Annotated in this window: 56 protein-coding genes and 1 other RNA gene (1 of these 57 running past the window's edge); 28 read left to right on the top strand and 29 right to left on the bottom strand. The window is 56.6% G+C overall.

The features are described from left to right. Positions 1 to 124: the end of a UdgX family uracil-DNA binding protein gene (locus C7476_RS17165; protein WP_114431123.1), read on the top strand. The gene continues 509 nt to the left of window position 1, outside the view; only the last 124 of its 633 coding nucleotides appear in the window; its start codon lies off the left edge, out of view; the stop codon is at positions 122 to 124. A gap of 3 nt (positions 125 to 127) precedes the next feature. On the opposite strand, the gene C7476_RS28200 is transcribed toward C7476_RS17165, so the two are convergent. Beyond that, positions 128 to 280, bottom strand: coding sequence for a hypothetical protein (locus C7476_RS28200; RefSeq protein WP_181872483.1), 153 nt, complete (start codon positions 278 to 280; stop codon positions 128 to 130). A gap of 51 nt (positions 281 to 331) precedes the next feature. After that, on the bottom strand, positions 332 to 1,666 hold the full coding sequence (locus tag C7476_RS17160; protein WP_114431122.1) for a PQQ-dependent sugar dehydrogenase: 1,335 nt from the start codon (positions 1,664 to 1,666) through the stop codon (positions 332 to 334). Between the two features lie 388 nt (positions 1,667 to 2,054). Between C7476_RS17160 and C7476_RS17155 the strand changes: the two genes are divergently transcribed. The 8 genes from C7476_RS17155 to C7476_RS17120 all read left to right on the top strand — a co-directional run bounded on the left by C7476_RS17155 (position 2,055) and on the right by C7476_RS17120 (position 10,821). Then, a complete protein-coding gene (locus C7476_RS17155) occupies positions 2,055 to 2,144 on the top strand; it encodes a K(+)-transporting ATPase subunit F (RefSeq protein WP_100003438.1) in 90 nt (29 codons plus the stop codon). Positions 2,145 to 2,317: 173 nt separating this feature from the next. Then, positions 2,318 to 4,021 (top strand): potassium-transporting ATPase subunit KdpA, encoded by a 1,704-nt coding sequence (kdpA, locus tag C7476_RS17150; protein WP_114431121.1) that lies wholly within the window; start codon positions 2,318 to 2,320, stop codon positions 4,019 to 4,021. Then, positions 4,021 to 4,206 carry a hypothetical protein gene (locus tag C7476_RS17145; RefSeq protein WP_114431120.1) on the top strand — a complete coding sequence of 62 codons (186 nt, stop codon included), beginning with the start codon at positions 4,021 to 4,023 and terminating at the stop codon, positions 4,204 to 4,206. Before kdpA ends, C7476_RS17145 begins: the two co-directional genes overlap by 1 nt. After that, positions 4,203 to 6,296, top strand: coding sequence for a potassium-transporting ATPase subunit KdpB (gene kdpB / locus C7476_RS17140; RefSeq protein ID WP_114431119.1), 2,094 nt, complete (start codon positions 4,203 to 4,205; stop codon positions 6,294 to 6,296). The genes C7476_RS17145 and kdpB overlap by 4 nt, the downstream gene beginning before the upstream one ends. Positions 6,297 to 6,308: 12 nt before the next feature. Further along, positions 6,309 to 6,878 carry a potassium-transporting ATPase subunit KdpC gene (gene kdpC, locus C7476_RS17135; protein ID WP_114431118.1) on the top strand — a complete coding sequence of 190 codons (570 nt, stop codon included), beginning with the start codon at positions 6,309 to 6,311 and terminating at the stop codon, positions 6,876 to 6,878. Positions 6,879 to 6,937: 59 nt separating this feature from the next. Further along, positions 6,938 to 9,643, top strand: a complete 2,706-nt coding sequence (locus C7476_RS17130; protein ID WP_114431117.1) for a sensor histidine kinase — start codon at positions 6,938 to 6,940, stop codon at positions 9,641 to 9,643. After that, positions 9,640 to 10,362 carry a response regulator transcription factor gene (locus C7476_RS17125; RefSeq protein WP_114431116.1) on the top strand — a complete coding sequence of 241 codons (723 nt, stop codon included), beginning with the start codon at positions 9,640 to 9,642 and terminating at the stop codon, positions 10,360 to 10,362. The genes C7476_RS17130 and C7476_RS17125 overlap by 4 nt, the downstream gene beginning before the upstream one ends. A 9-nt stretch (positions 10,363 to 10,371) precedes the next feature. Continuing rightward, a complete protein-coding gene (locus C7476_RS17120) occupies positions 10,372 to 10,821 on the top strand; it encodes a PTS sugar transporter subunit IIA (RefSeq protein WP_114431115.1) in 450 nt (149 codons plus the stop codon). 3 nt (positions 10,822 to 10,824) lie between these two features. Here the strand turns inward: C7476_RS17120 and C7476_RS17115 are convergent, their stop codons facing one another. The 4 genes from C7476_RS17115 to C7476_RS17100 form a co-directional block, all read right to left on the bottom strand. Beyond that, positions 10,825 to 11,088 (bottom strand): hypothetical protein, encoded by a 264-nt coding sequence (locus tag C7476_RS17115; protein ID WP_181872482.1) that lies wholly within the window; start codon positions 11,086 to 11,088, stop codon positions 10,825 to 10,827. 55 nt (positions 11,089 to 11,143) lie between these two features. After that, positions 11,144 to 12,124: a 4-hydroxy-tetrahydrodipicolinate synthase gene (gene dapA / locus C7476_RS17110; protein ID WP_114431222.1), complete on the bottom strand. Its 981-nt coding sequence runs from the start codon at positions 12,122 to 12,124 to the stop codon at positions 11,144 to 11,146. Between the two features lie 396 nt (positions 12,125 to 12,520). Beyond that, positions 12,521 to 13,963: a TRAP transporter large permease gene (locus tag C7476_RS17105; protein WP_114431114.1), complete on the bottom strand. Its 1,443-nt coding sequence runs from the start codon at positions 13,961 to 13,963 to the stop codon at positions 12,521 to 12,523. Further along, positions 13,960 to 14,568 (bottom strand): TRAP transporter small permease subunit, encoded by a 609-nt coding sequence (locus C7476_RS17100; protein ID WP_114431113.1) that lies wholly within the window; start codon positions 14,566 to 14,568, stop codon positions 13,960 to 13,962. The genes C7476_RS17105 and C7476_RS17100 overlap by 4 nt, the downstream gene beginning before the upstream one ends. 216 nt (positions 14,569 to 14,784) lie before the next feature. Between C7476_RS17100 and C7476_RS17095 the strand changes: the two genes are divergently transcribed. Together C7476_RS17095 and C7476_RS17090 are read left to right on the top strand one after the other, a co-directional pair. Continuing rightward, positions 14,785 to 15,285, top strand: a complete 501-nt coding sequence (locus tag C7476_RS17095; RefSeq protein ID WP_114431112.1) for a GFA family protein — start codon at positions 14,785 to 14,787, stop codon at positions 15,283 to 15,285. After that, a complete protein-coding gene (locus C7476_RS17090; protein WP_114431111.1) occupies positions 15,282 to 16,118 on the top strand; it encodes an aldo/keto reductase in 837 nt (278 codons plus the stop codon). The genes C7476_RS17095 and C7476_RS17090 overlap by 4 nt, the downstream gene beginning before the upstream one ends. Here the strand turns inward: C7476_RS17090 and C7476_RS17085 are convergent. From C7476_RS17085 to C7476_RS17040, 10 genes are all read right to left on the bottom strand, one after another. Next, entirely contained in the window at positions 16,115 to 17,908 is a 1,794-nt protein-coding gene (locus C7476_RS17085; RefSeq protein ID WP_114431110.1) for a chloride channel protein, read from the bottom strand. The genes C7476_RS17090 and C7476_RS17085 overlap by 4 nt on opposite strands. Positions 17,909 to 18,097: 189 nt before the next feature. Beyond that, positions 18,098 to 19,351 (bottom strand): Zn-dependent hydrolase, encoded by a 1,254-nt coding sequence (locus C7476_RS17080; protein ID WP_114431109.1) that lies wholly within the window; start codon positions 19,349 to 19,351, stop codon positions 18,098 to 18,100. Positions 19,352 to 19,362: 11 nt separating this feature from the next. Next, a complete protein-coding gene (locus C7476_RS17075) occupies positions 19,363 to 20,133 on the bottom strand; it encodes a glutamine amidotransferase (RefSeq protein ID WP_114431108.1) in 771 nt (256 codons plus the stop codon). Between the two features lie 30 nt (positions 20,134 to 20,163). Next, complete coding sequence (locus C7476_RS17070) at positions 20,164 to 21,255, bottom strand: phosphotriesterase family protein (RefSeq protein ID WP_114431107.1); 1,092 nt, start codon at positions 21,253 to 21,255, stop codon at positions 20,164 to 20,166. Continuing rightward, the gene (locus C7476_RS17065; protein ID WP_181872481.1) at positions 21,256 to 22,284 is read right to left on the bottom strand and encodes an ABC transporter permease; all 1,029 of its coding nucleotides are present in this window, start codon (positions 22,282 to 22,284) and stop codon (positions 21,256 to 21,258) included. Next, positions 22,281 to 23,084 (bottom strand): ATP-binding cassette domain-containing protein, encoded by an 804-nt coding sequence (locus C7476_RS17060; protein WP_114431106.1) that lies wholly within the window; start codon positions 23,082 to 23,084, stop codon positions 22,281 to 22,283. The genes C7476_RS17065 and C7476_RS17060 overlap by 4 nt, the downstream gene beginning before the upstream one ends. A gap of 73 nt (positions 23,085 to 23,157) precedes the next feature. Next, the gene (locus C7476_RS17055; RefSeq protein WP_114431105.1) at positions 23,158 to 24,096 is read right to left on the bottom strand and encodes an ABC transporter substrate-binding protein; all 939 of its coding nucleotides are present in this window, start codon (positions 24,094 to 24,096) and stop codon (positions 23,158 to 23,160) included. Between the two features lie 117 nt (positions 24,097 to 24,213). Continuing rightward, the gene (locus tag C7476_RS17050; RefSeq protein WP_114431104.1) at positions 24,214 to 24,822 is read right to left on the bottom strand and encodes a cupin domain-containing protein; all 609 of its coding nucleotides are present in this window, start codon (positions 24,820 to 24,822) and stop codon (positions 24,214 to 24,216) included. Positions 24,823 to 24,935: 113 nt separating this feature from the next. Beyond that, positions 24,936 to 25,826, bottom strand: a complete 891-nt coding sequence (locus tag C7476_RS17045) for an MBL fold metallo-hydrolase (RefSeq protein WP_114431103.1) — start codon at positions 25,824 to 25,826, stop codon at positions 24,936 to 24,938. A gap of 80 nt (positions 25,827 to 25,906) precedes the next feature. Further along, positions 25,907 to 26,800, bottom strand: a complete 894-nt coding sequence (locus C7476_RS17040; RefSeq protein WP_114431102.1) for a DMT family transporter — start codon at positions 26,798 to 26,800, stop codon at positions 25,907 to 25,909. A gap of 301 nt (positions 26,801 to 27,101) precedes the next feature. Between C7476_RS17040 and C7476_RS17035 the strand changes: the two genes are divergently transcribed. From C7476_RS17035 to C7476_RS17020, 4 genes are all read left to right on the top strand, one after another. Then, positions 27,102 to 28,478 (top strand): cytochrome c, encoded by a 1,377-nt coding sequence (locus tag C7476_RS17035; protein ID WP_114431101.1) that lies wholly within the window; start codon positions 27,102 to 27,104, stop codon positions 28,476 to 28,478. Next, positions 28,475 to 28,972, top strand: coding sequence for a (2Fe-2S)-binding protein (locus C7476_RS17030; protein ID WP_181872480.1), 498 nt, complete (start codon positions 28,475 to 28,477; stop codon positions 28,970 to 28,972). The genes C7476_RS17035 and C7476_RS17030 overlap by 4 nt, the downstream gene beginning before the upstream one ends. After that, a complete protein-coding gene (locus C7476_RS17025) occupies positions 28,972 to 31,233 on the top strand; it encodes a xanthine dehydrogenase family protein molybdopterin-binding subunit (protein ID WP_114431099.1) in 2,262 nt (753 codons plus the stop codon). The genes C7476_RS17030 and C7476_RS17025 overlap by 1 nt, the downstream gene beginning before the upstream one ends. Positions 31,234 to 31,390: 157 nt before the next feature. Further along, positions 31,391 to 32,545, top strand: coding sequence for a fumarylacetoacetate hydrolase family protein (locus tag C7476_RS17020; RefSeq protein ID WP_114431098.1), 1,155 nt, complete (start codon positions 31,391 to 31,393; stop codon positions 32,543 to 32,545). Here C7476_RS17020 and C7476_RS17015 read toward each other — a convergent pair. From C7476_RS17015 to C7476_RS17000, 4 genes are all read right to left on the bottom strand, one after another. Beyond that, complete coding sequence (locus tag C7476_RS17015) at positions 32,542 to 33,480, bottom strand: phosphatidate cytidylyltransferase (protein ID WP_114431097.1); 939 nt, start codon at positions 33,478 to 33,480, stop codon at positions 32,542 to 32,544. The genes C7476_RS17020 and C7476_RS17015 overlap by 4 nt on opposite strands. Continuing rightward, complete coding sequence (locus C7476_RS17010; RefSeq protein ID WP_114431096.1) at positions 33,473 to 34,132, bottom strand: lysophospholipid acyltransferase family protein; 660 nt, start codon at positions 34,130 to 34,132, stop codon at positions 33,473 to 33,475. Before C7476_RS17010 ends, C7476_RS17015 begins: the two co-directional genes overlap by 8 nt. 19 nt (positions 34,133 to 34,151) lie before the next feature. Continuing rightward, on the bottom strand, positions 34,152 to 34,574 hold the full coding sequence (locus C7476_RS17005) for a hypothetical protein (protein ID WP_114431095.1): 423 nt from the start codon (positions 34,572 to 34,574) through the stop codon (positions 34,152 to 34,154). Between the two features lie 94 nt (positions 34,575 to 34,668). Next, a complete protein-coding gene (locus C7476_RS17000; RefSeq protein ID WP_114431094.1) occupies positions 34,669 to 36,219 on the bottom strand; it encodes an EAL domain-containing protein in 1,551 nt (516 codons plus the stop codon). A gap of 285 nt (positions 36,220 to 36,504) precedes the next feature. Between C7476_RS17000 and C7476_RS16995 the strand changes: the two genes are divergently transcribed. Continuing rightward, positions 36,505 to 36,924: a hypothetical protein gene (locus C7476_RS16995; protein WP_114431093.1), complete on the top strand. Its 420-nt coding sequence runs from the start codon at positions 36,505 to 36,507 to the stop codon at positions 36,922 to 36,924. A gap of 41 nt (positions 36,925 to 36,965) precedes the next feature. Here the strand turns inward: C7476_RS16995 and C7476_RS16990 are convergent, their stop codons facing one another. Further along, complete coding sequence (locus C7476_RS16990) at positions 36,966 to 37,250, bottom strand: hypothetical protein (protein WP_114431092.1); 285 nt, start codon at positions 37,248 to 37,250, stop codon at positions 36,966 to 36,968. 230 nt (positions 37,251 to 37,480) lie between these two features. On the opposite strand from C7476_RS16990, the gene C7476_RS16985 reads away from it, so the two are divergent. The 3 genes from C7476_RS16985 (at position 37,481) to C7476_RS16975 (ending at position 39,487) form a co-directional block, all read left to right on the top strand. Continuing rightward, on the top strand, positions 37,481 to 38,545 hold the full coding sequence (locus tag C7476_RS16985) for a glycosyltransferase family 2 protein (protein WP_114431091.1): 1,065 nt from the start codon (positions 37,481 to 37,483) through the stop codon (positions 38,543 to 38,545). A gap of 76 nt (positions 38,546 to 38,621) precedes the next feature. After that, a complete protein-coding gene (locus C7476_RS16980) occupies positions 38,622 to 39,005 on the top strand; it encodes a DUF6152 family protein (RefSeq protein ID WP_114431090.1) in 384 nt (127 codons plus the stop codon). Between the two features lie 53 nt (positions 39,006 to 39,058). Beyond that, positions 39,059 to 39,487, top strand: coding sequence for a DUF2214 domain-containing protein (locus C7476_RS16975; RefSeq protein WP_245426396.1), 429 nt, complete (start codon positions 39,059 to 39,061; stop codon positions 39,485 to 39,487). Positions 39,488 to 39,524: 37 nt separating this feature from the next. Here C7476_RS16975 and C7476_RS16970 read toward each other — a convergent pair whose 3' ends face one another. The 3 genes from C7476_RS16970 to C7476_RS16960 form a co-directional block, all read right to left on the bottom strand. After that, the gene (locus C7476_RS16970) at positions 39,525 to 41,204 is read right to left on the bottom strand and encodes a S10 family peptidase (RefSeq protein ID WP_245426395.1); all 1,680 of its coding nucleotides are present in this window, start codon (positions 41,202 to 41,204) and stop codon (positions 39,525 to 39,527) included. A gap of 183 nt (positions 41,205 to 41,387) precedes the next feature. Then, positions 41,388 to 41,687 carry a hypothetical protein gene (locus tag C7476_RS16965; protein WP_181872479.1) on the bottom strand — a complete coding sequence of 100 codons (300 nt, stop codon included), beginning with the start codon at positions 41,685 to 41,687 and terminating at the stop codon, positions 41,388 to 41,390. 250 nt (positions 41,688 to 41,937) lie between these two features. Beyond that, positions 41,938 to 42,948, bottom strand: a complete 1,011-nt coding sequence (locus tag C7476_RS16960) for a DNA topoisomerase IB (protein WP_114431088.1) — start codon at positions 42,946 to 42,948, stop codon at positions 41,938 to 41,940. A 117-nt stretch (positions 42,949 to 43,065) separates the two neighbouring features. Here C7476_RS16960 and ku (C7476_RS16955) point away from each other — a divergent pair, with 117 nt between their 5' ends. Then, positions 43,066 to 43,872: a non-homologous end joining protein Ku gene (ku, locus tag C7476_RS16955; RefSeq protein WP_114431087.1), complete on the top strand. Its 807-nt coding sequence runs from the start codon at positions 43,066 to 43,068 to the stop codon at positions 43,870 to 43,872. Here ku (C7476_RS16955) and ligD read toward each other — a convergent pair. The 3 genes from ligD to C7476_RS16940 all read right to left on the bottom strand — a co-directional run bounded on the left by ligD (position 43,869) and on the right by C7476_RS16940 (position 48,193). Beyond that, positions 43,869 to 46,427, bottom strand: a complete 2,559-nt coding sequence (ligD, locus tag C7476_RS16950; RefSeq protein ID WP_114431086.1) for a DNA ligase D — start codon at positions 46,425 to 46,427, stop codon at positions 43,869 to 43,871. The two genes, ku (C7476_RS16955) and ligD, sit on opposite strands and share 4 nt — an antisense overlap. Before the next feature lie 276 nt (positions 46,428 to 46,703). After that, the gene (gene ku, locus C7476_RS16945) at positions 46,704 to 47,552 is read right to left on the bottom strand and encodes a non-homologous end joining protein Ku (protein ID WP_114431085.1); all 849 of its coding nucleotides are present in this window, start codon (positions 47,550 to 47,552) and stop codon (positions 46,704 to 46,706) included. A 194-nt stretch (positions 47,553 to 47,746) separates the two neighbouring features. Beyond that, positions 47,747 to 48,193, bottom strand: coding sequence for a GNAT family N-acetyltransferase (locus C7476_RS16940; RefSeq protein WP_114431084.1), 447 nt, complete (start codon positions 48,191 to 48,193; stop codon positions 47,747 to 47,749). Positions 48,194 to 48,314: 121 nt separating this feature from the next. Here C7476_RS16940 and ssrS point away from each other — a divergent pair. From ssrS to C7476_RS16905, 7 genes are all read left to right on the top strand, one after another. Continuing rightward, a non-coding RNA gene (gene ssrS / locus C7476_RS16935) (6S RNA) lies at positions 48,315 to 48,471 on the top strand. Between the two features lie 63 nt (positions 48,472 to 48,534). Then, positions 48,535 to 49,122, top strand: coding sequence for a 5-formyltetrahydrofolate cyclo-ligase (locus C7476_RS16930; protein ID WP_114431083.1), 588 nt, complete (start codon positions 48,535 to 48,537; stop codon positions 49,120 to 49,122). Positions 49,123 to 49,187: 65 nt separating this feature from the next. Continuing rightward, positions 49,188 to 50,012: a TIGR00282 family metallophosphoesterase gene (locus tag C7476_RS16925; RefSeq protein WP_112524200.1), complete on the top strand. Its 825-nt coding sequence runs from the start codon at positions 49,188 to 49,190 to the stop codon at positions 50,010 to 50,012. A gap of 81 nt (positions 50,013 to 50,093) precedes the next feature. Beyond that, a complete protein-coding gene (locus C7476_RS16920) occupies positions 50,094 to 50,837 on the top strand; it encodes a TerC family protein (protein WP_114431082.1) in 744 nt (247 codons plus the stop codon). 44 nt (positions 50,838 to 50,881) lie between these two features. Beyond that, entirely contained in the window at positions 50,882 to 51,457 is a 576-nt protein-coding gene (locus tag C7476_RS16915; protein WP_114431081.1) for a biotin transporter BioY, read from the top strand. Beyond that, entirely contained in the window at positions 51,454 to 51,879 is a 426-nt protein-coding gene (locus C7476_RS16910; protein WP_114431080.1) for a DUF1284 domain-containing protein, read from the top strand. The genes C7476_RS16915 and C7476_RS16910 overlap by 4 nt, the downstream gene beginning before the upstream one ends. Positions 51,880 to 52,026: 147 nt before the next feature. Next, on the top strand, positions 52,027 to 52,776 hold the full coding sequence (locus C7476_RS16905; protein ID WP_112523780.1) for a YebC/PmpR family DNA-binding transcriptional regulator: 750 nt from the start codon (positions 52,027 to 52,029) through the stop codon (positions 52,774 to 52,776). Between the two features lie 54 nt (positions 52,777 to 52,830). On the opposite strand, the gene C7476_RS16900 is transcribed toward C7476_RS16905, so the two are convergent. After that, positions 52,831 to 54,252 (bottom strand): APC family permease, encoded by a 1,422-nt coding sequence (locus C7476_RS16900; protein WP_114431079.1) that lies wholly within the window; start codon positions 54,250 to 54,252, stop codon positions 52,831 to 52,833. Between the two features lie 141 nt (positions 54,253 to 54,393). Then, positions 54,394 to 54,615, bottom strand: a complete 222-nt coding sequence (gene rpmE / locus C7476_RS16895) for a 50S ribosomal protein L31 (protein WP_112523777.1) — start codon at positions 54,613 to 54,615, stop codon at positions 54,394 to 54,396. A gap of 203 nt (positions 54,616 to 54,818) precedes the next feature. Here rpmE and C7476_RS16890 point away from each other — a divergent pair, with 203 nt between their 5' ends. After that, positions 54,819 to 56,633 (top strand): ABC transporter transmembrane domain-containing protein, encoded by a 1,815-nt coding sequence (locus C7476_RS16890; RefSeq protein ID WP_114431078.1) that lies wholly within the window; start codon positions 54,819 to 54,821, stop codon positions 56,631 to 56,633. The last annotated feature ends 387 nt before the right edge of the window (positions 56,634 to 57,020 follow it).

Raw genomic sequence — 57,020 nt, 5'->3', positions numbered from 1 at the left:
GGTGCTGGTCACCATACATCCCTCATACATTCTGAGACTACGTGACAGGGATCAAGCAGATATCGAAACGCGCGAATTCATCCGCGATCTGACGGAAATAAGGAAGTTTCTCTCGATCCACTAGCCGTTACGACTCTTCATGATAGATGCGATCAGTGGCCCGATCGCGAGCTTCCCGTTCATAACGGCTCAGCCGGCGCTGTCTCATTCCGAGCGCCAGTAACAGGCCCAATATGAAGGGCCCACCAATCAGTACCAGAAGCCATGAATACTCAGCCATGATTGCACTCCTGTTTCGGCTCTAACCGACGAGCGCACAATAGGTTCCCGATTAAGGTGTGGAGGGTGTGACCCGCCAAACAGTGTTGCCAACATCATCTGCCACCAGAAGAGCGCCGGCCTTGTCGATGGCGACGCCTACTGGTCGACCGAGAGCCTTATCGCCATCGACAAAACCTGTCAGTATATCTTGCGGGGGTCCATTTGGTTTGCCATTGCTGAACGGAACAAAGATAACCTTATATCCGCTGCGGGGCTTGCGGTTCCAAGAGCCGTGCTGGCCGACAAACGCGCCGTTCTTGTATTCAGGGCCAAACAGTGAACCCGTATAGAAGGTCAAACCCAGCGAAGCCGTATGTGGTCCAAGTGCATAGTCCGGCTTGATCGCCTTGGCTACAAGCTCCGGGTTTTGCGGGCTGACCCGCGCATCGACATTCTGGCCATAATAGCTGTATGGCCAGCCATAAAATCCGCCATCCTTAACCGACGTCATATAGTCCGGAACAAGATCGCTGCCGATCTCGTCGCGCTCATTGACAGCGACCCAGAGTGCGCCACTGTCGGGGTTCCAGGATAATCCGTTCGGGTTTCGCAGACCCCACGCAAAAAGCCTGGTTTTCTTCGTGTTCAGATCAATCTCGAGGACGGCAGCCCGGTTGGCTTCTGCATCGATACCGTTCTCGCCGACATTGCTGTTCGATCCGACCGTCGCATAGAGCTTCGTCCCGTCGGGGCTGGCAATCACATCTTTCGTCCAGTGATGATTGATCGGCCCACCCGGCAGATTCGCGATCTTTTCGGGTGCCGCTGTAACCTTTATCTCGCCATCGCTATAGGGATAAGCAACGATCGCATCAGTATTGGCGACATAAAGCTTGCCACGAGAAAGGGCCATTCCAAAGGGCGAATTCAGGTTCTCAAGAAAGGTTTCCTTCATCTCGGCCACGCCGTCATTGTCGGCGTCGCGCAGTAGCGTGATCCGGTTCGCGCTTGTCACCCCCGCACCCGCCCTGCCCATGATGAGGCCTTCGACCCAACTGCGGATGCTGAAGGACCGGTTCTGCCGCGGCGGCGCATTGGTTTCAGCTACAAGCACATCGCCATTGGGCAGGACATGCAGCCAGCGTGGATGATCAAGGTCTTTTGCGAAGGCAGCAACTTTCATCCCTGCTGCCACTGCCGGCGTTTTGCCTTCCGGCCAAGCGGAAGCCTCGGCGATGTTGACCGTTGCGATAGGTTTGGGGTTCGGCGGTGGCAGAGTCGGGTCGGGGCCATATCCTTGTTCGATGGGTACGGTCGCGGTCTCTCGCGAATAGAAATAGACGCCCGCCGCTGCGAGCAGTGCGAGCACCAGCAATGCCCCGATAATGAGAAATGCAGTTTTCATGGCTGATCCTTGAAATGGAGACCCTGAAGTTGTGCAACGCACGACAATGAGCAAAGTTGCCGTAAGCGATGCGGTAAACTTGCGAAACTCGTGCCCTGACCAACGAGAGGCCTCTTGGGTCCAGCCTCAATAGATTTCAAATCCTTATAGTTTTTTTATTTCTTCTCCCTTTGTCCCGTCTCGAACTTTTATGGCGTTCTGAGCCATATTCCGCCGCGATCAGCGAGCTTGGCAGTGTTGCCACCGCCCCATCTGATTGGACCATTCATGCATCAATAAGGAGTTCTATCGATGGACATTGCTGTTCTTGGGATAGGTATTTTGTTCCTCGTGCTTTCGCTGGCTTACACCAAAGCCTGCGACAGGCTGTGACCTGAAGGAACGGAAAATGACTATCGACTATATTCTCGGCGGCGCCGTGACCCTGTTCCTTCTCGCCTATCTCACCTACGCCCTCGTTCGTCCGGAGCGCTTCTAAGAACCTTTTGCCAATCCATCCCGATGGACGTCTGCAGTGGTTTCTGCGCTTCCGGTGCTCTGGACGAGAAAGTCCACTGCGTCGGTTCTCGAGAACCGCACCAGCTCCCTCGACAAGCTGAATTCTCAAACGGTCTCCAGCGCACTACCGGCCAAGGCCCGGAAAGCTACACCATGACTCTCAACGGTTGGATACAGATCCTCGTCTTCTGCGGGATCATCATTGTGCTCGTGAAACCGCTCGGCGGCTACATGACGCGCGTCTTCAACGGCGATCGCACATTCCTTTCGCCAATCCTCGTTCCCGTGGAGCGAGGTCTTTACCGCATAGCCGGCACAAACGAACGCGAGGAGCAGCATTGGACCACTTATACGGCGGCGCTACTGTTCTTCAGCTTGGCCGGCTTTGTCGTTCTCTATTTCCTCCAGCGGTTCCAGGGAGCGCTTCCCTACAATCCTGCCGGAATGGGTGCAACGGAACCCGGACTCGCATTCAACACGGCCGTCAGCTTCGTGACTAATACGAACTGGCAGAATTACGGCGGCGAAAGCACGATGTCGTATCTCGTGCAGATGGCAGGCTTTACCGTTCAGAATTTCGTCTCGGCAGCAACCGGTATCGCCATCGCGATCGCGTTGATCCGCGGTTTCACCAGAGCTTCCGGCCGGTCGATCGGCAACTTCTGGATCGATCTGACCAGATGCACGCTCTATATTCTCCTGCCCATCTGCATAGTGCTGACGTTGATCTACGTCTATCTCGGCGTTCCGCAAACGCTTGGAACTTATGTGGATGCCACGACGCTGGAAGGCGCCAAGCAGACGATCGCCGTCGGTCCGGTTGCTTCGCAGCTTGCGATCAAGATGCTCGGCACCAATGGCGGCGGCTTCTTTAACGTGAATTCGGCGCATCCTTTCGAAAATCCCGATGCCATCTCGAACCTTATCCAGATGGTTACGATCTTTGCGATCGGCGCGGCTTTGACCAATGTGTTCGGCCGCATGGCTGGTAACCAGCGTCAAGGCTGGGCGATCTTTACTGCCATGGGCGTGATGTTCCTGGCGGGTGTGATCGTCTGCTACTGGGGTGAGGCCGCCGGCAATCCGCTGGTCCATGCTCTCGGAATTGATGGCGGCAATATGGAAGGCAAGGAGACACGCTTCGGCATAGCCTTGTCGGCACTATTCGCGGTCATTACGACAGCCGCCTCCTGCGGTGCGGTCAATGCGATGCATGACAGCTTCATGGCGATCAGTGGCATGATCCCCCTCATCAACATGATGCTGGGTGAAGTGATTGTCGGCGGCGTTGGTGCCGGTCTCTATGGTATCCTGCTCTACGTCATCATTGCAGTCTTCGTGGCTGGTCTGATGGTCGGCCGCACGCCGGAATATCTTGGCAAGAAGATCGAGGCCAAGGAGGTCAAGATGGCCATGCTGGCCGTTCTGGTACTGCCTTTGGCGATGCTGGGCTTCACGGCCATAGCCAGCGTTCTGCCTTCCGCTGTGGCTTCCATTGCTAACGCCGGTCCGCATGGCTTCTCGGAGATACTGTACGCCTATACCTCTGCAGCGGCGAACAACGGTTCGGCCTTCGGTGGCCTTACGGGTAACACACCCTGGTACAACATTACGCTCGGTATCGGGATGTGGATGGGCCGTTTCTTTGTCATCATTCCAGCCTTGGCGATCGCCGGTTCGCTGGTTGCCAAGAAAACCGTTCCGGAATCCGCGGGTACCTTTCCGACCCACGGCGGCCTGTTTGTTGGTCTGCTCGTCGGTGTCATCCTGATTGTCGGCGGTCTCACTTTCTTCCCGGCGCTGGCAGTCGGCCCGATCGTCGAGCATCTCGCCATCGGCCTCGGGCAGACATTCTGATGGCCCCCGCCATGCGTAACGGATACCTGCAATTCAATCTCAAGTCCCGCGCTGGAAATTTGGCGCGGGGAGCAGAAAAGCGTGTGCGCGCTTCCGACATCATTCTCGGCGTGACGCTGATAATGTTGTTCGTCTGGCTCGCCGCATACGGGTTTATCCACATTCACAACTGGAGTCTCAAATGAGCCAGTCCAAATCAGCGAGTCTCATGGACTCATCCATCTTGGTACCTGCTATCGGTGGCGCTTTCAAAAAGCTGAACCCGCGCAGCCTCATCCGAAACCCTGTGATGTTCGTCGTCGCCGTGGTTTCAGCCCTGACGACCGTGCTTTTCGTCAAGGACATTGCAACTGGCGGACAGAGCCTCGGTTTCTCCTTCCAGATCATCATCTGGTTGTGGTTCACCGTGCTCTTTGCCAACTTCGCTGAAGCCGTGGCCGAGGGGCGCGGCAAAGCGCAGGCAGATTCGTTGCGCAAGGCGCGGACCGAAACCCAGGCGAAGCTTCTTTCCGGCGATGACCGCACCAATTTCGAGCTGGTGCCGGGCGCGAGCCTGAAGGTTGGCGACATCGTCCTCGTCGATGCAGGTGACATCATCCCGTCTGACGGCGAGGTTGTCGAAGGTATCGCCTCGGTCAATGAATCGGCTATTACCGGCGAGTCCGCTCCCGTCATTCGCGAGTCCGGCGGTGACCGTTCTGCTGTGACCGGTGGTACGCAGGTCCTGTCCGATTGGCTGCGCGTTCGCATTACCGCAGCCGCAGGTTCGACCTTCATCGACCGGATGATCGCACTCGTCGAAGGTGCCGAGCGCCAGAAGACGCCAAATGAGATCGCGCTCAATATCCTTCTTGCAGGCATGACGCTGATCTTCGTTCTTGCTACGGCGACAATTCCGAGCTTTGCCTCCTATGCAGGCGGCGCCATCCCGGTCGTCGTTCTTGTTGCCCTGTTCGTGACGCTGATCCCGACGACGATCGGCGCATTGCTGTCGGCGATCGGTATCGCGGGCATGGATCGTCTTATCCAGTTCAATGTGCTGGCAATGTCTGGGCGCGCCGTTGAAGCAGCGGGCGACGTCGATACGCTGCTCCTCGACAAGACCGGCACGATCACCTTCGGCAATCGTCAGGCGACCGAGTTCTTGCCCGTCAAGGGCGTATCGGAACAGGAGCTTGCCGATGCCGCACAGCTTGCTTCGCTGGCGGACGAAACCCCGGAAGGGCGCTCGATCGTCGTACTGGCCAAGGAAAAATACGGCATACGAGCCCGGGACATGCAGACACTGCATGCGACCTTTGTGCCCTTCACCGCACAGAGCCGTATGAGCGGTGTCGATATCGATGGCTCATCGATCCGCAAGGGCGCCGTCGACGCTGTTCTTACCTATGCCAATCAGATGTCGCTTGCGACGCCCGGAGCTGGCGGAACCGTTGTTGCGACACGCGCCACGGCCGAGACCATTCGTGATCTGCAGGCTATCGCCGACCAGATCGCCAAGGGTGGCGGCACTCCGCTCGCGGTTGTCCGCGATGGCAAGCTGCTTGGCATCATATACTTGAAGGATATCGTCAAGGGCGGCATTCGCGAACGTTTCGCCGAGCTGCGCCGCATGGGCATCCGCACCGTGATGATCACCGGCGACAACCCGCTTACCGCTGCTGCCATTGCAGCGGAAGCCGGCGTCGACGATTTCCTCGCGCAGGCGACGCCGGAAAACAAGCTCACGCTGATCCGCAATGAGCAGTCGAAGGGCAAGCTTGTGGCCATGTGCGGTGACGGTACCAATGATGCCCCGGCACTCGCCCAGGCAGATGTGGGTGTCGCCATGAACACCGGTACTGTTGCAGCCCGCGAAGCTGGCAACATGGTCGATCTGGACAGCGATCCTACCAAGCTGATCGAGATCGTCGGCATCGGCAAGCAGTTGCTGATGACCCGCGGTGCGTTGACGACCTTCTCGATTGCCAATGATATCGCCAAATACTTCGCCATTATTCCGGCGATGTTCCTAGCGTTTTATCCGCAGCTTGGCGCACTCAATATCATGGGACTGCAGACACCCCAGAGCGCCATCCTGTCGGCCATCATCTTCAATGCACTCATCATCGTCGCGCTTATCCCGTTGTCGCTGAAAGGCGTCAAATACCGGGCTGTCGGTGCTGGCTCACTGCTGAGGCGCAACCTTCTGATTTATGGCCTCGGCGGCGTCATTGTCCCCTTCGTCGGCATCAAAGCTATCGACGTGTTCATCACAAGCCTCGGCTTGGCGTAAAGGATTATTCCAATGTTAAAACAACTCAAACCCGCGATTATCATGATCATCGCCTTCACGGTCATAACCGGCCTTATCTATCCTTTGGGCATGACCGGCATCGCTCAGGTCCTGTTCCCGCGGCAGGCCAATGGCAGCCTCATCGAGAAGAACGGTACCGTCATCGGTTCCGAACTGATCGGTCAGGCCTTCGCCGCCGACAAGTACTTCCACGGCAGGCCATCTGCTGCGGGTGACGGGTACAATGCCGCGGCGTCCAGTGGGTCCAATCTTGGACCGACAAATCCGAAATTGATCGATCGTATCAAGACGGATCTTGCCGCCTTGCAGGCAACCAACCCGAATACTCCAGTGCCGATGGATCTCGTTACCACCTCAGCTAGTGGTCTGGATCCGCACGTCTCGCCGGAAGGAGCCTATTTTCAGGTACCGCGCGTCGCCAAGGCGCGTGGTATAGATGAAACCCGCATCCGCCAGTTGGTCGATCAGAACGTCCAGGGCCGCGAGCTCGATTTCATGGGGGAGCCGGTGGTGAATGTGCTGGCGCTGAACCAGGCACTTGATGGCCTGACGACACAGTAGTTGAATGCGTGCCGGGGATCTGCAACCGCAAACCCCGGCTCTGGCATGAGAGGCCCACAATGCCCACTGACAGCCGCGACACCGACAGGAGACCATCACCCGATGCACTCCTTGAAAATGCGGAGCGCGAGACGCGAGGACGGCTGAAGATTTTTCTCGGGGCGGCACCCGGTGTGGGCAAAACCTATGAAATGCTGATGGCTGGCCGAGCGGCACTTGCAGATGGCAAAGATGTGGTGATCGGCGTCGTGGAGACGCATGGCCGCAAAGAGACACAGGCGCTGGTTAACGGTTTCGAAGTCATCGCGCGCACTCAGATCAACTACAAGGATCATTATCTCCAGGAGATGGACCTCGATGGGATCCTCGCACGCCGGCCAAGCCTCGTTCTGGTTGATGAACTCGCACATACGAACGCTCCAGGTACGCGCCACCCGAAGCGGTACATGGATGTGCAGGAGATCCTGGCACACGACATCGATGTCTATTCGACGATGAACATCCAGCATGTCGAAAGCCTGAATGATGTCGTGGCGCAAATCACCAAGGTGCGGGTGCGCGAAACAGTGCCGGATTTGGTCATCGATCAGGCCGATGAGGTCGAGATCATCGATCTGACGCCCGCTGATCTGATCAAGCGTCTGCAGGAGGGCAAGGTCTACGTTCCCGCCAACGCCAAGCGCGCCATGGAAAACTATTTTTCGCCGGGCAATCTGACTGCCCTGCGCGAGCTTGCCCTGCGGCGTACCGCGCAACGGGTTGATGATCAGTTGCTTACCCATATGCAGGCGAATGCGATATCCGGGCCCTGGGCGGCCGGCGATCGGGTTCTCGTCTGTATCGATGAGCATCCAGGCGGTACTTCACTTGTCAGATATGCCCGCCGTCTTGCGGATCGGCTTCGGGCGCCGTGGACAGCTGTTAACGTGGAGACACATCGTTCGACGCGTTTTTCAGAAGCGGATCGGAATCGGATCGCATCTACGCTGCGCCTTGCCGGCCAGCTGGGTGGTGATGCGATCACGCTCCCGGGCCGGGACGCGGCCGAGGAAATTGCACGTCACGCCCGGGAAAACAATGTTACGCACATTGTCATCGGCAAGCCGCACAAGGCACAATGGCGCGAACTCTTTGAAGGGTCGGTATCTCATGATCTGATCCGCCAGGCCGGCAATATCAGCGTCCATGTCATCTCGGGAAGCGAAGAGCATGCGGGTGCTACGGTGCGGACCGCCGAGCAGGCGCCGATGGCGAGCGTCCGGATCAGAGCCTATCTCTTGAGCACGGGCTACGTGATCGGAGCACTCGCATTCGGCCTTTTGCTCTCGAGCGTGGTTGACGTGCGCAACATTGCGCTTGTCTTTCTCATGGCGGTGCTTGCTTCCGCCGTTTCGGCCGGACTCTGGCCGGCTTTGTTCGCATCTGTTCTTAGCGCCCTGATGCTCAACTTCTTCTTTCTCCCGCCGCTTTACACGCTCAATATTAGCGATCCTGAAAGCGTCATCGCGCTAGCCTTCTTCTTTGGTGTCGCTGTCATTGCCAGCAATTTGACCGCACGGGTCCAGCGTCAGGCCTCGGCAGCACGTCAACGCGCGCGAACGACCGAAGATCTCTATCTCTTCAGCAAGAAGCTCGCCGGGACCGGTACGCTCGATGATGTATTGTGGGCGACAGCGTTCCAGGTCGCATCCATGTTGAAAGTGCGTGTGGTTCTGCTCCTGCCGGATCATGGGACAATCGAGGTAAAGGCCGGCTATCCGCCTGATGATACGCTGGACGATGCGGACATTGCGGCGGCGCGCTGGGCTTTGGAAAACAACCGTGCAGCAGGGCGGGGAGCGGACACGCTGCCGGGGGCAAAGCGGCTCTACTTGCCATTGCGGACAGGACGCATGGCGGTCGGCGTCATCGGGCTGGACAGTGACAAAAAGGGGCCGCTGCTCACACCGGAGCAGCAACGCCTGCTCGATGCACTGGCTGATCAGGCGGCTGTTGCCATAGAGCGCACGCAGCTTGTGGCCGACGTCGACCGTGCCAAGCTCGCAGCGGAGGCCGACCGGCTTCGCTCGGCACTCCTGACGTCGATCTCGCACGATCTGAAGACTCCGCTTGCGGCCATCATGGGCGCGGCAGGTACCTTGAAGGAATTTGCACCGGCCTTGCCGATTGAGGCGCGGGTGGAACTACTCGGGACTGTCATCGACGAGTCCGAGCGGCTCAACCGGTTCATTGCCAATCTGCTCGACATGACCAGGATCGAATCCGGGGCAATGGAACCGAATTTCGCGTTCCACTACGTCGGCGACATTGTCGGCACTGCGCTGAGCCGGGCCAGAAAGATCATCGGGCAGCACAAGACCGAGGTCGATATTGCGCCCAACCTGCCGATGCTGAAGGTCGATCCGGTGCTGTTCGAGCAGGTACTGTTCAACCTTCTCGACAATGCTTCCAAATATGCCCCGAAAGGTTCGTTGCTGCAAATTCGGGCCTGGACCGATGATGACTGGGTAATCCTGCAGGTCGTCGATGAGGGGCCGGGCATTCCCGCCGACGATCTGGAACGGGTGTTTGATACGTTCTATCGCGTACACAAGGGCGATCAGGTCACGGCCGGTACGGGCCTGGGCCTGTCGATATCACGCGGCTTCATAGAAGCTATGGGAGGCACCATTAAAGCGGAAAGGCGGATCGACCGGTCGGGTACTATCTTCACGATCAGGATGCCTGTTCCGAAGGAGGCCCCCAACCTGGAAGAACTCACATGACAAATTCGAGTGTAAAGATCCTGGTTGTGGATGACGAGCCACCCATCCGCAAGTTGCTCCGGCTCGGCCTCAGCACGCAGGGCTACAGTGTTGTCGAGGCTACGAACGCCACCGCCGCGATCGAACAGATAGCCCTGATGCAACCGGATCTGATTGTGCTCGATCTTGGACTGCCGGACCTGTCCGGTTATGAACTGCTACGCCGCTGGCGCGATGAGGGTTCGGGTCTGCCTGTGGTCATTCTTTCGAGTCGGACGGACGAAGGCGGAATCGTGCAGGCGCTGGAGCTTGGCGCTGATGATTACATCACCAAGCCGTTCGGCATGAATGAACTCGTCGCTCGCATACATGTCGCTTTGCGGCACAGGTTGCAACAACAGGGCGAGAGGCCCATTTTCGAGACGGGCGGGCTTTCGGTTGACCTGGTAAAACGCATCGTCAAGGTCGATGGCAAAGAGGTGAAGCTGTCGCCAAAGGAGTATGAGATCCTGCGAGTCCTCGTACAGCACGCGGGCAAGGCTTTGACGCACCGGTTTCTGCTGGCGCAGGTATGGGGAGGTTCGACGGACGTGCAGTATCTGCGCGTTTACGTGCGGCAACTCCGGCAGAAGATCGAGCGGTTGCCCGATCAACCGCAATATATCACGACCGAGACCGGCGTCGGCTATCGCCTGAGGGAAGTAGAGTGGACACCCGCGCAAGCTACCGAGATTGAATGAGAAATCGCCATGAAATTAGCCGACTATATAAAGCCGGAAAATGTAATTCCGAATCTTGATGTGTCATCCAAAACGCAGGTACTCCAGGCAATGTCCGCGAGTGCAAGTCAACTTGCCGCAGTTCCAGCCGACACGATTCTGAATGCGCTGCTAAAGCGGGAAAATCTGGGGTCGACCGGCGTAGGACAGGGCGTTGCCCTTCCGCTTACGCGTATCGCTGGCATTAGCAGACCTGTCGCGATGATTGCTCGATTGAAGCAGCCCATCGACTTTGAATCGATCGATGGCAAGCAGGTGGACATTGTCTTCCTGTCGCTGACCCCGGACGAGGAGCCCAACAAGCATCTCAATGTGTTGGCGTGTGTTTCCAGAAAGCTGCGGGCGCCCGGTGTTCTTGATCAAATGAGAGCGGCGAAAGACGCAGCGTCGCTCTACTCGTGTTTTATAGAGGAACTTTAGCGCTCAGGCGCGTTTACGGTGGGACCGGTCGGACAGGTCCTGCCAGGGATCCGCGAGCAGGCAATCATCGTCCTCGGCGCACCAGACCGCACCCAGCTGGTGCTCGCTTTGCGCAACGGCAAAATGTACGGCCGATTGCTTGTCCGCAAAAAGACCGCCGACCAGACGCTGCCTGTCACAGACGATCCAGCGGCCGTCAATGTTGCGACCGACAAGAAAGCGGTAACAATTGTTCGAGTTGTCGTGTTTTTTTACAACATATGCCATGATTTCTCACTTTTCCGGCTTGAAGCGATTGATTTTGTTGAGTTGCGTATTCGTACTAGACGCGCCAGACGAGCGGTGCGGCCTGAGCGTCGGAAGGCGTCTCGACTTGCTTGAAGATCGCGCTGGCGCCATCGTCTGTTCCGCCCAGGTGATCCAAGGCCGATCGGATATCGCCCGCTGTTTCGACGGAAACAGGCACGAGCGGCAGGCGAACTTCGTCACTCATGCCACGGCGATGCCTGAGCGCATACTTTACCGGGCATGGATTTGTATCGAGGTCAAAAGCCTTGAAGACAGGCTGCATTCTTTGCTGAATGTATCGGGCTGTGGCCCAGTCACCGGCTTTGCAGGCATCGTGCAGGGCGACGAAAACGTGCGGCAGCACGTTGGCGATGACCGAGATCATCCCGTCGCCACCCAGCAGATTAAATGCATATGCCGTCTCATCGTGGCCGGACAGCAGTATGAAGCGGTCATGGAATATCGTGCGAATATATTCGACGCGCTTGACCTCTCCCGTCGCGTCTTTGATACCGACGATCGAAGGAATCTGGGCAAGTCTGTCGAGAGTGTGCATCGTAATGTCGACGCCTGTCCTGGATGGCACGTTGTAGACGATGATCGGCAGGTTGGTGCTCTGCGCGATCGCCTCGAAGTGACGCACGATGCCCTCCTGGCTCGGCTTGTTATAATAGGGCGTGACAATGAGGGCAGCGTCGGCGCCGCAGCACTGGGCCGCGGACGTATGCGCAATAGTCAGTTCAGTGCTGTTGGTGCCTGTACCGGCAATGACCGGCACGCGTCCGCGTGAAGTTCGCACACAGGTTCTGATGATCTTCAGTCGCTCATCCCACGCAAGGGTAGGAGCTTCACCGGTGGTCCCGCAGGGGACGAGGGCATCGATGCCGCATTGTATATGCCACTCCGACAAGGTGGAGAGGGCATCATAATCGATGACGCCATTCTGGAAGGGCGTGACGAGTGCGGTCATCACGCCCTTCAATCGTGAAGGGTCGTCTTTGCTGTTCGTAGTCATGGATTTCCTCTTATTACGATCTATCTGCAGACCCGCCCCGAACGCCGGAAAGCTGCCGGCGACGGAATGGTTCACCCGCCTCATTCAGAGAGAGACACCGAGTGCGACGGCAAGTCTCAAACCGGCGGCCCCTGCCAATAGAGTAGTGAGCACCAGCAGCGTTACTAGCCTCTGGCTGTGCTTTGCGGTAAGGTTCGTTGGTTTAGTGTGATCTAGTTCTACAGTATTCATCGATATGGTCATTTCCATGCACTCCAATGATTTGGGTACACGAAAGAAATACCATGTCCGCCGATATGAATTCCATTGCGGGTTCAGAGTAAAGATATCAAGAAGTTATAAGGCTCGAATGGGTCCCAACTCTAGCGCGGCCGACCTGATGCCGGCCGCGACCGGTCACTTGAATGACGGCGGCTGCCCAAGATCGAACGACGGCGGATTACCAAGGTCGTTGCCCGGAGCGGTCGGCAAATTCAACTGGATATTCTGCAGGTCAACTGCCGCGGTTGAGTCGAGGAAATAGGTAACCATCCCCGGAAATGCGATAAGTAAACCCACGAGGATCAGCTGCAGCACAAGCCATGGGATTGCACCCATGTAGATATCGCTGGTCTTGATCGATTTTGGCGCGATGCCCCTGAGATAAAACAGCGCGAAGCCAAAGGGCGGATGCATGAAACTTGTCTGCATATTGGCGCAGATCATGACACCGAACCAGATGAGGTCGATGCCCAGTGCGCTTGCCGCCGGCGCAAGCAGTGGAATGACGATGAACGCGATTTCGAAAAAATCGAGGAAGAAGGCGAGGATAAATATGAAGATATTGACGAAGATCAGAAAGCCGACGACGCCTCCCGGCAGGGAGGTCAGCATGGTTTCAATCCAGTGACCGCCGCCGACGCCCTGAAATACCAGACTGAACACGCGCGCGCCGAGCAGAATAAATACGACCATGGCGGTGAGGCGCATCGTCATATCCATCGCCTGATAGACGAGCTTCCAGGTCAGGCGGCGGTTCAGCCAGGCAATAAACATGGCACCGACAACCCCCATCGCTCCGGCTTCCGTCGGTGTGGCAAGGCCCATGAAGATCGTGCCGAGCACGATGAAGATGAGAGCAAGCGAGGGAATCATGCCGCGAGCGCAGCGTGCCAGTAGCGGCCAGCCTCGGAGGGTGCGCGCTTCCGGTGGAAGCGCGGGAACGTGATCCGGCCTGATGATACTGAGCACGAACACCCAGCCCGCGAACAGCAGCACCTGAACGATGCTCGCTCCGGTCGCGCCGATATACATATCACCCGGCGACTTGCCAAGCTGATCGGCAAGGACGATGAGCACAAGCGATGGCGGAATAAGTTGGGTGATCGTGCCGGAAGCCGCGATGACGCCGGTGGCGTGGCGGATATTGTAGCCGTATTTCGCCATCACCGGCAGCGAAATGAGTCCCATGGCGATCACCGAGGCTGCGACGGTTCCCGTGATTGCGCCAAGAATGGCGCCGACGAGGATGACCGCGTAGGAAAGGCCGCCGCGAACGCCACCGAACAGCTGGCCGAACCCTTCAAGCAGGTCTTCGGCGAGGCCGCACCGTTCAAGGATGACGCCCATAAACGTGAAAAACGGGATGGCCAACAGCAACTCGTTGGAGAGGACCGAAAACATCTGGTAGGTGAGATTACCCAGGAAGTCCGGGCTGATTTCGCCCATTTCGATGCCAATAAAGCCGAAGAAAAGCCCGACTGCGGCGAGGGAAAATGCTGCGGGATAGCCGATCACCATAAAGATGATCAGCCCGAAGAACATCAACGGGGCAAGATTATCAGCAAAGAATGTCATCATTGAACGGGTTTCTCGTAGGCAAATTCGCGAACATAATCAGTGGTGAGGGCGAGATAGCATTTGATGAGTTCTGAAATGCCCTGCAGACCCACCAGTGCGAAGCCCACGGGAAGGCTTAACTTGACGGGCCAGAGCGGAAGACCGCCGGAGTTGGACGATCCTTCATTGGTTACCCATGACAGGACGAACCAGGGCCACGTGAAATAAATCATCAGGCAACATATCGGCAGCAGGAAAAACAGGCCGCCAAGCAAATCAATCCACGTCCTTGTTCTTTCGCTGACGGAGCCGTAAACGAGGTCGACGCGCACGTGCTCATTCAATTTCAATGTCCAGGCACCGCCCAGCATGACCATGCCGGCGAAGAGATACCACTGCAGTTCTGAAAGCGAATTTGAATTGCGGCCGTAAACGGCAAGGATGCCGCGAAACAGGCCGCCAACCCCGACATTGTGGTCCAGCCAGATCATCGTGCCGATGCTGTATCGCAGGAGCGCGTTGAAGGCGCAAACCAACGATGCAAACAAGACAAAATAGATTGCAACAATCGCTATGCGACGATTGAATTCATCGATCCAGCCCGTGATGGCCAGCCATCGTGACATGCAGTGTCCCCTCCCATTCACACCTTTCTGGCAAGTCGGCACCTCTTGTTCGAGTTTGCAGCCGGCCTTGCGGGTTGACAGAGTTAACCCAAGGAATCGAACGTTGCAATGGCGCAGGTTTCGTCAATTTCACCGAATGAAGGCAGGAGACCGCGATCCGGAGCCTTCACTTCCTGATCCAATTGCGCAATCATCGGGAGGCAAGGAGGAACATCAATGGCGACAGATTCGGATGTCTCGGGCGGCCTGACCGGGGGTTGCGTTTGCGGCCATGTACGCTACCGCATGGAAACTGCGCCGATCGTTGTTCACGGCTGCCACTGCCGTTATTGCCAGCGGATGTCGGGTTCGGCTTTCGCGGTCAACGCCATGATCGAAGCGGACCGCGTTATACTCACCGGTGAGGGCAAGCCTGATGCGATTCACACGGCCTCGGCATTGCCAGCCGGCCAGATGATCCATCGCTGCCCGCGCTGTTCCGTACCGCTATGGGCCAATCATTCCCAGCTCGGTGAGACTTTCGCGCTTGTTTACGTTGGCACGCTGGACGACGCTTCAAAGCTATCTCCCGATATTCATTGTTTCACAACAACCAAGCATTCATGGGTCGCGTTGCCGGCGGATGTTCCGGCCTTCGAAGGCAACTACGATGCGGAAAAGGTCTGGAGTGCTGAAGCCAAAGCGCGTTTCACAACGGCGATGCAAGGTGAAATATGATGAAGCAGACGGCTCTTCCCTCAGGTGAGATGGTTCCGGTGCTCGGTCAGGGAACATGGTTCATGGGCGAGGACAGACGGCAGTTCTATCAGGAAGCGGATGCATTGCGGCTTGGCCTCGATCTCGGCATGAGCCTGATCGATACGGCGGAAATGTATGGCAATGGCGGGGCAGAGGAAGTGGTCGCCGAAGCCATCGAACACAGACGCGATGAGGTGTTTCTAGTAAGCAAAGTTTTGCCATCAAATGCATCACGAAGGGGTGCCGCACTTGCCTGCGAACGCAGCCTCAAACGACTGAAATGTGAAACGATCGACCTTTATCTCCTACACTGGCGCGGTGGCTACGCGCTTGAAGAAACGGTGGCTGGATTCGAAGACCTGATCAAGGCCGGGAAAATCCGGCATTGGGGTGTCAGCAATTTCGACACGGAAGATATGGAAGAGCTTCAGGCGATAGACGGCGGAAAGGCCGTTTCGACCAACCAGGTGCTCTACAATCTCAGCCGGCGCGGTGTCGAGTTTGAGCTATTGCCCTGGTGCCAGGAACACAAGATACCGATAATGGCCTATTCGCCGATCGAGCAGGGGCGGATGCTCAATCATCCGGCACTCGCACGTGTTGCCAAGGAGTGCGGGGCAACTCCAGCCGCGGTGGCATTGGCCTTCGTTCTTAGCCACGACGGTGTCATCGCCATTCCAAAGTCGAGTACGTCCAAGCACATACGGGAGAATCGCCGCGCGGTAGATGTGAAACTGACGGCGGATCAACTCGCTGTTCTGGATGAAGCTTTCCCGCCACCGCGACGAAAACGACCGCTTGAGATGCTCTAGATTTCTCCGGAAACATCGCGCCGCTGTCTGTCCAGTTCTTCGCTGTAGCGGCGGAGCGTATGGCTTTCGGTGAGGAGGCCGATGACGCGTCGCTCGACAAGATCACTGACGACCGCCAGTTCTTCACTTTCCGCCGTGTCAAAAATAGCGGCTGCTTGTTTGGCGTTCATTTGTGGTTGCAGGAAGTCGTTCTTGTATTTGATCAGGCCGGCGATCGATTGGCCTTCGTCGGAGCTTTCGGTCACGCCCGAATGCGCCTCCGGTACCAGAACCATGCCGGCATATTTGTTGTTATCGTCGACAATGATCACGCGCTGAGTTGAACCAAGCGGGAAATCACGGCGGAACGCGTCGATGCTAAGATTGGACGGCGCCGTTCGGACATCGACACGCATAAGCTTGGCCACGGTCAGATTGCGAATCCAGCCCACATCATGTGCACTTCTGATACTTTCGCCCCTCAGGTGGAAACGCCAGGTGGCGAACGAATAGCCGAACAGATTGCGTACAGTGAGCGAGGCGGTAATCACGGCCGCAAGGACCAACACCGTTATCGGAAAATCGCCCGTGATCTCGAGGGCAAGGAACGTCATGGTCATGGGTCCGCCGATGACCGAAACGGCCAGCGCACTCATGCCGACAACGGCATAGATAACTGGTGTCAACGTCGCATGGGCGAAGACGTAGGGTGCCGAGTAGGCAAAGAGCTTGCCCAGTAATGCGCCCATGAACAGCGAGCCGAAAAACAGGCCGCCGCGGAAACCCGAACCGATGGAAATCGCCGAGGCAAACGCCTTGAGCAGCAGCACGCCAATTAAAGCCGCAATCGGAGTTGTGTTATCGAGATTGAGGTGCAGCGCGCCATGACCGCCGGAAAGGACCTGCGGTGAAATCAGCGCCAAAAGGCCTATGACTGCACCCCCAAACAATGGCCGGATCGGTCCGGGAATAAAGCTCTTTCGCGCGATCTGCTCGATAAACGCAACCCCCTTCATGAGAAGGATGCCGGCCAGTGCGCAGAAGACACCGAGAAGCAGAGCCGGGATATAATCTGCTGGGACTACTGTGCCGAAATTGCCGATATCGATGATAAAATTATCGCCAGCGAGCATCCGCGCAATAATTGTGGCGACAAGCGCAGAAACGACAACTGGCGCGAGACTAAGGATCGTATAGGAGCCGATGATCAACTCGAAGGCGTAGAATGAACCGGTTAGCGGGGCGTTGAACGCAGCCGCAATCGCACCGGCTGCGCCACAGCCGACGAGGATGCGCAGGTCCGAGCGACGCAATCGCAGGGAGAGGCCAATCTTCGAAGCAAGGCCCGATGCGAGTTGGGTGTAGCCGGCTTCGAGACCGACCGATGCACCGAATCCGTTGGATATGAGGTTTTGCGCAGTAATGATGAGGCTGTCATTGAGTGAAAGACGTCCGCCGTGCAGTGCGTTTGCCTCGATGGGGTCGACCATGGGTCGTTTGCGGTAACGATTGAGGATAAGCAGCAACAATCCCAAAATGGCGCCGCCCGTCACAGGTGCGATGAGCAAAAGGATGAGGTCATTCGTAATGACCGACGAGAGCCGTTCGCCTTCGTTCAACCCGAAAATCAGCTCGTGCATCTGTTGTGCGATGAAACTCATTGCGGTGACGGTGAAGCCCGACACGATGCCGACAGCCGCTGCCGCAAGAACGAGGCCGAGTTCGGTGCTGCGGGCAAATGCCCGCAGACGGCTTGGTGCAAGAAATATGGAGAACACGCCCAATCGGCGCAGTGCCAGTTTGCGAGACATCGTTGGCCCGGAGAGTTGGTTTTATCATCAGAGGACAGGTCGACAGCGAATATACGTCTAATGTGTCAAGGCGTTGGCACGATTCGTAGCTTTTTCAGATTGTGGCGCGCGCGAGTCCTGCGCGCCGCGCATTTCTGCGAGCTTTCGGGCAGCCGCCGCAATACATCCAGCGGAGCGCGCGAATACAGGCTATTTCATAGCCATCTGAAGCGCTGCGAGAGTCGATTCCAGCAAAACCTGTGCGCCCATTTTGGAGTGTTCGGGCTTGACGTATTCTGCTTCATTGTGGCTGAGACCATCGCGGCAAGGCACGAAGATCATGGCAGCATCGGTGACCCGCGCAAGGAAAAGTGCGTCATGGAACGCGCCCGATACCATTGGCTTCGAGGCGACACCGAGACCCGTTGCCGCCCGATCGACAGCTTGCAATAGCAGCGGAGAAAATTGCGCCGGTGGCATATCGAACGTTCGGCGGATGGTCACTGCACACCCGAACGCCGCCGCCTTTTCTTCGCAGGTTACGCGAACATGGTCCTCCAGCCGCGCCAGTTCGGCAGCGTCCGGATGGCGCAGGTCGACACTGAAGGACACCTTGCCGGGAATGGCGTTGATCGAAGCCGGCTCCACCGAAATGCGCCCAATGGTCAACCGGGCCCGCTCATCATTGGGCATGACGGAATTGTAAAGCTCCTGTAGCGCTTCGGTGACGGCCACGAGCGGATCACGGCGGAACGAGAGCTGAGTGGTCCCGGCATGAGCGGTCTGGCCCGTAACCACGACCTCAAGCCAGCGCGTGCCCTGAATCGCATGGACTATACCGATCGGGATGTTCTCGCGCTCAAGCGACGGTCCCTGTTCGATATGCAGTTCAAGATAGCCGGACAGCGGGCCTCCCAGCGGGCGCTTGAGCGCTTCCGGAAGGGCGTCGAGGGTCGCCGCAAGTTCCTCACCCAATACCTTGCCGTCTGGAGAATGGGCGGAATACCACTCGATCGGAATTGCACCCGAGGCAAAGGCCATCGAGCCCATGCAGCCCGGCGCGTATTGGCTGCCTTCCTCGTTGGTCCAGGCGACCACCTCCACGGCTCTAGGTGTCTGGATATCGGCATCCTCCAGGGATTCGAGCACTTCGAAGGCAGACAACGTACCAAGCGCGCCGTCGAAGCGACCGCCCATAGGCTGGCTGTCGAGATGACTGCCAATCAGGAAGGGCGGAAGGTCGGTGGAAAGCCCAGGGCGGTGGATGAACAAATTGGCCATCGGATCCTGGAAAACGCCAAAGCCGCGCTCCAAAGCCAGATTTGCAAGTTTAGTCCGGGCGCTCCGATCTTCGGGAGACAGTGCCCGGCGGTTGACACCGCCCGCCGGGGTTGCGCCAATAGCGGCAAACTCATCCAGCCTTTGAAGGAGACGTTCGCCATTGATCCTTGCCCTCGTGTTCATTGCAGTTTGGGTCAATCTTTTGCAATTGCCCAGGCAAGCATCTGCTCGAACAAGGTCTTGTAGCCTTTCCACGCTATAAAATCAGAAGGGAGCCAATGCGGTCCGACATCTGAGGTCCAGGCAAGCGTGCGACCCTTGCCATAGGTGCCGGTAACGAGCAGAGGCTGTGACCCGTAATCCGTCGATACGGTTGCAAGGACTTCCGCCCCGTCCTTGACGGTGACTTCGTTATAACCAAGCAGGATTGGCCAATTCGTGCCGAGGCCTCGCAATATGGGATGGTCGCCAGAACCGGTTACGACAGGGGCGAACCCCTCGGGAACCTCAATGCGGTCATCGACGGAAAGGCAAGTAACGGGCAGGACCTCTTCAACTGCCGTCTTGTGATAGCGTGCACCGCCATTGATACCCTGGAAGCTGTAGTAGCCTCCAAACATCAGCAGCGCACCGCCATTGCGGACATAGTCGCGCAACAGGCGAAGACGGTTCGGCGTGGTCTTCGAATGAATCCATGTATCGGGATGCAGAAGCAGTGTATTGGCGCCGATATCGGAGAGAATGATCGCCTCATATTCGGACAGCGCTTCAATCGTCTGAGGGAAATCGCGCTGCGCTTCGTGCGCCGGCATGAATTTCACGTCGAAGTCGCTGTCCTTCAACGCCTTCAGCAATTCGTCGGCGCCGGTGTGGTAAGTGACGGTGGGGAACTGATCGAAACCCTTGATGTGGGTCGCGGTGGAAACCCACGACTCGCCGGCGAGAAGAACTTTGTGTTTGGACATGAAAACTCCTTGGGTACCAAAACGCAGCGATCAGGCCGCTGCAGAAAATACGGATTTGGGGTTGTCTGTAAGCATGCGCTCGATGGTTCCGGCATCAACGCCATGGCGCTTGAGGCGTGGCACGAAGTGCTTGAGAATATGGCCGTAACCGAAACCGCCGTAGCGTGTCAGCATCATCTTCAGGAATACGTCCTGAGACAACAGGACGCGGTCGCCAAAACCCATATCGACGAGCGAGCGAATGGCACGGGCGTTCTGTTCGTCGGATGGTGACTGAGCATCCTGGTCGGCGTAGTAATAGTCCATGCCGATCATATCGTATTCGAGGAACGCGCCACGCTTGGCGAGCCCGGCCTGGTAAGGCAGATCCTCGTGACTGGGGTTCATATGGCAAAGTATCGTGTGGCGAAGGTCGGCGCCTTCTTCTTCGACGATGTCCAGCACCTGATTGGCAAGACGCTCCCAGCCTGGCAGATGGATCGATAGCGGTACGCCGGTGAGACGGGACGCACGCGCCGAGGCACGCAGGGACTTGCGCTCTTCCGATGTGAAGTCCTTGCTAACGCCAACTTCACCGATGATTCCCGGCATGATCTCGGGTTGCGTATCGCCGCCGCCAACATCGTTGACCAGAAATTCCGTCACCGCATCGACATCCATATCTTTCAGCCATTCGGGATGGGTGTGTTGCAGATAGAACCCGGAGCCCATGACAATCTTCAGATTGGCCATCCGCGAGATACGCCGCAACTTCACCGGATCGCGGCCGATGCCGATGTTGGTGGGATCGACGACGGTGTGGCCACCGAGCGCCTGAAAGCGCTTGAGTTCGGAAAGCGCAAGGTCCGTATCATCCAAGGAAACGTTGTCACGATTCATGTATGGGTTCATGCGCAACTCGCCGATGATCTCGATCGATACGGGCTGATCCGCGATGGCCAATTCGTCGGGATGGCACGGGCATTTCCAGGTTGTCGCTCCATCCAGCAGAATATGCTCATGCATCAGGGTAACGCCCATTTCACCGACAGGCAGCGGCCCCTGAACGGTCATCACGGTTCCGGACTTGATCCCGATTGGCGCACGTCCGCGTTCATTGTTCTGAAAGTCGAGGCCGGTCATTCATCTGCTCCGGATCGCGCCGCGAAACAGCCGGAAGTTCAGCCAGATCGCAACCAAAATGATCGTGCCGGTGACGATGGGCGTGAAGAATGGCGACATGTGCGCAAGGATGAGGCCATTGCCGATAACGGCCACGGTCAAGGCTCCAAGCACGGTGCCAATCAGCGTGCCCCGGCCACCGAAAAGACTGGTACCGCCAAGCACGACGGCGGCAATCACTTCCAGCTCAAAGCCTTGTCCGGCATTGGACGAACCAGAGCCGAGGCGGGCGGCGAGGATGATACCAGCAGCTGCCGCTGCCGTGCTCGAGAGGACATAAACCATCAACGTTGTCAGCCGCGTATCGACACCGGCGCGGCGTACAGCCTCGGCGTTCGCACCAATGCCGGTCACGTAGCGGCCGAAGCGGGTTTCGTTGAAGACGAGATACGCGACAACAAGCACGACGAGGGCAATCAGCGCGGGGACGGGCACACCGAGAAACCAGGCGCGGCCGATGACCGTGAAGGGGCTTGTTGCTTCGACCGGAATGGAATAGCCGCCAGTGATAAGCAGAGCTATGCCGCGGATGACAGACAGCCCGGCCAGCGTGACGATGAAGGCAGGTATGCGCTCATAGGCGATGAAGAAGCCTTGGATTGCACCAATGGCAGCGCCGAGCAGCAGCATAGCGATGATAACCAGTGGCCAAGGTAGACCGGCCTGCAATGTTACCGCCGACAGGGTGGCGACCAGCGCGAGTACGGAACCGACCGAAAGGTCGATACCCCCCGTGGTGATTACGAAGGTCATCGCGGCAGCGACGATCAGCAGCGGCGCCGATTGCCTGACGATGTTGAGGAGATTCGGCGCCGTTAGAAAGGCGTCGGTGATGCCGGAGAACAACAGGCACACGACGAGAAAGAAGATGGCTATCGAAACAACGCTGCCGTTGGCCATGAAACGATCGTGCAGCGTGCTTTTTCGTACGCGCGTTTGAGCGGCGGCTGGATGCAGCGCATCGTTGCTTGAAGTCGATGGGTTGCTCATGGCCGTGCTCCATTTTCTTCGCTGCGGCGCGCCGAACGAGCCTGGAATTTGCGCCCGACAATGAGGTTCACGACGTCTTCGATGCTGGTGTCTTCAATGCGTCTTTCGGCGACATTGCGGCCCTCGTACATAACCTGAATGCGGTCGCAAACCAGGAACAGATCCTGCAGACGGTGGGTGATCAGGATCACGCTGACGCCGCGGGCGCTGACAGCACGAATAAGATCAAGAACTGCCTCGACCTCCGCGACCGCGAGGGCTGCGGTTGGTTCGTCCATGATGAGGACGGAAGGTTCGAAGGAAGCCGCGCGGCCGATGGCGATGGATTGACGCTGGCCGCCGGAGAGATTTTCGACCTTCAAACCCGTATCGGCAATGACGATGCCAAGCCGGTCGAGCATGGCGCGAGCTTCATCGTGCATCCGCCTTTTGTCGAGAAAGGGCATGCCCAATATCCGGCGTCTCGGTTCCCTTCCAAGGAAAATGTTACCCGCCACATCGACGGTATCGCACAGGGAAAGGTCCTGATAAACCATCTCCACATGTTCTGATCTTGCGTCGGCGGGCGAGGAAAAAGACACGGTCTTGCCGTCGATCTCGATGGTTCCTGCGTCCGGTATGACTGCTCCGGACAGGACTTTGCTCAGGGTCGATTTGCCAGCGCCATTGTCGCCGACGAGACCGAGCACTTCACCAGGCTTCAGGCTCAACGATACATTGTCGAGTGTCTGGATCGTATTGTACCGCTTGAATATGCCGGTCATGCGGACCCGGTAGGTTTCATTGCCAATATCGTTCATCGCAATACCATTGGGTTAAAATGACGACAGGATTGGGCGCGGCATGTGCGGCCGCGCCCTTGCAGCACTTGTTCTACTTGAACATGCCGCGGAACTGGTCGACGTTGTCCTTCGTAACGATTGTCACCGGCACGTTGATGATGGGCTCGATTTTTTCGCCCTTCTTCAGCTTGGTCAATGCCTCGATGGCAGCCTTGCCTTCACCGGCGGGGTCCTGCTGAACAACAGCTGTGACCCAGCCGGCATCGATGCCTTCAACGGCCTGCTTGGTGAGGTCCCAACCGAATACCTTGACGTCTCCAGTCCGGCCCTGGCTCGTGACGGCCGAAACGGCACCGACCAGCGCAGGCTCACCCGTCGCATAAAGCGTCGTCATGTCAGGATTGGCGGTCATCAGGTTTTCGGCGGCGGTCAGAGCCACATCCTGAACGTTTTGGCCATCGACCGTATCGAGGAAAGTTATCTTCTGGCCACTGTCCGCAACAGCCTTCTTGAAGCCGTCCAGACGCTGGTTCTGAATGAACGAATTGAGCGCGCCAATCACGCCGATCTTGGCAGTTCCCGACAAGTTGGACTTGACGTAGTCAGCATAGAACTTGCCGATGTCTTCGCCCGCCTTGGTGTTGTCGACACCGACAAAGGCGATGTTGTCGCCGTCGGGAATCTGCGCATCGATAGCAATGACCGGGATGCCGGCAGCTTTGGCAGCAGTGATTGCAGGCTTGACGCCATTCACATCGATCGCAACCAGGATAATGCCGTCGACCTTCTGGGTGATATAATTCTCCATGGCGTCATTCTGGGCGCTTGGAACATTGTTGGCGTTGAAGATAACCAGTTTGGCGCCGGCGGCATCGGCCGCTTTCTGGGCGCCTTCATTGATCTGGTTGAAGAAAAGCGCCTGCTGGTTGATCGTGACCAGCGCAAACGTATCGGCCCAGGCGGACGAGCCAACAACAAGAGACATGGCGATGGCTGCAGCGCAGCCCGAAAGTATTTTGGTAAGACGCATCCCGATTCCCCTTTTTATTTGATGAATTACCCATGTGAGGGCCTCATAAAAACTGAACGCCAAACCATAATTCAAGAGACTTGAATGCATGTCAAGTAAATTGAAAGGCTCTTGGCCTTAGAATGTCGGCGGAGTGTTGACCCAAAAGATACTTGCGCGCTTGTTGCCCGTGTTCCGGTAGGAATGGGGCAGATCGGAGTTGAAGACGAACGCGTCGCCCTCTTTGAGCTCAAACTGTTTTTCACCGACTGTGAGTTCGACTTCGCCGGCGAGGATGTAGCCCACTTCTTCGCCTGCGTGCTGAATTGGACCGGCGCTGGCTCCATCCTTCTCGATATGATGGATGTTGCACTGGAGAAGGTGCCCAGGCGAATAGGGTATGATGCGCTCCAGCGAGATGCCTTCACCGCGCCGTAAAGGATCAAGCGCGATCAGTGGTCTTGCGCCGGCGCGAAAGACGATGCCTTCCTCGCCGTCCGACTCTTCAAACATCCACCCAATATTGGTTTCGAGAACCTGGACCAATCGGTGCAGCATGGGCAGGGAAGGCGATGCCTTGCCGTTCTCGATCTTGGACAGGAGGCTTTCTGAACAATTGGCGGCTTCGGAGAGAGCCTTCAGTGTAAGGCCGCGTGTCTGCCGTGCCAGTTTCAGCCGGATGCCAAGCCGAGCCGGATTGGTCTCAGTGATACCGTTGGGCTGTTTGCCGAGTTCAATCTTGTTCATGCCTTGCCGTGACCTGTCAGCTGGTCATTAGGTTATGAATTCGTAAATCTGGCCAGCAGATTTAGAGTGCACGACCTCGCATACCTTGGCGCTCATAACCTGACAATGCAAGGTCAATCCCATTTCGCGTCGCCGAGGGCATTCAGGGGTATTTTCAGAAAACGTTCACCGTTCGCTTCTGGTTCAGGCAGCCGACCACCATTCATGTTGACCTGCAAGGCTGCCAGAATAAGTCTGGGCATGGGCAGCGTCTTGTCGCGGGCTTGTCTCATTGCCACGAACTCAGCTTGGGAATTGCATTGGGAGACGTGGATATTGTGGCGCTTCTGGTCGCCCACAGTGCTTTCCCACAGAGGTTCGCGCCCGCCGGGTTGATAATCGTGACCGACAAAGACCCTGGTGTCGTCCGGGAGCGCAAGAATCGATTCAATGGACTGCCATAAGTGTTCAGCGCTCCCTCCGGGAAAGTCACAGCGGGCGGTTCCGCCGTCCGGCATGAACATTGTATCGTGAATGAAGGCGGAATCGCCAATAACATACGTAACCGACGCAAGGGTATGGCCCGGTGAGAACATCACGGCCCCGGTCAGCTTCCCAATACTGAAATAGTCTCCGGCGTTGAATAGATGGTCCCATTGCGATCCGTCTGCCGGGAAATCCGGCCAATTGTAGAATCGTTTCCACAGGGCCTGAACCTCGACGATATGCCTACCGATAGCGGTCGTTGCGCCTGTTTTCGTTCGCAAGTAGTCGGCTGCCGAAAAATGGTCGGCGTGCGGGTGGGTCTCCAGTATCCACTCGACCTTCAAGCTATTGGCGTCAACGAACTCCAATATTCGGTCGGCGTTGACGGGTGCCGTTGATCCGGACTTTTCGTCGAAATCCAGAATCGAGTCGATGATTGCACAATGCCGGGTCACGGGATCTGCAACTACGTACTGGACGGAATTCGTTCGTTTGTCGAAGAATGCTTGAACGTCCGGTTTTATGGCGGCTTCCAACATTTTCGCGCGTCCCCCGAGCTTGAGCTCGACACGATTCTCGCCGCTTTTGGTTCAGCTTGTCAATCAGCGTAAAGATTGGGTCACGATACATTATTTTGTTGAACCAGGCGTTGCGCTTTGGCCTTTCGCGATGCGCCGGAAATCACATGAACGATCACAGCAGCGAAAACGATCGATCCACCAAACACTGTACTCTTGCTTGGCACTTCGTTGAATACGAGCCAGACCCAGAATGGCGCCAAGGGGGCATCAAGGGAACCGATCAGCGCCGTTTCGATCGGTGGAAGGAGCTTTGCCCCAAGGGTGAAGAGGGCAAGGCCCACGGCAGAAACCAATATGCCGAAAAGCGCAATGAGCATCAGATCATGGGCCGTAACGCCAAGCGGATCGCCGAGCGGCCAGCAGACGAGGGAACTGACGAGAGCCGACAGACAGGCAGCGGGCATGACAGAAACATCCGGCGAACGGCGGACAATGATCATCAGCACCGCCATACACAGTGTCATGCCAAAGGCGAGAGCATCGCCGAAGATAGCACCTTCGAGGCTGAAACCAACCATAAGCGAGACCCCGGTCGCAGCAGCGATGCTGGCGAGAATGGCGCTCCAGGTCGATCTTTCGCCGAGAACGAACCAGCCAAGAATTGCGGCCACAAACGGGATGGTGGCATAGATGACAGCGACATGCGCTACGGTGGTTTTCTTCAAGGCACTGATGAAAAACATCATGCCGAGCGCGGAAATGCCAACGAAAAGCCAGCCAGCCCGGCCCATGTCGCGGAAGCTCGCCCAGAACCGGCCGCGCTCGGTAAAGACCATCACCGTCGCTCTGCCGAGCGAACCGAAAATCCCGCGCCATGCAAGGATGGTCCAATTGTCCTGCGGGATGACGCGCGTGAACAGACCCGCGAGGCTCCATGCAATGGCCGAGCCGGTTACGAAAATCAGTCCCAGTTGATAAGCCGATGGCTTCATGATTGCCTTGACTGTTCGAACAACGGATACATGCGTGATCTAGCGCCGCTGTTGCGCGAGATGGCAAGGCTTCGAAAGCCAAAATTGAGATGCTACTGACACGGTGATGTCAGCTGTTGCGTAAGTAACGGCTTATGTAGTTTGTATAACGATCACACAATCTTGATTGCATTGCGCCCCGGCTCAATTGACCCAAGTTGCTGATATATCTAACATTGGATTCGTTCTAAGTTCTCGCCAACTTTTGCACGCGCCGAGTATCCCGGCCCGATGGTTGGACGTTTGATTCCAAGGATTGCCTGTGAAATTCGGTCGTTTTCTTACCGGTCTTGGAGTGCTGATTGTTGTCGGTGTTGCGGGCGCTTTTGTTTACGCGTGGAAGCCGGAAATTGCTCCAATCAAACCGCCAGAACGTGCATCCTTCGACCAGGCCTTGATTGAGCATGGGGCGAAACTCGCCGCCGTCGGCAATTGCACGGCTTGCCATACCAATCCCGGCGGAAAATCCTTTGCCGGTGGGCTGACCATTCCGACCCCCTTCGGGACGATCCATTCCAGCAACATCACACCCGACGCGGAGACCGGCATAGGAACATGGTCGGAAGCGGCTTTTCAGCGGGCCATGCGGGATGGAGTTGGTCGTAAGGGCGAGCATCTTTATCCCGCGTTCCCTTATGATCACTTCACCAATGTCTCGGATGACGACAACCGTGCCCTATATGCCTTCCTGATGACACGTCAGCCAGTGAAAGCCACGCCGCCACCGAACGAGCTGCCTTTCCCCTTGAACGTGCGTCTGGTTCTGGCTGGCTGGAAGATGCTGTTCTTCAGGGACGGCGCTTATCAACCCGATGCGAGCCAAAGTGAGGAATGGAACCGCGGTGCCTATCTGGTCGATGGTCTGGGCCATTGTGGTGCGTGCCACACGCCGCGCAACACGCTCGGTGCCGAAAAAGCATCACTGCACCTAGCGGGTGGCGAAGCCGAGGGTTGGAGTGCTTTCGCGCTTGATGGATCATCGCCCGCTCCTGTGGTTTGGGACGAGGAGGGCCTGTACACCTATCTGCGGCAGGGCTGGCATCCGGATCACGGCGTCGCTAATGGCCCCATGAGTGAAGTTACCGGAAATCTTGGGCTGCTGCCTGACAGCGATATTCGTGCAATGGCAACCTACATCGCATCAATCGTGGGCGAACCTTCGGCGGAGCGACGCGCCAAGTCAGAACAACTCCTGCAAGAGATAAAATCGGGCCCGATCACGTCTGCGATAGGCAATGATCAATCGGCGTTAGGCGGAAAGGGTGCTGCGATCTATCAGGCTGCCTGCGCCGCTTGCCATGAAAACGGCCGGCCGCAGCCTTTCGGCGGACTTGATCTGCGGCTCAGCTCCACGGTGCATGCACCAGATGCGCAAAACGCCATCAATATGGTGCTCTACGGTCTTCCAGCAGCAAGTGGCCGCACCAGCGCTATCATGCCAGGATTCGCCGATGTGCTGACAAACGATCAGCTGAACGATCTGCTTGGCTATCTGCGCCAGCACTTTACCGACCAGGCACCGTGGGGCGATGTCGTCCAGCGTGCAGCCGATACCAGAACCGGTAAATACCATGTCAGCGTCCGGCCCTCCGACGGCATCGAGCGCGGCCCCAGCAACATAGGAGCGGAGGATCAGTGATGAAACTCAACGTCAATGGCAGCACGCACGAAGTGGATGCCGATCCCGCGACGCCGCTGCTCTATGTCTTGCGCAACGACCTCGAACTTAACGCTGCCAAGTTCGGCTGTGGTCTGGGGCAATGTGGCGCCTGCACTGTGATGGTAGACGGAAAGGCAATTTTCTCCTGCCTGACACCGATCCTCTTGCTTGAGGGACGGGAGATCAAGACTGTGGAGGGCCTCGGTACCATCGACAGTCCTGGCCCGATGCAACAGGCGTTTATCGAGGAGCAGGCTGCGCAATGCGGCTACTGTATTCCCGGGATGATGATGCGGGCCCAGGCATTGCTGCAATCGAAGCCCGATGCGAGCGATGCAGAAATCCAGACGACGCTTGAACCCAATCTGTGCCGTTGCGGAACGCATATGCGTATTCTCAAAGCGGTGAAACGCGCACGCGAATTGATGAAGACGGCAGCCATGGCACCTGCAAGCGGCGAAAGGAAAGTCTGATGAACGCCCCCCGCTTCCCGAATGTTACGCGCCGCAGCCTATTGCTGGGTACGGGCGCCCTGGTCGTCAGTTTTTCATTGAAAGACCATGCCTTCGCCCAGGAAGGCGAACTCAATGTACCCGCGAAACCGCCAGAACCTGTAGCGACTGGTCCCAAGCTGCCCGGTAGCTTGGCCGATACGCCTTCACTGGACGCATGGATCCGCATCGATGCGGATAGCTCGGTCACGGTCTATACCGGCAAGGCAGAACTCGGGCAGGGAACCAAGACGTCGCTGCGTCAGATCGCGGCGGAAGAACTCGAAGTTCCGCCTGCGTCGATCAATCTGATTACTGCTGATACGGCAATTACCCCGGACGAGGGTTTTACTGCGGGCAGCCAGACGGTCCAGAACAGTGGCACGGCAATCCGCAATGCCGCGGCGCAGGTACGCGAGATCCTGATCCAGCAGGCCAGCAGCAAATTGCAAGTTCCTGCCGATCAGCTCAAGGCGCAAAATGGTCGTATTGTCGGACCCGATGGCAAGTCGATCGGATATGGCGAAGTGGTCATGACCGATATGCTGCATGTGGATGCGCAGCCGAAGTCCAAGCTCAAGTCCCCGGACGCCTATGAATATATTGGCAAGCCTTTCGCGCGTGTGGACATCCCGGCCAAGGTTACCGGCGGTCCCGCTTATGTACAGGACATGCGGCTCCCGGGGATGTTGCATGCTCGCGTCGTTCGCCCGCCAAGCTGGTTCGCCACGCTGAAGGATATCGATACCGCTTCCATCAAGGCGATGCCGGGTGTGGTTGCTGTTATTCGCGATGGCAATTTTCTCGCAGTGGCCGCGGAGAAGGAGTTTCAGGCCGTACAAGCCATGCGGGCTTTGACGGACCTTGCCGAATGGGAAGAAACGCCCCGCCTACCGAACGAACAGGATCTACCCGCCGTTTTGCAAAAGAGCGAAAGCGAGCAGGGCGTTGTCGCTGAGGCTGGCGGCGATTTTACCGGCGGTATAACGACATTCAGCGCTCAGTTCATGCGGCCATACCAGATGCACGCATCGATCGGACCTTCGTGCTCCGTGGCTCATCTTGACAATGGCACAATGACAGTGTGGACCCATACCCAGGGCGTTTATCCGGACCGCAAGGCGATCGCGCAAATGCTGGGCATGCCTCTGGACAAGGTACGCTGCATCCATACGGAAGGGTCAGGTTGTTATGGACACAATGGCGCCGACGATGCAGCCGGCGATGCAGCATTGATTGCGCGCGCCCTTCCAGGCCGTCCTGTCAAAGTACAGTGGATGCGCGACCAGGAGCATCTATGGGAGCCCTATGGTCCGGCAATGCTGACCAAGGTCAGCGCATCGCTCGATGTTTCAGGCAAGATCGTCAATTGGAAATATGACCTTTGGAGCAACACCCATTCGGCCAGGCCTGGTAGTGCGGGCGCACTGCTACCAGGGCAGCTCATGGCGTCGGGCTTTCCGCCGGACAAGCCGGTCATGAACATCACGCCGCTTGGCAATGGCGATCGCAACGCCATACCGCTTTATTCGATCCCCAATATGCGGGTGCTTTGGCACTTCGTCGCCGATATGCCAGTGCGGGTTTCTTCGCTACGTGGGCTCGGCGCCTATGCCAACGTCTTTTCAATTGAAAGTTTCATGGATCAACTGGCGAAGGAAGCGGGGGCCGATCCGGTTGAGTTTCGCCTCAAGCACATGGAGGATCCAAGGGCACGCAAGGTGATCGCGACGGCGGTCGAGGCTTTCAACTGGTCGAGCGATCCCATGCCAGAAGGACGCGGCCGGGGATTTGCCTTTGCCAAATACAAGAACCATGCCGCCTATCTGGCACTGGCGATGGAGATCGATGTCGACAAGGAAACGGGCAAGATCCGCATACCGCGCATCGTTTCTGCGGTCGATTGCGGCGAGGCGGTGGCTCCCGACAACATCCGTAACCAGACGGAGGGCGGCATCATCCAGTCGTTGAGCTGGACGATGTACGAAGAAGTCAATTTCGACAATACCCGGATCATGAGTTCGGACTGGTCGACCTATCCGATCCTGCGTTTTAGTGCGGTACCCGGCACTCTTGATGTCCATATTGTGGATAATCCCGGTTCGCCCTATCTCGGCGTCGCCGAGGCTGCGCAGGGACCGACATCGGCCGCACTTGCCAACGCACTCGCCAATGCGACAGGCAAGCGTCTTTACAATCTGCCTTTTTCGCCGGCGCGGGTGAAAGCAACGCTCGGAGTTTGACACGACTTCAGCGTAACCTGATTTGGCTGGAGCCTCTTGCATCACGCGGTCTTGATTGGTGGGATGCCCTGTCGCATAACTGCGGCGCATTCATCCGCAGCCAGCATTCGCAGCTGGGCTGGAAGCGCGCCACGCCACAGATATCAGGAATCAGACTATGCCAAATACAATCGTTCCCAGCTCCGGTGTTCTTGTCGGTCGCGCCAAAATTCCCGGCCATGCCACCCCGCGGATTGTTGCGGTTCGTGGTGGAGTGGTTTTCGATATCACTGCCAAAGCCGCGCCAACCGTGCGTGATATTGCCGAACTCGACAATCCAGCCAGTTATGTTTCCGGAACTGCGGGGACAAAGCTTGGTAATGTAGACGCCATCATCGAGAACAGCTGGACGAAAAAATACGATCCTGCGCTGCCTGCGCTGCTTTCTCCGATCGATCTGCAGGCTGTAAAAGCGTCAGGCGTGACCTTCGTCGCTTCCCTGCTCGAACGGGTCATCGAGGAACAGGCGAAGGGCGACAAGGCAAAGGCCGACTCACTGCGCGACGACGTTCTCAAGCTTATCGGCGCGGACCTCTCAAAGATCGTGCCGGGTTCCCCTGCGGCGATGCAGGTCAAGGAGGCGCTGATCGCCCGTGGCGTCTGGAGCCAGTACCTCGAAGTCGGGATCGGCCCCGATGCCGAAATCTTCACCAAGGGTCAGCCCATGTCGACCGTGGGCTTCGGAGCCGACGTCGGATTGCACCCGATTTCGAGCTGGAACAATCCGGAGCCCGAAATTGTGCTGGTCGTTTCAAGTGCCGGTCGCATCGTCGGTGCAACGCTTGGCAACGACGTCAATCTGCGCGATGTGGAAGGACGCTCGGCATTGCTGCTGGGCAAGGCAAAAGACAACAACGCCTCTGGGTCTGTCGGACCATTTGTTCGCCTGTTTGACGGTGATTTCACGATCGAGACCGTCAAGGCGGCGGAACTCAGCATGCGCGTCGAGGGAGAGGACGGGTTTGTGCTCGATGGCCATTCCAGCATGGCGAAAATATCACGCACACCGGAATCGCTTGTTGAAACTACGATCGGAAAGCACCATCAGTATCCGGACGGTCTTGTGCTCTATCTCGGCACCATGTTCGCGCCGGTCAAGGATCGCGATGGGCCGGGCAAGGGTTTCACCCACAAGATGAACGATGTCGTTTCGATCTCGACACCATCGCTGGGAACATTGTCAAACCGTGTACGGCTTTCAACCGAATGCGCCCCATGGACCTATGGTGCAAGCCATCTGCTGCGTGATCTCGCGCGGGCGGATTTGCTCTAGGTCCAGAAATAACGGACGATGTGAAAGAAGATCGGGGCGGCAAAGACCAGACTGTCGGCCCGGTCAAGCATGCCGCCATGGCCCTCGATCATGTGGCCCCAATCCTTGACACCGCGATCGCGCTTTATCGCCGAGGCGACCAATCCGCCGAAGAACCCCATGATGCAGGCGAGCGCGGCCATCAGGCCGGCTTGTGGGGGTGTGAAAGGCGTCAGCCAATAAAGTGCGGCTCCGAGGAGTGATGCGCTGATAACGCCACCGATCAAACCTTCCCAAGTCTTGGATGGCGATATTTTAGGCGCTACCTTATTCCTGCCGAAGAGCTTGCCGAACACATATTGTAGCACGTCGCTACCCTGCACAGTAGCTATCAGAAAGGCGATCAGCAGCAGGCCTTTGCCCTCGAACTGCGGTATCGAAAGCGTAAGCAATGCAGGTACATGGCTGAGGCAATAGACCGAGAGCATGATACCCCATTGCTGCTCGCTGACTCGCTCGAGGAACCGCTCCGTGTCGCCGGAGATCGCTGTCAAAGCGGGCATTGCAAGGAAGCAATAGACTGGCACGAAGATGGAGAACATTCCGTACCATTCGATCCAGAGCAGATAGTACTGAACCGGAATGATGACCAGAAACATGCCGAGGAGTATCCAGTGGTCACCGCGGCGCGTGTGTGTCAGCGTCACGTATTCGCGCAAGGCCGCAAAAGAAACAAAGGCGAACAGCAGGATGACGCCTCCCTTGCCGAAAAGGAATGCAATGGAGATGGTGGCGATCATGATCCACCACGCCTTGATCCGCGAGTTCAAATTGGCGAGTGTTGAAGGCAGAACATCGCCTTTGCGTGTGCTCTTCCAGCTCAGCGCGGTCGCGACGGCGCTGGCGGCCGTCAATATGCCAACGAGGCCAAGGAACAGCCAGATCGTTTCAGCCATGATTGAGCGACCTCTGGTGTTCCGGGTCTAGTTCAAGTAGAGCCTGCCGCGCCCTGTCGAGAAAAGCATGACGATCTTCGGCGGGCGTAAGCTCGACAGGTGCGCCGAAGATAACGCGGCAAAGCAACGGCACCGGTAGAAGAGCACCTTTGGGAAGAACGCGCGACATGTTTTCGATCCAGCACGGGATGAGCTCAACATCCGGACGGGCGAAGGCCAGGTTGTATAGGCCCGAACGGAACCGCAGCAGTGGATCATCGGTCATGTTGCGCGTGCCTTCGGGAAAGATGATCAGCGAGTGACCATCTTTGAGTGCGTCCAGCATGATGACCATCGGATCTTGCTCACGCTCCACCCAGTTCCGCTCTACGAGTACCGTATTGAGCAGGTCACGCGCCAAAAGGTGCCGGATCCTGTTTTTCCTCCAGTAATCAGCTCCAGCGACCGCACGGGTGCGTTCGCGCTCTTCCGGGAGCAGGCATGTGGAAAGCAGAATGAAATCGCCATGACTGGCATGGTTGGCGTAATAGATTCGCTGGCGCTTCGACGGCGCACAGCCCTGCCAGATCGGCCGCACGCCAGTTATGGCGCGCGCGACGCCGGCAAGCACCATGGCAGCCGCTCGCCGCAATAGCGGTTTGGTTTCTATCATATACCCCCTCTGGTTGTTTTTAACCGGTCCACAACCCATAGGCTGTTATCGCAGCGAATAAAGCAAGAAAAGCCGCAAAAGCAAGATGCAGTTTCATCAGGAGGCTGTTGGTTCGTGTCATGCGCGCTTGCAAAGGTCGCGTCCTATCAGGCCGCGTTCGCAGATGCATTCGCGCGAGAATATCGTCCACCGCGCGGCAGCCCTCCGTTTCGTCGTCATGGGATGCGATAAAGCGAAACAGCGCTGCATCGAAACGAAGATAGACGGCCAGGAAAAGGGTCAACAACCCGCCGATGATCAACAGGGGCCAGAGCCAGCTGAAAAGCGGACCTCCTGCATCGCCGATGATCGATGATGCAACCAGAAGGACGCATGTCAAAAATCCATACGTATGCGCCCGGTGTTTCAATCGGGCCGCGAAAGTTGCGGCGTCTTCCTCCATGGAAATCACCCCATTTGATTGTGCCGTATGGCTTGTTATTACATATGATCCAGGAGGGGACGGATTTCAAATCAGTTCGCGACGCACGAGACGCTCACGTGAGCGAATTCAGGAGTTCCTTGATTGTTGCCGCACTGGTAGGGCGGCCGAAGAGCCATCCTTGTCCGTCAACCTTGGGGACGAGAGCCGCAAAATAGTCACGCTGGGCGGGCGTCTCGATACCTTCGACGACGATATCCAGATGATGCACATGGGCCATGCCAATGATCTGTGGCACGATTGACACCGAGACGGAACCGGTTCCGATCGTTTGGGTAAACGATCGGTCGATCTTTATCCCGTCGACATTGAGTTCACCGAGATAGGCGAGGCTCGAGTATCCGGTACCGAAATCATCGATGAATATCCGGTGCCCGCGGGATCGCAGGCGCTTGATTGCCTCTATGGCGTCGACGGCGTTGGCGGTCGAACGTTCTGTGATTTCAAGCACAATCTGGCGACTGGCGACGTTCGCCTCCTCAAGCCGCGACGCGAGCTGGGCACTGAAATCGCGATTGAATAGGTCCGCAGCGGCTATATTGATGCTGATGTGAAAATCGGGATTGGCATCGAGAACTGGCGCCATGTCCTTAAGCACATTTTCGATAACACGAATGGTAAGTCGGTTAATCAAACCGGCTTTCTCAGCAACAGGGATAAACACGTCCGGGGGTATCGTTTCCCCCTTTTCCTTCCACCGCACAAGCGCTTCGGCTGCTACGGTGCGACCTGTCGCTATATCGACAATAGGTTGATACTCGATCGTTAGTCTATTATGCCCAAGCGCCTGTTGCAGCCTCGTTTTCATGCTCAGATTGTTACGTTGGAGCAGGATGATAATCGTGGCGAGAGCGCCACCGAGCGTAGCGCCAAAAATCGAGATGATTGCCGTGATCGGCTGCGCTGATGCTTCAAGCTGACTGACCTCGGCGTGGACCGTCACGCATGCCATGTCTCGGCAGGCATCACGGTAGACAATATCTCCGGTACGGCCAACGCCATCGGCTGGTTTCACGTCAAGCTTGCCGATATTCAATGGACCGAACATCCCGACTGTAGAAGATGAGCCTTGTGGATTGTACATCACGACGTAGGCATAGGCGGAATTTTTAAGCGTTTCAAAAGAGGCGGGATCCAGTACTACATTTCCCTTGCCAATACCGATAATTGGGGCGCTGGAATTGGATATGGCCAGGCGCGAATTGGCATAAATCAGCTTCCCCGCAGGTGTTTCGAGATCATGTGCGACCAGAGGCATCGGCGTTTTTCCGTTACCGAACACCGCGGAGCAATGGAAAAATCCATCGCTCACTCTCCCCATGTCCTTGAGATACCTGGTGCCGAACAGCACGTCCCGCAAATAGGATATTTCCTTGTCCGAACAGAAAGGATAGGGGGACGTATTGATGACTGTCAGCATCCTGTCGGCTTCGGTGAAAACATCCACCGCGCGATCAAGAAGTCGTTCAGAGAAAAGTCGCATCTGCCCGCGGTCACTTGAGATGACGACAAGCCTGCTGATCCACATGCCGCACACGGCGCCGGCGGCAATGAGCACAGCAATCAATATTGCTCTGTACCACAGCCCATCAAAATAGCGCGACATTAGGAGAATCCACCAAGCTTTCCACCACGGGATCGACACGCCAGTTTGTTGACTCGAGCGCCAGCTTATCAATGACACTACGACCGTTAATATTTCTCTGATTTTCCGGAATCCAGGGAAAACTAAGTAGTTTGATTTAATTCTAGCGCAGATGCCGGCATATCCCGGGTATCATCCATACTGACATGAATGGGTCGACCGTCGTGCTACGATTGAACGCGGCGACCAGTGTTTAAGACACTGATCTGGCTGACTGCGTTAAGTGACGAAGAGAGGAGATTTACCATGCCCAAGATTAGTATTGATCGTCGTGCCTTGCTTCTCAGCTGCGGCGGTGCCGTCATCGCTGCGCCCGTCGCAGCAGCTTTCACCATAACGCCGCCACACCGGGACACGGAACCGTCCAGCGATCTGCTGGGGCTAATCAAGATGCACGAGAGAACGTACGAAGCGTTTGGCAAGGCAATCCAAGAGAAGGACGACACCGGTCACGGACATGACAAAGCCGGCCGAGCCGAGGAAGAAGCGCTTTTGGCTGTCTGCGCCTATTCCGCGATCAGCGAAGGGGATCGCCGTACCAAGGCCCGATATCTTTTGACTATCGCGGCACGAGGCGAGCTCGACCTGCCAGAACAGATGCAGGCTCTTCTTCACTCGGCGATACCGACAGATTGCCCAACGTTGCCGCCGCTACGCCGGCTGTGACGATCATGGGCGTCCTGCTCTATTCCTCCGTAGATGCACGTTTAGTGGTCTTCAATTGAACGTTTACGTGGCTCCTTATCTGTGACGAGCTTCGCAAGTTCCGAGACTGACCACGGCTTGTCTGCCCCGGTATCGTTGGCGACCTGAAGAATCCGGATCGGCAAGCAAACAGCAGTATACCAATCCTCGCTGCGGGCAGTTGTCTCTGCCTTTTCGAGCGCGGTGTCCAATTCTTCTTGTGTGACAACTCCCTTGGCGACCAACAAGCGATTGATCGATGCTATGGCCAGACAGAGACCTTCAAGTTGCTGGTTGACTCCATGCATGGCTGTATCCTCCGACTGAACTATTCGGGCGGATAAAATGTGCCCTTAAACCAACGCACAAGAACGCAGTTCGATCCAATCCCGCCAGGGGCATTCATCAACCTGTGTCATAACTAGGACACAACCAGGTGCAGACTCGTGGCAAGGGCCTGCCGTGCCCTAGCAGCTTGATTCAGTGAACCCGAATTGCAGTTCGCCACACCCGAAACAAAATGCTGAGGCTAAACGCGATGTATTCCGACGTTGACCGCACCCCGGTATCGATCATTATTTCCAACTACAACTACGCACGCTTTCTACGGCCGTGCATCGATAGCGCGCTGGAGCAGGATTACGGAGATGTCGAGGTCATCATTGTCGATGATGAATCGACCGATAATTCCGTAGAAATCATCGAATCATATGGCGGAAGGGTGCGCCCGTGCCTCAGGACACGAAATGGCGGGCATGCAGCCGCATTCAACACGGGGTTCGCGGCGTCATCGGGGGAGATCGTTCTCTTTTTGGACGCTGACGACTACCTTTACCCAAATGCGGTATCAGAGGCGGTCAGCGCTTGGGAAGCGACAATCGCCCAGATGCAATTCAGACTGCATATCGTGGATGAGCAAGAACAGATCAAGGATATCTTCCCGCCACCTGAACTACCGTTCGATTCCGGTGATGTCGTTCCGAAACTCTTGCGCAAGGGCCGTTACCAAACCACGGTGACTAGCGGTCTTGCCTTTGATCGATCAACGCTTGAAACGATCATGCCAATTCCTGAACAGGACTTCAGGCAGGGGGCTGACGGATATCTGGCTACGCTGGCACCGCTCTACGGAAAAGTGACGTCGCTAGAGGCCTGTCTCGGAGCTTACCGAATCCATGGCGGCAATCACTCGGTCTTTGCAGAAAAATTTGGCCAACGGGCCCGCTGGCGGGTGGAGCATGATTTCCGTCGCCTGGAGGCCCTGTCGGACCAAGCGGCGGAGATCGGCCTGACCGTGCAGCAGGATGCCAATCTGCATGATCCGGTTCATCTGGAAGAGCGCTTGGCATCCTTGTGCGTCGATGAAAGCCAGCACCCCGTCGCCGATGATTCCAAGCTGGCTTTGGCCGTCGCAGGCGTAAGCGCCAGTCTGGAAATGAACGCATCCTTGCGCCGTCGGGCGGTCCTTGCGGCGTGGTTTTTATCCATCGGAGTGCTGCCGCGGCAGATGGCGAAAACGGTCTTGGCATGGAAGCTTGTCGCATCGTCCCGGCCGGCGTTCCTGTCACGGATGTCAAAGACCATCCGGCGCACGATGGATTAAATCTATCTTGAACCGTGTACCGGTGCTGGAAATGGCCTATGATAATCGATGGGACGACCTAGCAGAGGAGGCAGGCATGATGAATTTGTACGGTCGGTTTCTTGGCGGCGCCATCTTTATGACGGCAATTGTCTCGGGCGCTGCAGCGCATCACGGCTGGTCTTGGGCCGAGGCCGATCAAATAGAGCTCAAGGGTGTAATCCGTGAACTCTATATCGGCCCACCGCACCCGACGCTCGATGTGGAAACTGCGAATGATGGTCTTTGGCGGGTAGAACTCGGCAATCCGCGTCAGACCGAACGCTCCGGCTTTGTCCAGGGCTCGGCAAAAATCGGCGATGAGGTAGTTGCACTCGGCAATCGGTCCACTGACCCAGGCGAAAAACGTTTGAAGGCAGTGCGGATCGCCGTAGGTGGGAAGACATTTGATATCTACCCCGAGCGCATAAAGACGAACTGATCAACGTTTTGATGGAGTTTTTGCAAGCGCTTTCCGAGTGGCCCGGAGCGGTAATGCTTCGGCGGTTTCAGATTGCCTATCTGCTTGTCAACGCGGCGCATATTCTTTCGATCGGTCTTGTCTTGGGCGCCATCATCACACTGGACCTTAGAATAATGGGGCTATTCAGGCAGTATCCGATCGGCGCGCTTGGCCCACCTCTTTCACGTGTTGCTGCAGCAGGTATTGGGCTTGCCATTCTCACTGGATTGATGCTCTTTTCGGTGAGGCCCATCGCATACATTCACAATACCGCCTTCCTCATCAAGGTCGGAATAGTCGGTTTGGGTATCACCAACGCTTTGCTGCTCAATCAAAATCGCCATTGGCGGCTCGCACTTATGAACAAAGAGCCGTCCAGAAGAGTGCAGCTTTCAGCATTCCTGTCCATGGCCTTTTGGGTCAGCGCCATAATTGCCGGTCGGTGGATCGGGTTTCTCTAATCAATGTGCGCCCTATCGCCTGTCTGGAAGCTATCCACTATTCCCCTTGGGGTTTTCCAATCTGTCCGGAAAAGAAGGTTCTTGCATCTGCGGTCAGGTCACGCCGGGAGCTTGACCGCGTGTAGAACATATGGCCGCCACGATAAAGCTTGAGGTCGACCCGGCCAGCAGCAAGTGACGAGGGCAGATGGTCAATGACGTATTTGCTGATCCCGTAGGGCGTTATGGCATCGCTGTAGCCCTGCGCGACCAACAAACGGAAAGATGGTATGACCGAGAGCAGATCGCGAATATCGCCGGTCGCGCTAGCCTGGGCTCGCATACCGCCGCTTTTGCCGCGACGACCCCATTCCCATCGCTCGTTGACATCGTTCGCGAGCAGTCTGTAGGTCAATTCGGTGCGGAAACCCAGTTCATTACGGGCGTAGCTGGCAAAAGCCGCCCCATATGAGCGCGTGAACCCATCAAGGATAGGATCGTTGCTTCGGTCAGCGTCGGACTCAGGATAAGGGTCTGAGACGGCAAACGACGCATCATAAGGACTGACAACCTCGAATTCATCGCCCTTCGAGTGCTTGACATAGGTGTTGTCGAGAAAACCGCGCGTTCTGCCCACGACCGCTTCGGGTATGCCAGTCAATTGTGAAACCCGCGCGTAGAAGGCTTTTGCCTTGTCCCCTGTCGGTTCAGGTCCCGCAAGTGTCACAAGATAATCCGTCATGGCAAATTGCTCTGCATTCCGGATCGCGCTCGAGTCGAAGGCATTTCGGCGTTCCAACTCTGCAGCAGCAAGCGAAGGAAGCTGAAGAGCCGCACCCAGCGGATACTCCCTCTCCCCGAACAAAAGCTGCCCCTCGATGAGTGGCGAGAGCATGACAATTCCCGAAACAAGAATGCCTTGATCATTCTTGAGCGCAGAGGCGACTTTTGCGGCGCGAAAACCACCGTAGCTCTCGCCAAGCAGATATTTCGGGGAAGCCATGCGCTCATTGTGATTGACGTAGAGCGCGATTGTCTTGGCAATGCTCTCCGCATCTTGGCCAACCGCATAGAAACTCGAAGCTACGCTGTCGCTCGCCGCACGACTCCAACCCGTGCCAACAGGATCGATCAGCACAAGGTCAGTGAACTCCAGCCAACTATCCGGATTGTCGACAAGCGTGGGTCTGGTACCATCCTGTCCGTTCGAGCCGAAATCGAGAATGCGTGGCCCGACCAGCCCAAGGTGGAGATATGCCGACGCGGCTCCCGGCCCGCCGTTGAAGGCAAAGGTAAGCGGACGACCCGCTTGACGATTACTTGCGACATAGGCGGTATAAAATACCTTGGCGGTTCGCTCTCCATTCTGCCCAAAGAGGCTGAGTGTGCCCGCGGTGGCCGTATACGCGAGGTCTTGCGCTCTGGTTTTCAAGGCGTGATCGGTAACTGAATCCGCAGCCAAAAGGCCCAGAATGCCGGTCGAATTGTCGCTCTCTGTCTTTGGAGTGTGTACGTTATCTCCAGCACCTGACGGCTGTCGAGATTGCCCGACTTTCCCACCATGATCATCTGGACCAACGTCTTGCCGCGCATTGTCTTGCGGAAACGCTGGCGAGGTTAGAAGTGCAAAGGCGATGGCTAGACGTAAAATGATGTGATGGAACAGCTCTTCCCCTCCTTCGATGCGGCGGCGTCGCCAAAGAGTGTATTCATTCGCGCGGGAGAGGGAACTCAACACAAATTGATCTGCATCCAGACGACGACAATCTGCCGGTACATGGCCTTGCGATGTCCATAAGATTGTAGGCCGCGTGGCAAACCAAGCACCATTCGCGCCGGATAGGATAAAAGCTGCGGGACTGGCCCGAAATTGATCTGAAGGACGAAGCCGTGTTGCGGCTCCGCCTCTCGCTCTGTCGCACTAGTGTTCGGTCATGGAATGATGTGTGAGAGTCGCCGCATTTTTGAATGGAAACGGTTTTTGAAAATGCCCGCGTCCCGCCATAAAATTGAGCTCTCGATTTGCTGCCATTGCCGCCAGCTCATCCTCATCACGTACGCCGCTCTCATAGATAGCCATGACGACGCGAGCCAGATCGTTACAGCGCTCATGGGTCCTGGGACACCGATCCAATAGCTGCGATGCTCTGTTGTGAGCCCGCTGCATGATTTCCCAGTCCGTAGTCGCGAATATTCGTTGATCTCTATCTGTGAATGCCATGACACGCTCCCATCTGTTTAGCGAGAACACATCTCAATTTGCGGACCGCCATTCCGCGAGGTCATCATTGCGGCGATATGAAAAAAGCTAAGCGCATTTTCGGTGCGGCCGCAAATCGAATTGGATTCGTTTGTCGAATTCACCACTTACCGCACTGCAAAATGCCACTCCTGATGGGCAAACTTAGCAAGAGAGATACGCGGCGATAACACCCAATTGAGGATTGCCTTTGAATGGACTTCCGGCACGGTCAATCTGTTGTTTGCTCGAGGAGCCTCATCAATCCAGTTTCAGGGCCGGTAAGCCCTGCCCGATGGGGCGGGCGCAGGAGCGAACTATCGAGTTGGCCGGCGTTGAAGTACTCCGTCACAAGGGGATGAACATAACTTGACCGTGTAACTGCAGGTGTATTGCGCAGAAATTCGCTGACATTGCGCATGGCTGCTGCAAGAGCCCGCTTCCGGGCGGAATCGGAGTTGGCATCCATCCGCGCCAGGAATTCGAGAGCACGGGCCGAACCATGAAAAGTTCTGAAATCCTTGGCGCTGACTTTTGAACCGGAGATTTCTTGCAGATATTGGTTCAGTTCTCCCGCATGCAGGCTGCGCCAGCGCTGCTTGTCCTTGTATTGGAATAGCCGTCCCCGCCGTTTCAGGGCTTTTAAGCGCCGGACGGCGGCGCGATCGCTGATTGCTATTTCGTTCTTCTTTTTCGATTTACCGGCAAAGACGAAGTTCGCGATATTGCCGTTGATCTTGAGATCGCTGTTTTTGAGTGAGGCGATGCCACGACCACCATCCTTGGCATATTTTTCATGCCCGGCCCGGAAAGCCTTTTGGTCGATCAGCTTGAGGGCAAGCGCGGCAAGCGGACGGCTTGATGTCGGCGGGCGCCGCATATCGCGGATGATGCGTTTGCGGATCCGCGGAAGTGCCTTGCCGAATGCAAGCAAGCGATGAGTTTTGATGCTGTTGCGCACCTCCTCCCACTTGGGGTGGTAGATGTATTGCCGGCGGCCAAGCGCGTCCAGGCCCACAGCCTGAATATGGCCGTCGCAATCATCACAGCAATAAACGTCGGTCCAGGCCGGCGGTATGACAAGTGCTACCATACGTTTGATGTGTGTTTGCGAGACGGGCCGTCCGTTGGTACGGATGTAATTGAATGTATCCGTCGATGCGACGCGCTTTAAGGTAAATGCTTCCGGATCAACCAGTTTCAGTCCAAGTTTCTCTGCATAATATGCATAGTCCGGCTGCATTTCTTCACCTTGTTGTTGCGGTCCAAGAACGCCTGTCGTGACGGAACTGTTCCCTGAAGCGGAAAAAAGGGGCAAGATAGAATCAACCACGCCATCTACGTATTGGAAGGAGAGCTCATGGCTCCGCGTTCATTCTGGAAAGGCTATTTGAAGCTTTCGCTCGTCACCTGCCCGGTGGCGATGACTCCTGCAACTACGGACAATGAAAAGGTCAAGTTCCATACGCTTAACCGGAAAACGGGAAATCGCGTTGTCAGCCAATATGTCGATTCCGTAAGTGGCAAGCCGGTGGATGAGGACGAAGAAGTCAAAGGCTATCAGCGTAGCGAAGACGAATACGTCATGCTGGAGGAGGACGAAATTGAGGCCGTGGGGCTTGAGAGCACGCGAACGATCGATATCGAGATGTTCGTGCCGCGCGATAGCATTGATTGGATCTGGTATGACAAGCCGCACTATCTGACACCAGACGATCCCGTGGGCGAAGAAGCTTTTTCGGTTATCCGCGATGCTATGGAGGCAACCGGTCAGGTCGGGATTTCGCGGCTGGTTATGTACAGGCGAGAGCGTGCTGTGATGCTGGAGCCGCGAGGTCGCGGCATTGTCTTGTGGACATTGCGCTACGGCGATGAAGTACGTGATCGCGATGCTTACTTCGGGGATATAAAGAATGACAAGGTCGACAGCAATCTCATGCCGTTGGTGAAAACGCTTATCGATGAGCGGATGAAGCCTTGGGATCCTAAAATGGTCGATGATCCGGTTCAGGATCGTTTGCTGGAAATTATCGCGGCAAAAAAGAAGGGCAAGAAGCGTCCGGCAAAGGCAAAGGAAAGCGCATCGGAGCCTCCAAGCAATGTCGTCAACATCATGGACGCTTTGAAGAAGAGTATCGCCAGCGAAAGCAAAACAAAAAAACGTTAACCGCGCTTTTTTGTTTTCGGCTTTTCAATTGGAGCGGCTGCTGCACGAAAATCGGCCCAAGGATCGCGTTTTATGGCGGCAAGACGCGTCGCCGTGTTCAATACCGTGAAATAAGCCGGGCCAATGCCGGGAGTAAGCTCATCCCATTCGAGTGGCATCGAAACGGCAGCGCCTGGACGCGCCCTCGTTGAGTAGGGTGCAACTGCTGTCATACCGCGCTGGTTGCGCAGATAATCGATGAGAATCTTGCCCGTGCGTTTCGACTTGGTGATCGTCGAGACATATGAGTCAGGACTGTCGGACGCCATTGAATCCGCAAGTGCTTTGGTGAAAGCCTTGACTTCCGGCCAGGTAGCTTTGGGTTTGACTGGGGCCACCACGTGGAGACCCTTGCCTCCGGAGGTCTTGATGAAGGCGGCCAGACCTGCCTGTTCAAGTCGCTCCCGGGTTTCCAATGCGCCTGCTATGACCTGTTCCCAAGGGACATTTTCACCTGGATCAAGATCCATGATGATCATGTCCGGGCGCTCCCAATCTGTGATCGTCGAACCCCAAGGGTGAATTTCGAGCACAGCCGACTGCACCAAACCGATAAGCCCGTCCAGGTCGTTGATGCTGATCAACGGTTCGTCGTCTTTGTCTTTTGGGTCGGTGACCAAGGCGATATTGGTATTGAGGCCCTTCCAGGCGTGTTTCTGAAAAAAGGTTTGTCCAGTAATACCTTCTGGCCCCCGGAGCAACGCCAAGGGGCGCGCAACGACGAAGGGAGCGATATACTTCCAGACCTCGGTATAGTAGTCCGCCAGACCTTGCTTGGTGACGCCTTCTTCCGGCCAATAGATGCGATCGGGATGGGTAAGTTTCACTGTCGGCCTCTCCGGTTGTGGCGATGCCTTTGACTTTGGCGTCTCGCGCACGACTTCGCTTGGATGCTTGTCCTCGCGCAGACCACGGAACGCTGCATGACGCAGATTGTTGTCAGCTGTCCAGGCGCGGAACTCCACCTCAGCGACAAGTTGCGGTTTCACATAGCGCACCTGCCGTGCCGCATCGGCGCTCAGCCGTTCGGCAAAGGGACTCTCCGGCGCGCGAATGCGTTCGAGCCTCCGAAACAAATCTTCCGCCACCGACGCGCTGTACCCAGTTCCGACGCGGCCAACGTGTTCAAGTTTCTTGCCATTGTAAACGCCCATGACGAGCGAGCCGATCGCCCTGCGCGACGTGGTGGATGGGACGTAGCCGCCGATGACAAACTCCTGCCGTTGGGAGCATTTGGCCTTTATCCAATCCTTGACGCGGCCGGAGCGGTATGGTGCTTCGCGAAGCTTCGACACGATACCTTCGAGGCTAAGCCGGCAGGCGTGATCGAGAATAAGAGGTCCGTTCTCTTCGAAATGGCCGCTGTAGCGGATTATCGTCGGTGCATCGGCTACGAGTTTCTCGAGCACGGCCTTGCGTTCAATCAAGGCCAGCCCTTGCAGATCAAAGCCGTCAAGATAGAGGAGGTCGAAAACGTAAAAGACGAAACGATCCGTCCGGTTGTCGCTGAGATCGGCTTGCAGGGCGGAAAAGTTGGAGGCGCCTCCAGCTGTTTCGACCACCAGCTCGCCATCTATCAGCGCCGTGCCAACTGGCAGGCTTTGAAATGCGCCAACGATTTCTTTGCCGAACTTCTTCGTCCAGTCGAGGCCGTTGCGAGTGAACAGCTTGACCCGGCCGGCCTCGATCCGTACCTGCAGTCGATAGCCGTCAAACTTTATCTCGTGAATCCAGCGCTCGCCTGAAGGCGGCTTTGGCGCAAGTGTTGCCAGCGTTGGCTCGACAAACGAGGGAAGGGGTGCCTTCCTGGCTCCGTCGATTTTTGAAGGATCAGGGACATTCGCCGCTTGGATGTCAGAAGACTGTGCTCTGGCAGCTTTGGCGGTGGCTTTGCCATTGGCGGCCTTCTTTTTATCGATCTTGCCAGTTTTTGAAGACCAGCCGGGGTCTTCGCCAGCGACATCAGCGATTTCCCGCCCGGACTTCACGGATTCAGGGCGCTCCTCAAGGATATCGGGATCGCTTTCGGTACGCGCGGAATCGTCTTCTGCCTTTATGAGCAACCAGTTTTCGCGCTTTTCGCGCGGTTTGCCGTGCATGCGAACCAGATGCCAACGCCCTGAAAGCTTTTCGCCGTGAAGTTCGAACTCCAGATGGCCCTTGGCATACCCGTACTTCTGGTCAAAGACCGGGGTCCAGGTGCCACGGTCCCAGACGATGACAGTTCCACCACCATACTCGCCCTTGGGTATCGTGCCCTCGAAGCCGCCATACTCCAAAGGATGGTCTTCCACGTGGACCGCGAGCCGCTTCTCACTTGGTACCAGGCTAGGGCCGCGCGTAACGGCCCAACTCTTCAAAACGCCATCCATTTCAAGGCGTAAATCGTAATGAAGTCGCGTCGCATCGTGCTTCTGGATGACGAAACTATTACCGGCCTTACGCGACTTGCGCCCCTTTGGCTCTGACGTTGTCTTGAAATCGCGTTTTTTCCGGTATGTTTCGAGCGCAACCATAAGAGCAAATTCCGATCATATTGAATCAGTTCTGTTTCACGGATGGCGAGGCAACGCCACGCGGAAGGTGGCGAGGCCGATGTCTTCCCATCGGACGACGCCGCCTGACAAAGTGGGTGTCCGCCAGCCGGAAACCCGAAGGGCCAGGTGAATTTGGCCCAAATCCATCGGATTTCGGCATCGTCCGATGGGAAGACATCGGCCTCGCCAAACTCCTTGGCCTTGAACCAAATTCTCTCTGGCAGAACGATCCAATATGGTCGGAACTTGCTCTTTTCAGCTCGCCTTCCTCCGTGCGGGTTCCGCCTTGGGTTTGCGGGCTTGCGTCTTTTTGGGTTTCGCTTCTTTCTTGCCCGCACCCGCGCTTTGCCGCAGCGCCTCCATAAGATCGACGACCTTCTCGGACTTGGCGGGTTGTTTCTTGGGGATCGGCTTGCCTTCGAGTTTAGCCCGAACCAGTTCGGCAAGGGCGGCCTCGTATCGGTCCTTATACTCGGAAGGGTCAAAGCTGCCGCGTTTCGTTCCGATAATATGCTTGGCAAGGTCCAACATCTCGCCCGTGATCTTCATCTCAGGGATATCGCTAAACGCATCCTTGGCTGAGCGGATCTCGTAATCGAAGTGCAATGTGTTGGCGACCAGTCCACCGTCTACTGCGCGGATCAAGAGCGTGCGAGCGCGGCGGAAAAGCACCGTTTGGGCAAGCGCCGCCACCTTCTTGTCTTTCATGCCCTCACAGATGAGGGCAAAGGCTTCCTGGCCGTGCTTGTCACTAGGTGCGAGATAATATGGTTTGTCGAAATATATATCGTCAACATCGTCCGTGGCGACAAATGCTTCGACTGATAGCGTCTTGTCGCTCTCGGGAACCGCAGCAGCAACCTCTTCGGGCTCGAGTACGATGTAGTCGTTGTCGCCAACCTCGTAGCCCTTGACCTGATCTTCCTTTTCCACAGGCTTGCCGCTGTCGGAATCAATGAATTGCCGCTGAACCCTATTGCCGGTTGCACGATTCAACGTGTGAAAGGCGATGCGGTCAGAGGTCGAGGCGGCCGTATACAGCGCCACAGGACACGAAAGCTCTGCAACCTTCAGAAAGCCTTTCCAATTTGCTCTTGGCGCCAACGCTCAACTCCCATGGCTCGTATTGCGAAATGCACTTGAGGTGGATTAGTTCCGAAACCCTTGTTGGTCCGTATGTTCGACGGCTTGATGAATGGACGGGACGGTAACAATCTTGGCAGAAGAATACAACTTGAACGGGAAATAGCAGGGTTGGCAAACAACGGCGGGCCGTATGATTAGACCGCGCCGGAGGCTCAAACCATTTTCACATACTTGATGAAAGGCGTTACTTTCGCGATCCTGTCGTAGAGTTGGCGTGCCGTCTTGTTGTCCTGATTGGTCGTCCAATAGACCGAGTGGGCGCCAGCCTTGGTGGCCTCGGCATGGACGGCTTCGATCAACGCGCGACCGATACCCTTGCCGCGCACGTCGGGGTCGGCATAAAGATCCTGAAGATAGCAAACATCCTCTATGCTCCAGTTGTGCCGATGAAACAGGTAATGCGTGAGCCCGACAGATTTGCCTTCAAACTCGGCGATGAAGCCGCGATACTCATGGTCAGCACCGGAAGTCAGCCTCGCGAATGTCGTTTGGTAGACATTTTCAGGCACTGTGGTCTCATAAAAGGTGAGATAGGCAGTCCAAAGCCGACGCCACTGGGCCTCGTCGGATTTTTGCAAGGGGCGGATTTGAACGCTCATTTATGTTTGTCTCCTGATCTGCCAGGCGCGAGATTAGGGTTGCGATTTAATGAGCGCAAGAGGTTGAAATTAGCCGACAACCCTACTGGTGCAATCCAACCATCCATCCTATATTTGGGATGGCGTTCTGCGCTTCTCGACAGGAGAGACATATTCCCCGGGGCCTTAATGATCCCTTAGGGAGCTGTCCCTGAGGAGGCCCGTGGGCTTCTTCACACGGCACCCACCTACTTTGTAGGTTCCCGGGATCGACTTCTCCATCGGTTGTGTGGACGCCGCTTTTAATTTTGTGCTCATCCCGAGCTGGAGTCCAGCTTCCAGCGCCTCATGAAGTCACCCGCTTGCAGCACCTATCCACCATCAAGGACCTGAAGAAGAATTTGAGGCTCGCAGCTCTGGCCCGCCGCGACGCGCTTTCTGCGGAGTATCGGATTGAAGCATCAATGCGGATCGCCGACGCTGGCGTCGCGTCCCTTGTTGTAGATCCAGGAACCAATGTCTCGGGTTTCTGGCCGATCCGGTCGGAAGTGGATTTGCGCCCTCTGCTTTTCCATATGCGTGAAAAAGGTGCGCGGCTATGTCTTCCGGTCATCATCGACAAGCGGACGATTCTTTTTCGCGAACTTGTGCGCGGTGCGCCGATGGTTGCCACGGGTTTCGGCACGGCTGGACCGCCCGAGGATGCGGCAGTTCTCGATCCTTCGTTCATGCTGGTCCCTCTTGCCGCTTTCGATGAGCGCGGTCATCGTATCGGCTATGGTGCAGGCTACTATGACCGTGCAATCGCGCGACTGAAGGAGATTGGCGTCAATCCCCGGTTGATCGGCGTGGCTTTTGACTGTCAGCAAGTAGAAATCGTGCCTGACGAACCGCATGACGTGCCGCTGGAGGCCGTCCTGACGGAAAGCGGGTTGCGTAGCTTTGGCTAGATCGATAAAGCCAATTAATAATCATGAGCCCCGAAGGAACGGGCGCTCTCACTCAGGATGTGCGCGTGAGATTACTTTTTCTTGGTGATATGGTAGGCCGCTCGGGCCGGACCGCCGTTTATGAACAATTACCGGGCCTTATCTCCGATCTGAAACTCGACTTTACAATCGTTAACGGTGAAAATGCGGCCGGCGGCTTTGGCATTACCGAAGAAATATTCCACGATACGATCAACGCCGGTGCCGATGTCGTCACCACGGGCAACCATGTTTGGGATCAGCGCGAGGCGTTGGTCTTCGCCGCGCGCGAACAGCGCTTCCTTCGGCCTGCCAACTTCCCGTTGGGGACGGCGGGAAAAGGTTCGGGCATATTCCTTGCCAAAAATGGCGCCCGAGTTCTCGTTTCCAACATCATGGGCCGCGTTTTTATGCATCCGGATTTGCATGATCCCTTCACGATAGCCGAAGAAATCCTGGCAGCATGTCCGCTCGGTGAACAGGCGGATGCGGTGGTCTTTGATTTTCACGCAGAGGCGACGAGCGAGAAACAGTGCTTCGGCCACTTTGTAGACGGCCGTGCCAGTTTCGTCGTCGGCACCCATACGCACGTGCCGACGGCAGATGCGCAGATCCTGAATGGTGGAACCGCCTATATGTCCGATGCGGGCATGTGCGGCGACTATGATTCCTCGCTCGGGATGGACAAGGAAGAACCGCTTAACCGGTTTCTTTCGAAAGTGCCGAAAGGCCGGTTTGAGGCCGCCAGCGGCAAAGCGACAATCTGCGGGGTCGGGGTTGAAATTTCCGACCGCACGGGCCTCGCCGAAAAGATCGCTCCACTGCGTCTTGGACCGCGACTTGAAGAAACCATTCCATCATTCTGGAAATGAGTTGACCGAAGAAGGGCGCTCACCTAAGTCGAAGCACGCACCTCTACACCATCCGGGCCACTAACCTCAGGAACGACCCCCATGGAAGCGCTACTCTCCTATTTCGATTTCATCTACACGCCGTCAGGCCTTATCGCCCTCGTTACGCTTGTCGTGATGGAAGTGGTGCTCGGCATCGACAATCTTATCTTCATTTCGATACTCACCAACAAGCTGCCGAAGGAACAGCAGGCGCGTGCCCGCCGGCTTGGTATCAGCGCAGCGCTGATCCTGCGGCTGGTTTTGCTATTTACAATCTCGATCATCGTGCAGCTGACAGAACCGATCTTCGAAGCCTTCGGTCATGGGTTTTCATGGCGCGACCTTATCCTGATCGCCGGTGGCTTGTTTCTGGTGTGGAAGGCCACGAAGGAAATCCATCACACGGTCGATCATGAGGATGCCAAGGAAGATGTCATCGGCAAGACGGTTACGCTTACGATGGGTGCAGCAATCGCGCAGATACTCGTGCTCGATCTTGTGTTTTCCGTAGATTCCATCATCACCGCCGTCGGCATGACAGACGAAATCGCCATCATGGTTATTGCCGTGCTTGCCGCCGTGACCGTCATGTTGCTTGCGGCCGAGCCATTGTCGAAGTTCATCGCCAACAACCCTACTATAGTCATGCTTGCGCTCGGCTTCCTTTTGATGATTGGTATGACGCTGATTGCCGATGGGTTTGGCTACCATGTTCCCAAAGGCTACATCTATGCGGCGATGGGCTTTTCTGCCCTTGTCGAGGCACTCAACATGCTGGCGCGCCGCAGGAAAAAGCAGCACTGATTATGATACAAGTACATTAACACCTATTGGAGGATTTGCACTCAATGACCCAGACCACTTTTGCCGAGGCTTTCGTTCCGCTCAAACTTGCCAACCGTTCGCTTCTGTACAAGGCAATCGCCGTTCTGATCGGCACAGCGCTCCTCGCAGTCAGTTCGTGGATTTCGGTCCCGATGATTCCGGTGCCAGTCACCATGCAGACCTTTGCCGTAACGATGGTCGGGGCACTTTACGGCTGGCGGCTTGGAGGCATTACTGTCATCGCATGGCTTCTCCAATCTTTCGTCGGATTGCCTGTTTTGGCTGACGGCACGCCGGGCCAGATTGCCTTTGCAGGTCCAACGGCTGGATATCTGTTTTCCTTTCCTGTTGTTGCGGTATTCGTTGGTTTTCTCGCGGAACGTGGGCTGACGCGCAATCCATTCGCGGCTTTCGGTGTCATGCTTCTCGGCAATGCGCTATGCCTCGTGCTCGGTGGGTCGTGGCTGGCAAACATGATCGGCCTCGAAAAGGCATGGATTTTCGGTGTCGCCCCATTCATCATCGGCGGCGTCCTCAAATCGGCGCTGGCTGCCGCAACGATCGAAATGTTCCGCCGCTCAGGTATCCGCCTCTCTTGACGGTCAAGCTTCGCGCGCACCATCTGCTCTGCATGCTGACCTATGTCGGCAAAGGCTATAGTCCTGCCTTTACCACCAACTATGACAAGGTCATTGCGAGGTTGGTGGTCGGCGAGGATATCCTGATCAAGGAAGGGCCGGACGATATTTGCGAGCCCCTTCTCGCGACGACCGAACCGCATTGCTTGCGCGACAGCGTTGTTGAGCGCGATACGGAAGCTATGCATGGCGTTGCTGATCTGCTTGGCAGGCCACTTCAGGTCGGCGATACTATAAATCTTGAAGCTGTGAGAGTCGGAAAATTCCGCGACGCCTTCGCGAAGGGCCAAACCCGGCGCGCTTGTATCGGTTGCGAGTGGTTTGAGCTTTGCTCCGCCATATCGAAAGCCGACTACCAAGGCACCAAACTAACGTTTGAGTAAACGGCGAAGCGACTGGTGCTGGACGAGGCGCCGCTTTTTACCTATAAGGGCGCCATTCCAGAAGCATGTTTCCGCTCGGTGCAGCCCGCTCATTGCTGGGCCCTGAAGTGAAACATCAACAACCGCAGACAAGCACGCAGGGGTGCCATGGCAGGCCATTCACAATTCAAGAACATCATGCACCGCAAAGGGCGCCAAGACGCCGTTCGGTCGAAAATCTTCTCCAAGCTCGGGCGCGAAATCACTGTCGCTGCCAAGCAGGGTCTGCCCGACCCGTTGATGAACCCGCGCTTGCGTCTGGCCGTACAGAACGCCAGGGCGCAGTCGATGCCAAAGGATAATATCGAGCGCGCCATCAAGAAGGCGTCCGGTGGCGATGCCGACAACTACGAGGAAGTCCGCTATGAAGGTTATGGCCCGGGCGGCGTTGCTGTCATCGTCGAGGCATTGACGGACAATCGAAACCGCACGGCCTCCAACGTGCGTGCGGCCTTCACCAAGGCTGGGGGCGCATTGGGTGAGACCGGATCCGTCGGCTTCATGTTCAATCGCGTCGGCGAAATCACCTACAAGCCCGAGGCGGGTAGCGCCGACAAGGTTATGGAAGCTGCGATCGAGGCTGGAGCCGATGATGTAGCAAGCGACGAAGAGGGCCACGTGATCCTGTGCGCTTTCGAAGATATCGGCGATGTTTCGAAGGCGCTGGAAGCCGCGCTTGGTGAAGCGGAATCAATCAAGGCGATCTGGAAGCCTGCGACGACCGCTCCGGTTGATGAAGAAAAGGCGCAGTCGGTTCTTCGATTGATTTCGACATTGGACGACGATGACGACGTGCAGAACGTTTATGCTAACTTTGAAGTGAGCGACGAAGTTCTGGCCAAGCTCAGCGCAGCCTGATCCTATTTAAAAATAATGACCCGCCAGGAATGTCCTGGCGGGTTTTTGTTGAACTTAGTTGACCGGTCCGTCACCACCCAGAGCTTCCATATCCGCGTCAGTCGGCCTTATTCCGGTGGCGCGATTGACCAGAATGGTAACAACCCATAGCACCACACCGATGCTTATAAGGATCCCTGCGATCTTGTATTGCACTGGATCGCGGCCCGTCCAGGGGCCTGCGAAGAAGGCACAGCAGATTGCGCCCACGATCGGTAAAAATGTCGGAGTGCGGAAATGATCGTGGTCGACGCTTTCTTTTCGCAAGACCAGAACTGCGATGTTCACGATCGTGAAAACGAACAGCAGCAACAATGCTGTTGTGCCGCCAAGCGCCGGAACTTCACCCACGAACAGAATCAGGGCAAACGCCAGCAATGTCGTGAAGGCGATCGCCAGGTATGGCGTGCGGCGTGTCGCATGCACCTTGCCGAAGATTGGCGGCAAGACATGTTCGCGGCTCATGCCGTAGACTAGGCGGCTCGCCATCAGCATGTTGATCAGGGCGCTGTTGGCGACGGCGAACATTGTGATGAAGCCGAAAATCCATAGCGGAAAATTCGGCGCCCCGGCCTGGACGACCTTGAGCAGGGGGGTTTCGCCTTCGCCGAGATCAGCAGGTGTAACGAGGGTGATGGCGGAAATAGAGACCAGCACATAGATAGCGCCGGTAATGAAGAGACCTGCCAGCAGTACTTTTGGAAAAATTCCCGACGGGTTCTTGCATTCCTCGGCCATGTTGACCGAGTCCTCGAAGCCGACCATGGCGAAGAAGGCGAGTGTGGTTGCGGCCATAACGGACCAGAACACGCTGGTATCCGGCGATGTCGCAAATTGCGTGATGCGGGAGACGTCGCCCTGACCGGCGGCAATGGCCCACAAGCCGATGAAAATGATGATCAGAAGGCCAGTAAGCTCGACCATGGTCAGAACCACATTGGCCTTGACGCTCTCACCAACGCCACGGAAATTCACGGCCGCGACGATAGCCATGAAGGCGAGTGCGACCAGCGAAATGCCAATCCCCGTTTCAAGATTGAGCTGAAACGCCCCCGAGAGGTTGGCGGCGAAAGCCCGCGATGCGGTTGAGGCCGAAGTGATGCCCGAACACATGACAGTGAAGGCGACGATGAAAGTGATGAAGTGGATACCGAAGGCCTTGTGCGTATAAAGCGCTGCGCCGGCTGCCTTTGGATACTTCGTCACGAGCTCGAGATAGCTGAAGGCAGTGACGACGGCGACGACGAACGCCACCAGGAACGGCAGCCAGACAACACCACCAACCTGTTTTGCGACCTGGCCAGTGAGCGCATAAATGCCAGTTCCCAAAATATCGCCAACAATGAAGAGGAGCAGGAGCCAGGGGCCCATGACCCGGTGAAGACTTGGTTCAATCGTCGCCCCCGCGGCGCTGCTACCTGAAGTCACGTCGGTCATCGAGTTCTCCCCCTTGTAAATGCAGATACGCGTTTGAAAAAACTATTGACGAAACAGTAGCTTGTCAAACGAGAGGGAGCGAACAACAAAAACGGCCCCGAATAATCGGGGCCGTTTTAAAATCCGGTGTACCGGAAAAACTTATATGCCGAGATTGGCGAAACGGCTCTTGAACTTCGATACGCGACCGCCACGGTCTGTCAGCTGCTGCGAACCACCGGTCCATGCCGGATGCGTGGAGGGGTCGATATCGAGGTTCATCGTATCGCCTTCCTTGCCCCAAGTGGAGCGGGTCAGGTATTCTGTGCCGTCGGTCATGACAACCTTGATGGTGTGGTAATCCGGATGAATCTTGGCTTGCATCTGTATCGTCCTAAACTAGAGGGCACAAAACCAGCGCCACTGCCTAAGTGGGGTTCCGGTCGGAGCCGATTGGTAGAGATGAAGCCAAACGTCACAGGGGCGTGGGCTTCCAAAACTGTTGGCGAGCCTATACATCAGCCTTTAAGCAATAACAAGGCCGTCTGGCCGCAAAGTCGCAAAGCGATGTGAGGAAGACCTGAGACATGGCCGATAGGGATCCATCTCACCTTCAAGAGACGGAAAGAAAGCGTCGCTCTTTGAAACCACTGCGGCGTATCTACCCATATATGTCTCGCTATCGGGGCATGATAGCTGGCGCGCTGGTCTCCCTGGTGCTGGCGGCGGTAACGACGTTGACACTTCCGCTGGCTGTCCGGCGCATGATCGACCACGGTTTTACTGGCGCAAACGGTGCTTTTATCAATAACTATTTTGGCATGCTGGTGGTGCTTGCAGCGCTTCTGGCACTCGCTTCGGGCGGGCGATACTATTTCGTCATAACACTTGGTGAGCGTATCGTTTCGGACTTGCGCCGGGATGTATTCAACCATCTGACACGGCTTTCTCCGGCTTTCTTTGATGGTACGCAGTCTGGCGAGATCGTCTCGCGCCTTACGGCAGACACGACACAGATTAAATCGGCAGTCGGTGCGACGGCGTCAGTCGCTCTCCGTAATCTCATCCTTGCGTTGGGAGCAGTCGTAATGATGGTGATTACGAGCGCCAAGCTGTCGGGACTTGTTATCGCGGCAATTCCGCTCATCATCATTCCGTTGGTCGCTTTCGGGCGATCCGTGCGCCGCCGCTCTCGTGCCGCCCAGGATACGCTGGCCAATGCCACGGCCTATGCCGCCGAATCCATTGTCTCGGTGCGCACGCTGCAGGCATTCACCAACGAGAAGCTGGCAACAACGCGCTTTGGCACTTCCGTCGAAGATGCGTTTTCGGCGGCGCGTTCGTCGGTTAAGGCGAGGGCAATCTTGACCGCCTTCGCCATCTTCATGATCTTTTCCAGTGTCGTCGCTGTGCTTTGGTTTGGCTCGCGTGATGTTCTTTCTGGTGCAATGACGCCCGGAACGCTTGGCCAGTTTCTGCTTTACGCCGTGTTTGCCGCGGGAGCCCTCGGTGCGCTTTCCGAGGTTTGGGGTGAGCTGTCACAAGCGTCGGGTGCAGCCGAACGACTGATGGAAATCCTGGCAGAGAAACCGGCAATTGAAGCGCCGGCCAATTCTGTTCCTCTGCCGCAGCCGGCCATAGGTTCGGTGAACTTTGACGACGTGCGCTTCAACTATCCGTCGCGCCCGAATGCTCCGGCCTTGAAAGGTCTCGATTTCAGCATCCAGCCGGGCGAGACGGTCGCTATCGTAGGTCCATCCGGCGCCGGCAAGAGTACCGTGTTTTCACTCTTGCTTCGCTACTACGATCCGGTTTCGGGGAGTGTCCGCGTCGATGGGCTCGATCTGCGCGACGTCGATCCTTCGGATTTGCGTTCACGCATCGCGATCGTTCCACAGGATACGACAATTTTTGCCGCGACCGCGCGCGAGAACATTGGCTTTGGCCGACCTGGCGCCACAAACGCCGAGATAGAGGCCGCGGCCAAGGCGGCACTGGCACACGACTTCATCAAAGCGTTCGACGATGGTTATGATACGCAGGTTGGCGAGCGCGGCATCACACTGTCTGGCGGCCAACGCCAGCGCATGGCCATTGCGCGGGCCATCCTGCGCGACGCGCCTATACTCCTGCTCGACGAAGCGACGTCCGCACTCGATGCTGAAAGCGAAATGCTGGTGCAGAAGGCGCTCGACCATCTGATGCAAGGCCGCACGACACTGGTCATCGCGCATCGGCTCGCGACCGTGCTGAGGGCCGACCGCATTCTCGTCATGGAAAACGGACGCATTGTCGAGGAAGGCACGCATCAGACTTTGGTCAAGAAGAACGGCATCTATGCGAGCCTTGCCAAGCTTCAGTTTGAAGCAGGCGCCGATGCCTTCAGGGGCGCTGCGGAGTAACGGCGTGATGCCGTTTCGGGGATAAAGTAAAACGTTCTGACGGATACCGTAAGTGCTCGGATTTGGCAAAGCTGCCGTGCGTGGTTCGACAAGCTCACCATGAGGGAAGTGGTGGGTTGCACGATACCCGGGGGCGTCGCGATAGGAACGTTGCTGTTTCTATCTGAGCTCCCTGCACCCCACCCAACTCCCTCATCCTGAGCTTGCCGAAGGGCGCACAGCAGCATTGCCATCCGGCAAATCACCAGCCTTCAAGGCACCCGATCAACCTCCAGACCAAAATAATCGTGGCCCACTTATCCACGCTCCCCGAACCTGAGCTATCCTATGCCCGTCCTTTCCATGGGGAGCTGCTTCCGGAGCCGTTCGAAAGTGGGGAAGGACGGC

Origin of the sequence: Phyllobacterium bourgognense (assembly GCF_003337575.1) — a bacterium.
Classification (GTDB): Bacteria; Pseudomonadota; Alphaproteobacteria; order Rhizobiales; family Rhizobiaceae; genus Phyllobacterium; species Phyllobacterium bourgognense.
Note: the sequence above shows the minus strand (reverse complement) of the source record. Positions and strands in the feature narration are given on the sequence as shown.

Bases quoted from the DNA above. Each gene is read 5' to 3' on its own strand.
- C7476_RS28200 (WP_181872483.1), bottom strand. From the start codon at position 280: ATGGCTGAGTATTCATGGCTTCTGGTACTGATTGGTGGGCCCTTCATA.
- C7476_RS17160 (WP_114431122.1), bottom strand. From the start codon at position 1,666: ATGAAAACTGCATTTCTCATTATCGGGGCATTGCTGGTGCTCGCACTG.
- C7476_RS17155 (WP_100003438.1), top strand. From the start codon at position 2,055: ATGACTATCGACTATATTCTCGGCGGCGCCGTGACCCTGTTCCTTCTC.
- kdpA (WP_114431121.1), top strand. From the start codon at position 2,318: ATGACTCTCAACGGTTGGATACAGATCCTCGTCTTCTGCGGGATCATC.
- C7476_RS17145 (WP_114431120.1), top strand. From the start codon at position 4,021: ATGGCCCCCGCCATGCGTAACGGATACCTGCAATTCAATCTCAAGTCC.
- kdpB (WP_114431119.1), top strand. From the start codon at position 4,203: ATGAGCCAGTCCAAATCAGCGAGTCTCATGGACTCATCCATCTTGGTA.
- kdpC (WP_114431118.1), top strand. From the start codon at position 6,309: ATGTTAAAACAACTCAAACCCGCGATTATCATGATCATCGCCTTCACG.
- C7476_RS17130 (WP_114431117.1), top strand. From the start codon at position 6,938: ATGCCCACTGACAGCCGCGACACCGACAGGAGACCATCACCCGATGCA.
- C7476_RS17125 (WP_114431116.1), top strand. From the start codon at position 9,640: ATGACAAATTCGAGTGTAAAGATCCTGGTTGTGGATGACGAGCCACCC.
- C7476_RS17120 (WP_114431115.1), top strand. From the start codon at position 10,372: ATGAAATTAGCCGACTATATAAAGCCGGAAAATGTAATTCCGAATCTT.
- C7476_RS17115 (WP_181872482.1), bottom strand. From the start codon at position 11,088: ATGGCATATGTTGTAAAAAAACACGACAACTCGAACAATTGTTACCGC.
- dapA (WP_114431222.1), bottom strand. From the start codon at position 12,124: ATGACTACGAACAGCAAAGACGACCCTTCACGATTGAAGGGCGTGATG.
- C7476_RS17105 (WP_114431114.1), bottom strand. From the start codon at position 13,963: ATGATGACATTCTTTGCTGATAATCTTGCCCCGTTGATGTTCTTCGGG.
- C7476_RS17100 (WP_114431113.1), bottom strand. From the start codon at position 14,568: ATGTCACGATGGCTGGCCATCACGGGCTGGATCGATGAATTCAATCGT.
- C7476_RS17095 (WP_114431112.1), top strand. From the start codon at position 14,785: ATGGCGACAGATTCGGATGTCTCGGGCGGCCTGACCGGGGGTTGCGTT.
- C7476_RS17090 (WP_114431111.1), top strand. From the start codon at position 15,282: ATGATGAAGCAGACGGCTCTTCCCTCAGGTGAGATGGTTCCGGTGCTC.
- C7476_RS17085 (WP_114431110.1), bottom strand. From the start codon at position 17,908: ATGTCTCGCAAACTGGCACTGCGCCGATTGGGCGTGTTCTCCATATTT.
- C7476_RS17080 (WP_114431109.1), bottom strand. From the start codon at position 19,351: ATGAACACGAGGGCAAGGATCAATGGCGAACGTCTCCTTCAAAGGCTG.
- C7476_RS17075 (WP_114431108.1), bottom strand. From the start codon at position 20,133: ATGTCCAAACACAAAGTTCTTCTCGCCGGCGAGTCGTGGGTTTCCACC.
- C7476_RS17070 (WP_114431107.1), bottom strand. From the start codon at position 21,255: ATGACCGGCCTCGACTTTCAGAACAATGAACGCGGACGTGCGCCAATC.
- C7476_RS17065 (WP_181872481.1), bottom strand. From the start codon at position 22,284: ATGAGCAACCCATCGACTTCAAGCAACGATGCGCTGCATCCAGCCGCC.
- C7476_RS17060 (WP_114431106.1), bottom strand. From the start codon at position 23,084: ATGAACGATATTGGCAATGAAACCTACCGGGTCCGCATGACCGGCATA.
- C7476_RS17055 (WP_114431105.1), bottom strand. From the start codon at position 24,096: ATGCGTCTTACCAAAATACTTTCGGGCTGCGCTGCAGCCATCGCCATG.
- C7476_RS17050 (WP_114431104.1), bottom strand. From the start codon at position 24,822: ATGAACAAGATTGAACTCGGCAAACAGCCCAACGGTATCACTGAGACC.
- C7476_RS17045 (WP_114431103.1), bottom strand. From the start codon at position 25,826: ATGTTGGAAGCCGCCATAAAACCGGACGTTCAAGCATTCTTCGACAAA.
- C7476_RS17040 (WP_114431102.1), bottom strand. From the start codon at position 26,800: ATGAAGCCATCGGCTTATCAACTGGGACTGATTTTCGTAACCGGCTCG.
- C7476_RS17025 (WP_114431099.1), top strand. From the start codon at position 28,972: ATGAACGCCCCCCGCTTCCCGAATGTTACGCGCCGCAGCCTATTGCTG.
- C7476_RS17020 (WP_114431098.1), top strand. From the start codon at position 31,391: ATGCCAAATACAATCGTTCCCAGCTCCGGTGTTCTTGTCGGTCGCGCC.
- C7476_RS17015 (WP_114431097.1), bottom strand. From the start codon at position 33,480: ATGGCTGAAACGATCTGGCTGTTCCTTGGCCTCGTTGGCATATTGACG.
- C7476_RS17010 (WP_114431096.1), bottom strand. From the start codon at position 34,132: ATGATAGAAACCAAACCGCTATTGCGGCGAGCGGCTGCCATGGTGCTT.
- C7476_RS17005 (WP_114431095.1), bottom strand. From the start codon at position 34,574: ATGGAGGAAGACGCCGCAACTTTCGCGGCCCGATTGAAACACCGGGCG.
- C7476_RS17000 (WP_114431094.1), bottom strand. From the start codon at position 36,219: ATGTCGCGCTATTTTGATGGGCTGTGGTACAGAGCAATATTGATTGCT.
- C7476_RS16995 (WP_114431093.1), top strand. From the start codon at position 36,505: ATGCCCAAGATTAGTATTGATCGTCGTGCCTTGCTTCTCAGCTGCGGC.
- C7476_RS16990 (WP_114431092.1), bottom strand. From the start codon at position 37,250: ATGCATGGAGTCAACCAGCAACTTGAAGGTCTCTGTCTGGCCATAGCA.
- C7476_RS16985 (WP_114431091.1), top strand. From the start codon at position 37,481: ATGTATTCCGACGTTGACCGCACCCCGGTATCGATCATTATTTCCAAC.
- C7476_RS16980 (WP_114431090.1), top strand. From the start codon at position 38,622: ATGATGAATTTGTACGGTCGGTTTCTTGGCGGCGCCATCTTTATGACG.
- C7476_RS16975 (WP_245426396.1), top strand. From the start codon at position 39,059: ATGCTTCGGCGGTTTCAGATTGCCTATCTGCTTGTCAACGCGGCGCAT.
- C7476_RS16965 (WP_181872479.1), bottom strand. From the start codon at position 41,687: ATGGCATTCACAGATAGAGATCAACGAATATTCGCGACTACGGACTGG.
- C7476_RS16960 (WP_114431088.1), bottom strand. From the start codon at position 42,948: ATGCAGCCGGACTATGCATATTATGCAGAGAAACTTGGACTGAAACTG.
- ku (WP_114431087.1), top strand. From the start codon at position 43,066: ATGGCTCCGCGTTCATTCTGGAAAGGCTATTTGAAGCTTTCGCTCGTC.
- ligD (WP_114431086.1), bottom strand. From the start codon at position 46,427: ATGGTTGCGCTCGAAACATACCGGAAAAAACGCGATTTCAAGACAACG.
- C7476_RS16940 (WP_114431084.1), bottom strand. From the start codon at position 48,193: ATGAGCGTTCAAATCCGCCCCTTGCAAAAATCCGACGAGGCCCAGTGG.
- C7476_RS16920 (WP_114431082.1), top strand. From the start codon at position 50,094: ATGGAAGCGCTACTCTCCTATTTCGATTTCATCTACACGCCGTCAGGC.
- C7476_RS16915 (WP_114431081.1), top strand. From the start codon at position 50,882: ATGACCCAGACCACTTTTGCCGAGGCTTTCGTTCCGCTCAAACTTGCC.
- C7476_RS16905 (WP_112523780.1), top strand. From the start codon at position 52,027: ATGGCAGGCCATTCACAATTCAAGAACATCATGCACCGCAAAGGGCGC.
- C7476_RS16900 (WP_114431079.1), bottom strand. From the start codon at position 54,252: ATGACCGACGTGACTTCAGGTAGCAGCGCCGCGGGGGCGACGATTGAA.
- rpmE (WP_112523777.1), bottom strand. From the start codon at position 54,615: ATGCAAGCCAAGATTCATCCGGATTACCACACCATCAAGGTTGTCATG.
- C7476_RS16890 (WP_114431078.1), top strand. From the start codon at position 54,819: ATGGCCGATAGGGATCCATCTCACCTTCAAGAGACGGAAAGAAAGCGT.